Annotated in this window: 45 protein-coding genes (2 of these 45 only partly in view); 26 read left to right on the top strand and 19 right to left on the bottom strand. The window is 26.8% G+C overall.

From position 1 onward, the window contains the following. Positions 1-212: the 5' end (the start) of an ATP-dependent chaperone ClpB gene (gene clpB / locus BRSU_RS05310; RefSeq protein WP_048594245.1), read on the bottom strand. It extends 2,368 nt beyond the left edge of the window; the window shows 212 of its 2,580 coding nt (coding positions 1-212); it begins with the start codon at positions 210-212; the stop codon falls past the left edge of the window. A gap of 694 nt (positions 213-906) precedes the next feature. On the opposite strand from clpB, the gene BRSU_RS05315 reads away from it, so the two are divergent. Further along, positions 907-2,307 carry an alanine/glycine:cation symporter family protein gene (locus BRSU_RS05315; protein WP_048594246.1) on the top strand — a complete coding sequence of 467 codons (1,401 nt, stop codon included), beginning with the start codon at positions 907-909 and terminating at the stop codon, positions 2,305-2,307. A gap of 79 nt (positions 2,308-2,386) precedes the next feature. On the opposite strand, the gene BRSU_RS05320 is transcribed toward BRSU_RS05315, so the two are convergent. Continuing rightward, positions 2,387-2,749 (bottom strand): methionine-R-sulfoxide reductase, encoded by a 363-nt coding sequence (locus BRSU_RS05320; protein ID WP_048594247.1) that lies wholly within the window; start codon positions 2,747-2,749, stop codon positions 2,387-2,389. Positions 2,750-3,282: 533 nt separating this feature from the next. Between BRSU_RS05320 and deoD the strand changes: the two genes are divergently transcribed. The 7 genes from deoD to BRSU_RS05355 all read left to right on the top strand — a co-directional run bounded on the left by deoD (position 3,283) and on the right by BRSU_RS05355 (position 13,949). Beyond that, positions 3,283-3,981: a purine-nucleoside phosphorylase gene (gene deoD, locus BRSU_RS05325; RefSeq protein ID WP_014487684.1), complete on the top strand. Its 699-nt coding sequence runs from the start codon at positions 3,283-3,285 to the stop codon at positions 3,979-3,981. Between the two features lie 337 nt (positions 3,982-4,318). Beyond that, on the top strand, positions 4,319-5,362 hold the full coding sequence (gene aroF / locus BRSU_RS05330) for a 3-deoxy-7-phosphoheptulonate synthase (protein ID WP_048594248.1): 1,044 nt from the start codon (positions 4,319-4,321) through the stop codon (positions 5,360-5,362). A 171-nt stretch (positions 5,363-5,533) separates the two neighbouring features. After that, positions 5,534-6,814, top strand: a complete 1,281-nt coding sequence (locus tag BRSU_RS05335) for a CDP-glycerol glycerophosphotransferase family protein (RefSeq protein WP_048594249.1) — start codon at positions 5,534-5,536, stop codon at positions 6,812-6,814. Between the two features lie 38 nt (positions 6,815-6,852). Further along, positions 6,853-8,310 (top strand): sugar phosphate nucleotidyltransferase, encoded by a 1,458-nt coding sequence (locus BRSU_RS05340; protein ID WP_048594250.1) that lies wholly within the window; start codon positions 6,853-6,855, stop codon positions 8,308-8,310. A 22-nt stretch (positions 8,311-8,332) separates the two neighbouring features. Next, the gene (locus tag BRSU_RS05345; RefSeq protein ID WP_048594251.1) at positions 8,333-9,457 is read left to right on the top strand and encodes an ethanolamine utilization protein EutH; all 1,125 of its coding nucleotides are present in this window, start codon (positions 8,333-8,335) and stop codon (positions 9,455-9,457) included. Between the two features lie 272 nt (positions 9,458-9,729). Then, a complete protein-coding gene (locus BRSU_RS05350) occupies positions 9,730-12,726 on the top strand; it encodes a YidC/Oxa1 family membrane protein insertase (RefSeq protein WP_048594252.1) in 2,997 nt (998 codons plus the stop codon). A gap of 116 nt (positions 12,727-12,842) precedes the next feature. Then, positions 12,843-13,949: a SpoIID/LytB domain-containing protein gene (locus tag BRSU_RS05355; protein WP_209435147.1), complete on the top strand. Its 1,107-nt coding sequence runs from the start codon at positions 12,843-12,845 to the stop codon at positions 13,947-13,949. A 76-nt stretch (positions 13,950-14,025) separates the two neighbouring features. On the opposite strand, the gene BRSU_RS14995 is transcribed toward BRSU_RS05355, so the two are convergent. Both BRSU_RS14995 and BRSU_RS05360 read right to left on the bottom strand, forming a co-directional pair. After that, a complete protein-coding gene (locus BRSU_RS14995) occupies positions 14,026-14,319 on the bottom strand; it encodes an aldehyde dehydrogenase family protein (RefSeq protein ID WP_280642049.1) in 294 nt (97 codons plus the stop codon). Continuing rightward, entirely contained in the window at positions 14,274-15,395 is a 1,122-nt protein-coding gene (locus tag BRSU_RS05360) for an aldehyde dehydrogenase family protein (protein WP_280642050.1), read from the bottom strand. The genes BRSU_RS14995 and BRSU_RS05360 overlap by 46 nt, the downstream gene beginning before the upstream one ends. A 160-nt stretch (positions 15,396-15,555) precedes the next feature. Here BRSU_RS05360 and BRSU_RS05365 point away from each other — a divergent pair, with 160 nt between their 5' ends. Both BRSU_RS05365 and BRSU_RS05370 read left to right on the top strand, forming a co-directional pair. After that, positions 15,556-17,805, top strand: coding sequence for a lytic transglycosylase domain-containing protein (locus BRSU_RS05365; RefSeq protein ID WP_048594254.1), 2,250 nt, complete (start codon positions 15,556-15,558; stop codon positions 17,803-17,805). Between the two features lie 415 nt (positions 17,806-18,220). Continuing rightward, positions 18,221-20,479, top strand: a complete 2,259-nt coding sequence (locus tag BRSU_RS05370) for a lytic transglycosylase domain-containing protein (RefSeq protein WP_048594255.1) — start codon at positions 18,221-18,223, stop codon at positions 20,477-20,479. Between the two features lie 121 nt (positions 20,480-20,600). Here the strand turns inward: BRSU_RS05370 and BRSU_RS05375 are convergent, their stop codons facing one another. Then, on the bottom strand, positions 20,601-21,029 hold the full coding sequence (locus BRSU_RS05375; RefSeq protein WP_048594256.1) for a PepSY-like domain-containing protein: 429 nt from the start codon (positions 21,027-21,029) through the stop codon (positions 20,601-20,603). Positions 21,030-21,251: 222 nt separating this feature from the next. Then, positions 21,252-23,816: a YfhO family protein gene (locus tag BRSU_RS05380; RefSeq protein WP_048594257.1), complete on the bottom strand. Its 2,565-nt coding sequence runs from the start codon at positions 23,814-23,816 to the stop codon at positions 21,252-21,254. 514 nt (positions 23,817-24,330) lie between these two features. Here BRSU_RS05380 and BRSU_RS05385 point away from each other — a divergent pair. The 6 genes from BRSU_RS05385 (at position 24,331) to BRSU_RS05410 (ending at position 30,876) form a co-directional block, all read left to right on the top strand. Then, positions 24,331-25,476, top strand: coding sequence for a pyridoxal-phosphate-dependent aminotransferase family protein (locus BRSU_RS05385; protein WP_048594258.1), 1,146 nt, complete (start codon positions 24,331-24,333; stop codon positions 25,474-25,476). 388 nt (positions 25,477-25,864) lie between these two features. Beyond that, complete coding sequence (gene serA / locus BRSU_RS05390) at positions 25,865-27,469, top strand: phosphoglycerate dehydrogenase (RefSeq protein ID WP_048594259.1); 1,605 nt, start codon at positions 25,865-25,867, stop codon at positions 27,467-27,469. Between the two features lie 17 nt (positions 27,470-27,486). Continuing rightward, positions 27,487-28,110 carry a phosphoserine phosphatase SerB gene (gene serB / locus BRSU_RS05395; RefSeq protein ID WP_048594260.1) on the top strand — a complete coding sequence of 208 codons (624 nt, stop codon included), beginning with the start codon at positions 27,487-27,489 and terminating at the stop codon, positions 28,108-28,110. Between the two features lie 240 nt (positions 28,111-28,350). After that, the gene (locus BRSU_RS05400; RefSeq protein WP_048594261.1) at positions 28,351-28,851 is read left to right on the top strand and encodes a Spy/CpxP family protein refolding chaperone; all 501 of its coding nucleotides are present in this window, start codon (positions 28,351-28,353) and stop codon (positions 28,849-28,851) included. A 137-nt stretch (positions 28,852-28,988) separates the two neighbouring features. Continuing rightward, a complete protein-coding gene (gene mscL / locus BRSU_RS05405) occupies positions 28,989-29,459 on the top strand; it encodes a large conductance mechanosensitive channel protein MscL (protein ID WP_048594262.1) in 471 nt (156 codons plus the stop codon). A gap of 211 nt (positions 29,460-29,670) precedes the next feature. Further along, positions 29,671-30,876, top strand: a complete 1,206-nt coding sequence (locus BRSU_RS05410) for a dicarboxylate/amino acid:cation symporter (protein WP_048594263.1) — start codon at positions 29,671-29,673, stop codon at positions 30,874-30,876. 75 nt (positions 30,877-30,951) lie between these two features. Here the strand turns inward: BRSU_RS05410 and BRSU_RS05415 are convergent, their stop codons facing one another. The 7 genes from BRSU_RS05415 to BRSU_RS05445 all read right to left on the bottom strand — a co-directional run bounded on the left by BRSU_RS05415 (position 30,952) and on the right by BRSU_RS05445 (position 38,674). Then, a complete protein-coding gene (locus BRSU_RS05415) occupies positions 30,952-31,641 on the bottom strand; it encodes a class I SAM-dependent methyltransferase (protein WP_048594264.1) in 690 nt (229 codons plus the stop codon). Positions 31,642-32,094: 453 nt separating this feature from the next. Then, positions 32,095-32,835 (bottom strand): class I SAM-dependent methyltransferase, encoded by a 741-nt coding sequence (locus BRSU_RS05420; RefSeq protein ID WP_048594265.1) that lies wholly within the window; start codon positions 32,833-32,835, stop codon positions 32,095-32,097. Between the two features lie 191 nt (positions 32,836-33,026). Beyond that, positions 33,027-33,863: a hypothetical protein gene (locus tag BRSU_RS05425; RefSeq protein WP_048594266.1), complete on the bottom strand. Its 837-nt coding sequence runs from the start codon at positions 33,861-33,863 to the stop codon at positions 33,027-33,029. Positions 33,864-33,882: 19 nt separating this feature from the next. After that, the gene (locus BRSU_RS05430; protein ID WP_048594267.1) at positions 33,883-34,248 is read right to left on the bottom strand and encodes a hypothetical protein; all 366 of its coding nucleotides are present in this window, start codon (positions 34,246-34,248) and stop codon (positions 33,883-33,885) included. A 146-nt stretch (positions 34,249-34,394) separates the two neighbouring features. Further along, positions 34,395-35,105 carry a 23S rRNA (guanosine(2251)-2'-O)-methyltransferase RlmB gene (gene rlmB / locus BRSU_RS05435; RefSeq protein ID WP_048594268.1) on the bottom strand — a complete coding sequence of 237 codons (711 nt, stop codon included), beginning with the start codon at positions 35,103-35,105 and terminating at the stop codon, positions 34,395-34,397. Between the two features lie 486 nt (positions 35,106-35,591). Then, the gene (locus BRSU_RS05440; RefSeq protein ID WP_048594269.1) at positions 35,592-37,469 is read right to left on the bottom strand and encodes an AMP-dependent synthetase/ligase; all 1,878 of its coding nucleotides are present in this window, start codon (positions 37,467-37,469) and stop codon (positions 35,592-35,594) included. Positions 37,470-37,549: 80 nt separating this feature from the next. Further along, positions 37,550-38,674 (bottom strand): glycosyltransferase family 4 protein, encoded by a 1,125-nt coding sequence (locus BRSU_RS05445; RefSeq protein WP_048594270.1) that lies wholly within the window; start codon positions 38,672-38,674, stop codon positions 37,550-37,552. 220 nt (positions 38,675-38,894) lie between these two features. On the opposite strand from BRSU_RS05445, the gene BRSU_RS05450 reads away from it, so the two are divergent. The 3 genes from BRSU_RS05450 to BRSU_RS05460 all read left to right on the top strand — a co-directional run bounded on the left by BRSU_RS05450 (position 38,895) and on the right by BRSU_RS05460 (position 44,488). Next, entirely contained in the window at positions 38,895-39,698 is an 804-nt protein-coding gene (locus BRSU_RS05450) for a flagellin N-terminal helical domain-containing protein (protein WP_048594271.1), read from the top strand. A gap of 68 nt (positions 39,699-39,766) precedes the next feature. Then, positions 39,767-42,001, top strand: coding sequence for a methyl-accepting chemotaxis protein (locus BRSU_RS05455; protein ID WP_048594272.1), 2,235 nt, complete (start codon positions 39,767-39,769; stop codon positions 41,999-42,001). 222 nt (positions 42,002-42,223) lie between these two features. Continuing rightward, positions 42,224-44,488, top strand: coding sequence for a methyl-accepting chemotaxis protein (locus BRSU_RS05460; RefSeq protein WP_048594273.1), 2,265 nt, complete (start codon positions 42,224-42,226; stop codon positions 44,486-44,488). 3 nt (positions 44,489-44,491) lie between these two features. Here BRSU_RS05460 and BRSU_RS05465 read toward each other — a convergent pair whose 3' ends face one another. The 5 genes from BRSU_RS05465 to argC form a co-directional block, all read right to left on the bottom strand. Then, complete coding sequence (locus BRSU_RS05465) at positions 44,492-45,049, bottom strand: DUF4416 family protein (RefSeq protein ID WP_048594274.1); 558 nt, start codon at positions 45,047-45,049, stop codon at positions 44,492-44,494. A 452-nt stretch (positions 45,050-45,501) separates the two neighbouring features. Beyond that, complete coding sequence (locus tag BRSU_RS05470; RefSeq protein WP_048594275.1) at positions 45,502-46,734, bottom strand: aspartate aminotransferase family protein; 1,233 nt, start codon at positions 46,732-46,734, stop codon at positions 45,502-45,504. Positions 46,735-46,768: 34 nt separating this feature from the next. Continuing rightward, entirely contained in the window at positions 46,769-47,635 is an 867-nt protein-coding gene (gene argB, locus BRSU_RS05475; protein WP_048594276.1) for an acetylglutamate kinase, read from the bottom strand. An 840-nt stretch (positions 47,636-48,475) separates the two neighbouring features. After that, positions 48,476-49,705 (bottom strand): bifunctional glutamate N-acetyltransferase/amino-acid acetyltransferase ArgJ, encoded by a 1,230-nt coding sequence (gene argJ, locus BRSU_RS05480; RefSeq protein ID WP_048594277.1) that lies wholly within the window; start codon positions 49,703-49,705, stop codon positions 48,476-48,478. Positions 49,706-49,832: 127 nt separating this feature from the next. Beyond that, entirely contained in the window at positions 49,833-50,891 is a 1,059-nt protein-coding gene (gene argC, locus BRSU_RS05485) for an N-acetyl-gamma-glutamyl-phosphate reductase (RefSeq protein WP_048594278.1), read from the bottom strand. Positions 50,892-51,212: 321 nt separating this feature from the next. Here argC and BRSU_RS05490 point away from each other — a divergent pair, with 321 nt between their 5' ends. From BRSU_RS05490 to BRSU_RS05520, 7 genes are all read left to right on the top strand, one after another. Then, positions 51,213-51,845: a MotA/TolQ/ExbB proton channel family protein gene (locus BRSU_RS05490; RefSeq protein ID WP_012670085.1), complete on the top strand. Its 633-nt coding sequence runs from the start codon at positions 51,213-51,215 to the stop codon at positions 51,843-51,845. Positions 51,846-51,907: 62 nt separating this feature from the next. Continuing rightward, positions 51,908-52,849: an ABC transporter substrate-binding protein gene (locus tag BRSU_RS05495; protein WP_048594279.1), complete on the top strand. Its 942-nt coding sequence runs from the start codon at positions 51,908-51,910 to the stop codon at positions 52,847-52,849. A gap of 5 nt (positions 52,850-52,854) precedes the next feature. Next, positions 52,855-53,862, top strand: coding sequence for a FecCD family ABC transporter permease (locus tag BRSU_RS05500; protein ID WP_048594280.1), 1,008 nt, complete (start codon positions 52,855-52,857; stop codon positions 53,860-53,862). 6 nt (positions 53,863-53,868) lie between these two features. Beyond that, entirely contained in the window at positions 53,869-54,648 is a 780-nt protein-coding gene (locus BRSU_RS05505) for an ABC transporter ATP-binding protein (RefSeq protein WP_048594281.1), read from the top strand. 31 nt (positions 54,649-54,679) lie between these two features. Continuing rightward, on the top strand, positions 54,680-55,435 hold the full coding sequence (locus BRSU_RS05510) for an ethanolamine utilization protein (protein WP_048594282.1): 756 nt from the start codon (positions 54,680-54,682) through the stop codon (positions 55,433-55,435). Between the two features lie 54 nt (positions 55,436-55,489). Beyond that, positions 55,490-56,527, top strand: a complete 1,038-nt coding sequence (locus BRSU_RS05515; protein WP_048594283.1) for an RluA family pseudouridine synthase — start codon at positions 55,490-55,492, stop codon at positions 56,525-56,527. 95 nt (positions 56,528-56,622) lie between these two features. Continuing rightward, the gene (locus BRSU_RS05520; protein ID WP_048594284.1) at positions 56,623-57,051 is read left to right on the top strand and encodes a PepSY-like domain-containing protein; all 429 of its coding nucleotides are present in this window, start codon (positions 56,623-56,625) and stop codon (positions 57,049-57,051) included. A 66-nt stretch (positions 57,052-57,117) separates the two neighbouring features. Here the strand turns inward: BRSU_RS05520 and BRSU_RS05525 are convergent, their stop codons facing one another. Continuing rightward, positions 57,118-57,671, bottom strand: the 3' portion of a protein-coding gene (locus tag BRSU_RS05525; RefSeq protein WP_048594285.1) for a sulfate/molybdate ABC transporter ATP-binding protein. Its footprint extends 499 nt past the window's final position; the window shows 554 of its 1,053 coding nt (coding positions 500-1,053); its start codon lies beyond the right edge, outside the window; its stop codon occupies positions 57,118-57,120.

The following is a 57,671-nucleotide window of genomic DNA, read 5'->3' on the forward strand; positions in this document are numbered from 1 at the left end:
TTTTCATCAACTAATCTTTGAGTTTTATCTATCAATGTATTTATAGGAACACCTATTCTTTCTACTAAAGGCTGAATAAGTCCGTCCTCTTGTTTTAATAATGCTAAAAGTAAATGTTCGCTTTTTATTTCATTATGGTCTTCACCATTGGCTATATTAGCAGCTTCATTTACTGCCTCTTGGGCTTTTATTGTATATTTATTATAATCCATATTCTAATTAATTGACGGCTTTAAACCGCCTAACTCCTTTATAGATTAATTATTTAAATTTAATTAAATAATTTTATTTCAGCATTTAATTGCTGTACACTTCTATATATGCAAAAAATATGCCAATTAATAGGTTTGAAATGTTTTGTTTTAATACATCATTATTATATTTTACCAATTATTTTTGTGTTTAAATTTTTATGATTGTATAAATTTTATATACAGAAAATTATATTATGTATAAAAATAATACTATAAATTTATATTGTGTATTAGTATAGCCTAAAACTGAGTATTTTAATATTAATTTATTTAAGAATTATTATAATCATATTTTTATCATAAGTAATCAGATATATTTTATATATTTTTGTAAAATTTTAGCTTTTAAATTAAATTAATTAACATTTATTATAATATAAGTTATTATTATTGATATTTTATTATATTAATATGTATTATACTATATCAAAAAAATACTATTTATGATATAATATTACGCGAATAATTTAATAAATTAATTCAATTATATGGAAAGTAATATTGTTAAGAATTGTGAACTGCTTATTAATAATTTTTGTATCAATATAATATTTTAATAATGATGCAATATATTTTAGTAACTTTTTTACTAATTTTGATAATGACAGAAATATTTTTTTGAATATAAAATTAAAAATCATAGGAGTTTATTATGGATACTGTATCATCTATAGTAGCGAAGGTTAACAGTTTTTTATGGGATTATTTATTAATAATTTTACTATGCGGAAGTGGGATTTATTTCACTATAAGATTTAAATTCGTACAAATTTTTAAGTTTAAAGACGGCTGGGATAGAACATTCGGAAGTATATCATTAATGGGTAAATCCGCAGGTAAAGAAGGTATGAGCTCTTTTCAGTCTTTGGCAACAGCAATTGCAGCACAAGTTGGTACAGGTAATTTAGCAGGTGCTGCTACAGCTTTGATATCAGGAGGTCCTGGTGCTATATTTTGGATGTGGGTATCTGCCTTTTTAGGAATGGCTACTATATTTGTAGAGGCATCTTTGGGACAAAAATATAAAACTACAACAGAGGACGGTCATATTATAGGAGGTCCTGCTTATTATATTCAAGCTGCTTATAAAGGCTGGTTTGGAAAAATATTATCTGTTTTATTTGCAATATTTATTATATTAGCTTTGGGCTTTATGGGAAATATGGTGCAGTCAAATTCTATAAGCGGTGCTTTTGTTAATGCATTCCCTCAAATTAAGCCTATATATGTTGGCGTAGTATGTGCTTTAATAGCTGCTTTTATATTTATAGGAGGACTTAAAAGAATAGCTTCGTTTGCTGAAAAGATAGTTCCTATAATGGCTTTGTTCTATATAATAGGTTCTTTAATAATTATTTTAATGAATATTGAAAATTTAGGCTCTTCTATAGTTTTAATATTCACATCTGCATTTAATCCTCAGGCTGTTATAGGCGGAGGTTTAGGAATAGGTGTTCAGCAGGCTATGCGTTTCGGTGTGGCAAGAGGTTTATTTTCTAATGAAGCAGGTATGGGTTCTACTCCTCATGCTCATGCTTTAGCTAAAGTTAAACATCCATGCGAACAGGGCGTGGTTGCTATGATAGGTGTATTTTTCGATACTTTCATCGTTGTAACTTTAACAGCTTTAGTTATATTAACTTCAAATATATTGCAGACACAAATATATCCTTTAACATCTGCTGCTGATATACCAGAAATTTTAAAAGGTGTTGGTTTGCCTCAGGAAGCATTCAGATTGGGATTTGGTTATTTCGGTGTTATATTTGTTGCTATATGTTTATTCTTCTTTGCTTTTACTACAATAATAGGTTGGTATTTCTTTGGTGAGCAGAATATAAAATATTTATTTGGGGTTAAAGCTAAAAAGGTTTATGCTGTATTAGTTGTAGGTTTCGTGTTATTAGGTTCAGCATTAAAAGTTGATTTAGTATGGTCATTAGCAGATACTTTCAATGGACTTATGGTTATACCGAACCTTTTGGGACTTTTAGCATTGGGCGGCGTTGTTTCTGTATTATTTAAAGAGTACAATGAACTAAATAAAAAATAATATTAAAATAATATAATATAAAAAATAAAAGGGCTTATATAAAAAATATATAAGTCCTTTTTTATTTTGAAATTAATAATTATTTTTTAGGCTTGAATATTAAAGAAATAGAATTGACGCAATGTCTTGTATTTTTTGCAGTGAGATGTTCCCCTATAAATACATGTCCTAAATGTCCTCCGCAATTATTGCATGTTATTTCTATTCTGTAACCATCTTCATCTAATGATCTTTTTACTGCACCTTCTATTTCATCGTCGAAACTAGGCCAGCCGCAATGTGATTTGAATTTATCCTCAGAGCGATATAATTCAGCACCGCATTGTTTACAGCAATAAATACCATCTTCAAAAAAATCATTGTACTCGCCTGTAAAAGGATATTCTGTACCTTTAAAAATTATTACATTTCTTTCTTCTTCAGTTAATTCTCTTTTTTCCATAGTTAAACTCCTAGAATATTAGTATATACCTAACAACTATATTTTGTCAATTTTATTTTTTATATTGTTATTATTTTCGGGGACTAGCCCACCAAATCTTCACTTCTTTTGGACGACGCCCGCCTCGCGAAGTGTGCCTACGGCAGGTGTGCCACAGGCGAATCCCGCCTACGGCGAGAAGCAGGCACAGCCCGCCTTCGGCAAAAGGCTATATTTTATATTAAATTTGATTAATTATATTACATGTAATACAATTTTAGTATGATTTAATACTAATTTTATCCTTGCACTTTCGCAAAGCGTGCCGACGAAGTCCACCTGCGGTGTCGGCAGCAACTTTAGCGAAGCCCACCTGTGGTGTGCGGCGGGAAAAAGTTGAATAAAAAAATGACAAACTTAAAAATTTTCAGTATATACAAAATACCATATTTATCAATTGGTTTTAATTATAAAATTATTACTTTGCTTGATATAAAAAAGATTAATATTTATAATAATTACAATAATAAAAAATGAATAAAGGAGAAATATATATGGCTACACCTCATATAGCTGCCAATAAAGGCGATATTGCTGAAACTATACTTTTACCGGGAGATCCTTTAAGAGCTAAATTTATAGCTGAGAATTTTTTAGAAAATGTTACTCAATACAATTCCATTAGAAATATGTTTGGATTCACAGGTACATATAAAGGAAAGAAAGTTTCCGTTCAAGGTACTGGTATGGGAATGCCTTCCTGCAGTATTTATTCTTATGAGCTTATACATTTCTATGGCTGTAAGAATTTAATTCGTATAGGTACTGCCGGTGCTTTAGTGGATAAACTTCATATTGGTGATTTGGTTATAGGAATGGGAGCTTGCACAGACTCTAATTATGCTGCACAATATGAGCTTCCTGGTACTTATGCACCTATAGCTAGTTACGAATTACTAAGAAAAGCTGTTAATAAAGCTGATGAAATGAAAATAAATTATCATGTAGGTAATATAGTTTCATCTGATGTATTTTATGGTGCTAATAATGCTACTCCTAAATGGGCAAAAATGGGGGTATTGGCCGTTGAAATGGAGGCTGCTGCCTTATATATGAATGCTGCTTATGCTGGTGTGAATGCACTTTGTATGGTAACTATTTCTGATTCTTTAGTTACAGGAGAGGCTACAACTGCAGAACAAAGAGAAAAAACTTTTACTAATATGATGGAAGTTGCTTTGTCTTTAGCTTAAAATATTATTCAATAATAAGCATTTATAAATTTATTTTTATGAATGCTTATTATTTTTTATAATTTCTTGACTTTTTTTATAATTTGTATATAATTAATTACTATGAAAGGTATTATTATTTCAAATAATTTCAAAAGCATCTACGCTTATTACTTTTTCTATTATGGCGTTTAAGGCGCCAGTATATCTATTTTTCTAATTTAAACACACACACATATATTATTAATTTTTATAACTATAAGATAATTTGGCAGATTATCATTTATAGGTTTAAAACAAAAATTATTATCTATTTTTTATGCATAAATTTTAAAATTATTTTAAGGAGAATTATATTATGATAGTCGTAATGAAACCAAATGCAAAAGAAGAACATGTAAACAGTATTATAGAAAGACTTAAAAATGCAGGTCTTGGTATAAATAAAAGTGTCGGAGTAGATTATACTGTAATAGGAATGGTAGGAGATACTTCAAAGATAGACAGAGAGTTAATAGCTTCTTTGCCGGGTGTATCTAAAGTATTGAAAGTTCAGGAGCCATTCAAAAGAGCAAACAGAGCATTTAAAAAAGAAGATACCGTAGTAGATGTAAGTGGTGTTAAAATAGGCGAAGGTAAGCCTGTTATAATAGCAGGGCCTTGTTCAGTTGAGAGTGAGGATCAGGTTATAAACATTGCTAAAAGCGTAAAAGCTGCAGGAGCTTCAATACTTAGAGGAGGAGCTTTCAAGCCTAGAACTTCACCTTATGCTTTTCAAGGTTTAGCACTTGACGGACTTAAAATATTAAAACTTGCAAAAGAAGAAGTTGGAATACCTATAGTAAGTGAGATTGTTTCTATAAGACATTTAGAGGATTTTGAAAATACTGTGGATATGATTCAAATAGGTGCAAGAAACATGCAGAACTTCGAGCTTTTAAAAGAAGTAGGAAAATTAAAAAAGCCCATACTTTTAAAAAGAGGTTTATCAAGCACCATAGAAGAATGGCTTATGAGTGCGGAATACATACTTAATCAAGGTAATGAGAATGTTGTATTGTGTGAAAGAGGTGTAAGAACTTTTGAAACTTATACTAGAAATACTTTCGATGTTTCAGCAATTCCTGCAATAAAGCGTTTAAGTCATTTGCCTGTAATAGGAGATCCTTCGCATGCAAGCGGTAAATCTTGGATGGCACTTCCTCTCACTTTGGCCGCTATTTCTGCAGGTGCTGATGGTATGATTATAGAAGTTCATAATGATCCAGAACATGCTTTATGTGATGGGGCACAGTCTATAAAGCCTGATGTATTTGCTGATATTATGGAATCTGTTAATATGATTTCTGATACTGTTGCAAAAATAAAAGAGAAACATGGAGGTAAAATTTATACCAAATAATTAATTTTGATTTGTAATATTATAATAGTCTGCTTATAAAAATTATGAGCAGACTATATTTTATATTATATTTAATATTTAATTATTTATTTTTAAATAAACTAATTTGATTTTTACATTTATATATTATATAATTTATGATATATCTATATTGAAATTTGAGGAATTAACATGTTAATTACAATATTAGCGTTATTTATATTATTGCAAAGTAATGTATTTGGATATATAGATCCAGGTACAGGAAGTTTACTTTTCTCAGCACTTTTTGGGATAATAGGAACGCTTTTCTTTTTATCAAAGGCTCTTTTGATAAAATTAAAAACTATGTCTTTTTCTAAAAATAAATCTATAGATACAGAAGCATCTAAAAAAGCAAGAATAATCATTTATGGAGAAGATAAAAGATATTGTAATGTATTTAAGCCTATTATAGAAGAATTAATAAAATTAGAAATACCAGTAATATATTACAGTTCAAGTGAAGATGATCCAATATTTGAAATAAAAAATGATTTGCTTCATACAGAATTTATTGGAATAGGTAATAAAGCTTATGCCAAATTAAATTTTATAGAAGCAGATATTTGTTTAATGACAACTCCTAATTTAGATGTTTTTCAATTAAAACGTTCTAAAGGCGTAAAGAAGTATGTGCATATATTTCATGCTCCAAATGAAGCTGCTATGTATTGTTTATATTCTTTAGACTTTTTTGATGCTGCATTATTAAGCGGAGAAAATCAAATAGCTGATATAAGAGAACTAGAAGAAACTAGAGGAACCAAAGTAAAAGAATTAGAAATTATAGGAAGTCCTTATTTAGATGAACTTAATAAAAAGAAAGAAGAAGCTTTAGAGTCTATTACTAAAGTAGAAAATAAAAAAACTGTTTTAATAGCTCCTTCTTGGGGTATGAATGGACTTCTTACAAGATTTGGAGAAAAAGTAATAGATCCTATTTTAGAAAACGGATATTATGTGATTATACGCCCTCATCCTCAATCTAGTATAGTAGAAAAAGATATGCTTGAAAGATTGAAAAATAAATATAAGGATAACTCTAATATAGAATGGGATTTTAATGGGGATAATATTTATTCATTATCAAGGGCTGATGTTATGATATCTGATTTTTCAGGAGTAATATTAGATTATGCTTTTCTTTTTGAAAAACCTACTATAATACCTAGTTTTACTTTTGATAAAAGAGGTTATGATGCTGTTGAATTAAAAGAAGAAACTTGGACATTAAAAACTTTACCTAAAATAACAGTTTCTTTAGATGAGAATAATTTTGCAAATATTTCAAATATAGTAAATGATACTATTAATAATACTTCATTAAAAGATAATATTATAAAAGCTAAAGATGAAGCTTATAAATGCAGGGGGGAAGCTGCTAAAAATGGAGCTTTGGCTTTAAGAAAAATGCTTACAGAATTAAATTAATAATTTTAATATCATAATAAATAAGGAGTGTTATTTTTATGAAAGCAATAATACTTGCAGCTGGTAGAGGCACAAGACTTTTACCTATGACTTTAGTAAAGCCTAAACCATTATTAGAGATACATGGAAAAACTATATTAGAAAACGCTATTGATATACTTAGAGAAGGCGGTGTAGATGATATCACTGTTGTTACAGGATATAAACATGAATTGTTTGATCCTTTACAAAAAAAGCTTGGGTTTAAAAAGGTAGTATCTACAGATTTTGCTTCTAAAAACAGCAGTGCTTCATTAAAATTGGTAAAAGATGAAATTACTAATGGTACTATAATAATGAATGGTGATTTATATATTAAAAAATCTTTTTTTGAATATATAAAGCCTAATGAATGCCAATTTTTATCACAAGAAATTAATAATGTTATGGTATGGGAATATGTTGTTGATGAAGAAAAAAAACTTATTAAAATTATTAAAGATGCTACTAGCGGAAGATATGGTGAGACAGGAATAGCTTATTTTGCAGGTAAGTATGTTGATACTATAAAAGAAGAACTTGATAATTGTACAGATGATGAATATTGGGAATATGCTGTTTTCAGAGCATTAAGTAGAATAGATTTTTATATTAGTGAGGCAGAAGACATTGTAACAGAAGTTGATTCTTTCAAAGATGCAATCATGACTAATACATTGACTTTTGAAGATATTGCTAAACAATGTTCTGATAATGGAGAAGCTATTAGATTAAAAGGATTAACTAATTACAATTACAAAATAACTTTTAATGGTGATAAGAAAGTAATAAGAATTCCTGGTCTAGGTACAGAAAAGTTTATTGACAGACCAGCAGAAAAACATATTATGTCATTAGTTTCTGAAGATATTGCTCCTAAAAGTATGTTCTTTGATTATGACATTAAAATAACTAATTATTTAGATGGATATAAAGATTTAGAGTTTGACGAGATAGATGAAAAGTTTTTATCTCTTTTTATGAAAAGATTAGAACAGCTGCATCAAATTAAACTAAAAGATAATCCAGGATTTGTTCCTTTATTAATTTATAATAAAATAAAAAAATATGAAGAATTAGTGCCTATTAGTTTAGTAACTGAAAAAGAAAGAGAGTTTATACATAACTCAGCTAAAGAATTAGATAAAGATGAAAAAGTATTATGTCATTTAGATTTATTATTTGGAAATATTTTATATAATGGAGAAGATGTAAAAATAATAGATTTTGAATATTCTGGTTTCACTTCTAATTATTTAGATATAGCCAGTTTTGTATGCGAATCAGATATTGATGATGAAAGACGATTAAAATTATTAAAATCATATAATGGTTTGGAAGATTCTAGAGTTAGAAAGGCTCAAATTATACATAATTATATATGGTCATTATGGGGTATTATGAACAAATCTTATGAGTATATGAGATACCATATATCTGGTCTTCATAAAAATTTATCCTATTTTAATTTAAATTGATATATGTTTATAGGCTATAATCATGAGTATAAATGAAATAATATTATATATAATGATTGTATTTATGGTTCTAGGAGCCATAGATAAAGTCATAGGCAATAAATTTGGTCTTGGAGAACAGTTTGAAGCTGGTTTTAATGCTATGGGGGCTTTAGCTTTATCTATGATAGGTATTATATGTCTTGCTCCAGTAATAGCAGCATTATTAAAACCGATTATCATTCCAATATACACTGCTTTAGGGGCAGACCCTTCAATGTTTGCAACAACAATACTTGCTAATGATATGGGGGGGGCTCCTTTAGCATTAGAATTTGCTAATGATATAAATGCAGGAAAATTTTCAGCTTTTATAGTCGGTGCTATGATGGGGCCTACTATAGTTTTCAGTATACCAGTTGCTATTGGTATTATTAATAAAGAAGATCATAAGTATTTAGCTTTGGGTATAGCTTCAGGTATGATTACTATACCAATAGGGGCTTTTTGCGGAGGGCTTGCAGCTGGATATGGAGTTATATTTTTAATAAAAAATCTTATACCAATAATTATAGTATCAATACTTCTTACTTTAGGTTTAATATTTATAAGAGATGTTTTGATAAAGATATTTGATTTATTTTCTAAATTTTTAGTTATATTAATTACTATAGGTTTAGTTTTTGCTGTAATAGAGGCATTAACAGGAATTCAAATTATAAAATTTACTATTAGCAATCAAACAATTACAATGTCGTCTATATCTGATGCTGTTACTACAGTTGCTAGTATAGCTTTTGTTTTGGCAGGAGCTTTTCCTCTTGTATTTGTACTTACTAAAGTGGCTTCAAAACCTTTGGAAGCTGTAGGAAAAAAATTAGGTATGAATGATGTTGGAGCTGCTGGTTTGGTTGCAACTCTTGCTAATAATATACCTATGTTTAATATAATGAAAGATATGAATAATCAAGGAAAGATTATAAATTGTGCCTTTGCTGTTAGTGCGGCATTTACATTTGGAGATCATTTGGGATTTACTGCTGGTTATGCAGGAGGAGAATATAGAAATATGATATTTCCTATGATAGTGGCTAAATTGGTTGGAGGTGTAACTGCTATAATAGTTGCTTATTTTGTATCTAAGATAGTGCTTAAAAATACTAATTGATTTATTTTTTAATATGAAATATAATTAAAGAGGAAACATATGATAAACAGTCAACAGTCAACAGTCAACAGTCAACAGTCAACAGTCAACAGTCAACAGTCAACAGTCAACAGTCAACAGTCAACAGTCAACAGTCAACAGTCAACAGTCAACAGTCAACAGTCAACAGTCAACAGTCAACAGTCAACATAGTATAGACTTTATTTTTTTATATAAATCATTTTTTATAAAAAGCATCATAAGCTCGAAGAAATTTATTTCTTGGGGGTATTATGATGTTTTTTGATATACTTTACAATATTACAATATACCCAATAGAATTCATTATAGAAATATTATTTTATCTATTTAATTCTGTCTTTAAATCAGGATATGGAGTAAGTTTATTTTTTATCAGTTTATGTATAAATTTTTTATCATTGCCATTATATAATATAGCAGAATCTTGGCAGGCTAAAGAAAGAGCAATTCAAGATAAAATGAAGCCAATGATAGATAATATTAAAGCCGTATATAAAGGAGATCAAAGGTATCTTTTAATAAGAGCTTGCCAAAGAATAAATGGTTATAAAACTATATATGCTTTTAGAGGTACTTTAGGTCTTTTAATACAAATACCATTTTTTATAGCAGCATATAATTTTATACATAGTATATCTGGATTAAATGGTCAGAGTTTTTTATTTATAAAAGACTTATCTAAACCAGATAATTTAATTCATATTGGTAATATTAGTATAAATTTACTTCCATTTGTAATGACTTTATTTAGCTTGCTTGCCGGATTTGTTTATGCTAGGAAATTAAGATTTAAAGAAAGTTTGCCTCTCTATATAGTATCATTAATATTTTTAGTATTATTATATACTTCACCATCAGGACTTTTATTTTATTGGACTATTAATTGTTTATTTTCTTTAATAAAGAATATTGTAATAGAGTTTAAACTATATGAAGTATTTGTTAAAAATAAATATAAGTTATTAAAAGCATATAACATATTGTTTATTATCGTTACAGTAGTATTTATGTTGTTAATTTCTTTATCAAATGTAGAAAGAAAAGGGTATTTATCAGATTTTGAATTTATAAATAATAGAAATGGATATTTTTATGCTGCTAGAGTAAGATATTATAGTAAAATTTTTATTACTAGTGATATATTTTCTTTTGTTGGCAATAAAGATAAATTAGATGATAATGTAATTAGTATAGAGTATGAGGGTAGTAGTACAATAGTATCTACTTTAATTTTAAAAGATAAAATTGAAAATATAAAAGATGATATTATTATATACTATAGACTTTCTCCTAGAAGTTATTCAATTAATATATATTTGTTTTTGTTGTTTATAACTATCATATTGAATATATCAAATATATATAAATTTATATTTAATAAAAGTCATTTAATAGAATCTTTTGAAAAAAACAGATATAAATTAATGATAACTTCTTGTTTAACAATCACTATATTATCCGGGCTTTTTATATTGTCATCTCTTATATCTAACTCTCCTCAAGAATTTTCATATCCTTTTTATTTGATTATAAACAATTTATCTATAGGTATTGGATTATTTTTCTTTTACCCTATGTTTATATATTCATTATTTTCAGAAAAAATTAAAAATTACTTAACTTTACTGTCTTTGTTTTTTGTTATATTTGTATTAATAAATACATTTGTAATGACAGGTAATTATATTAATATAAATAATGAATTTTTATTTGATAATGCTGATTTATTAAAATTTTCTTTTAAAGAATTATTATTGAATTTTTCATTGACTATTATATTTAGTTTAATATTAATTTTTATTTTAAGAGTTAATAAAAGTATATTTTTTATCAATATAAATTATATTGTATTAGCTGTTTTAGTAATTATTTCATTACTAGATATATATAATATATATAACTCACATGTTAAACTTAATGATATTAAGAAAAAATCAAATCAATTATCAAGTTATAAAATATTTAATTTATCTAAAACAGAAAATAATATAATAGTTTTATTCATTGATAAAGCTGTAAATTCTTATTGGTTAGAAGCATTTGAGAGATTTCCAGAATATAAAGAAAAATTAGATGGTTTTACAATATATCCAAATACTGTTTCTTTTAGTCAATCTACTATAACAACGGCTTCTCTATATGGAGGTTATGATTATTTACCTTTCGAATTAAGTACAAATGGCAGTAATCTTTTAAAAGATAAACATAATGAGGCTATATTAACTGTACCGTTATTATTAGAAGAATATGGGTATAAGTCTACTTTATTGGAACCTACATACGCCAATTTTTCAAATATTCTAGATTTGAGCATATTTGAAAATTACACTAATATTTCAGCTTATTCATCAGATTCTATTCAAAATTATAGTTTGAATATTTATTTTGGAGGAACAAACATTAATTTTGAACAGACTTTAGAAATGGATCAAAAAAATAAATCTATAAGATTTTCATTATTTAGAATGATGCCTATAAATTTAAGATATGATTTTTATGATAATGCTGGTTGGTTTTTAGCTAGTTCTTCTTTTTTAAGATTTAATTCTAGTATAAGATATTATTCTGTTTTAGATTCTATAACTAACTTTATGAATATTACTGAGGATGGTAATTATTATAATATGATATATAATTTAGCTACACATGAACCTTATTACTTTGCTTCTGATTTTTTACCGCATACAAGTTTAGAAGATGTAGATAGTAAGGATTTAAATATATATAGAGATGATATTAGTACAAGATTTTTTTATGTTAATGTTGCTGCCATTAATTCTTTAATAAAAATCATTAAATATTTAAAAGATAATGATGTTTATGATAATACTAAGATAATAGTAATTTCGGACCATGGAAGCGGGGTTTATAATAATAATTTTAATTCAAATAATTTATCTTTTGTCACTACTATAAATCCATTGTTAATGTTTAAAGATTTTAATAGTAAAGGAAATATAAAAATTGATACTAATTTTATGACTATAGCTGATATGCCGTATTTAGCAACTAAACATATTGATAATCCTATAAATCCATTTAATAATAAAATAATAACAAATGATTATAAAAATAATGGAGTTAATATAATAACTGTTGATTCTTGGCAGGTTGATAGACAGTTAAGTAATTCATATAATTTTAATTATTATTATTATGTTAGAGATAATATATTTGATGTTAATAATTGGAAGAAATTTCAAATTGATTGGAAAACTAAAGAATCAAAAGAAGTAGAATTAAATTAAATAAAGTAACTTTTAAAATAACCGATAATTTTGACGAGTAAATTTATATATCGCAAGGAGGCGTAAAAATTATGGGAGTCAAAAAGTATTTCTTTTTATTGCTAGTTTTATTAGCTATGAATAGTATATATGCATTTGCAAATCAAAATATTATAAGAGTACAGTTAACAGATGTAAAAGCACCATATACTATTAATATCAAAGGTCCTTATAAGGCATACAATTATAAATATGAAAGTGAAATTATATCTGCTCTTACTAATGAAACTGTAAAGGTAGTTGAAAACAGATTAGGTTTAAAAGTTAATGAAGTTGGAGTTTATAAAGAAGGTATAGTATTTGAAACTCAGGACGGATTTACTTTAAATGGTGTTGAATATTATGGTTCATTAATGTTTATTCCATACAATGATACAATGATCGTTGTTAATGAACTTAATATTGAAGATTATGTTAAAGGAGTACTTCCTCATGAAATGTCTCCTGATTGGCCTATGGAAGCTTTAAAAGCTCAGGCAGTAGCAGCTAGAACTTATGCTATGTATCATATATTAAAAAATGCTAATAAACTTCCTTTTGATGTTGATAATACTACAAAATATCAAGTTTATAATGGTAAAGAAAAAATGAATTGGTCTGTTGAGCAGGCAGTTGATAGAACTAGATATGAGATTGCTGTTTATAAAGGAAAAGTTATAGCTACATATTTCAGTGCTTTATGCGGCGGACATACTGACAGTGCTGAAAATGTATTTGGTGTTGCTGTTCCTTATTTAGAAGGAGTTTCTTGCCCTTATTGTAATGCTCAGATTAAGCCTTGGACTAATGCTTTAAGCTATAATGAACTTAATAATGATTTAGCTAATTATTCTGTACATGCTACTGAAAAATCTTCTATAGGTATTAGCACAGATCCTAAATCAGGTAAAGCTACTAATATAAAAATAGATGACAGCGATATTCGTTCTAGAGATTTCAGAACTACTCTTTCTCCTAGATTAGTACCTTCACTTAACTTTACTATTAAAAAAGTTGATAATGGTATCATAATCACTGGAAAAGGAAGTGGACATGGTGTAGGTATGTGTCAGTGGGGTGCTTATGGTATGGCACAGGTTAAAAAAGATTATAAAGAGATATTAAAATTCTATTATAATGGAGTTGATATTGTAGATTATAATAGAGTTAATAAAGAGTTTGAACCTGATGTTTGGGGAAAGTGATTAATAAATAATTAAGTAAAAAACAAAGGCTTATATTGATGTTCAATATAGGCCTTTTTTATTATTAAAATAATATTTATTTCTTTGTAAGATTGTATAAAAAATTTAATGATTTTATATTTTTTTCATAAGGAGGATATCTAGTATCTATTTCAAAACGATAACCTTTATTTAGAATAGTTGTTTCTTTTGAAAAGCATTTAAAACTATCATAACCATGATACTGTCCTATACCGCTGTTTCCAATTCCTCCAAAAGGTGCATGAGGATTAAGTATCTGACTTATAGTATCATTAACGGCACAGCATCCGTAACTCATTCTTTCTATGAAGTAATAATTAAAAGCAATATCCTCTGAAAATAGATACATAGCAAGGGCTTTGAACAAACTTTGTTTATTATATCTCTTGCTTCTTCTTTTGTTTTGTAATATAGTATTGGGAAAACACTTCCGAATATTTCATCTTTCATTATATTAGTTTCTAAATCTCTAGGTTCTACTATAGTAATAGAAATAGATAAATTATTATCATCATATTCACCGCCGTAAATTATTTTTCCGTCATTCAAATATGATTTTATTCTTCTATAGTGATTTTCATTTATGATTCTATGCAGTTTTCTTTCTTTATTGAATAATTCTATTTCTTTACTGAATGCGATTAGAAATTTTTCTTTTAAATCTTCTCTTAGTAATATATAATCCGGAGATATACAAGTTTGACCGGAGTTTAAAAATTTACCCCATATTATTCTTTTTACAGCTTTATTAAAATTATTTCCTTTTATATCATCTATTATTACAGGTGATTTTCCTCCAAGCTCTAAAGTTACAGAAGTTAGAAATTCCGATGCATTTGCCATAATGATTTTTCCAACTCTTGGAGAGCCTGTGAAGAAAATTTTATCATACTCTATTTTTGTTGTACTTTCCGGAGGCACAGTTTTATCTATAACTGCAATATACTCTTCATCAAATGTATTTTTTATAGAATCGTAAATTACATCATAAACGCAAGGAGTTAATTGAGAAGGTGCTATTATAGCTGTATTTCCAGCACCTATTGCTCCTACAAGCGGAAGAAAAGTTAATTGAACAGGATAATTCCAAGGAGATATTATCAATGATACCCCAAATGGCTTATTTATAACCATTGTCTTAGCATCCATTGTTATCATGTTCTTTTTTACTTTTTTATGATGCATCCATCTTCTTAAATTTTTTATGAATAGATTAATTTCTTCTATAACCATATAAAATTCTGAAGCTATAGCCTCAAACTCGCATTTTTGCATGTCTTTGTATAATGCATCTATAAAATCTTTTTCATATTTTATTAACATTGATTTTAATTTTTTTAATTGTTCTATTCTGAAATTATATGATAAAGTTTTTGATGTTTGAAATAATTTTTTTTGCTTATCTCTTAATTCTATTAAATCCATTTTATATATTTCTCCATAATTTGTTTATAGTTAATATACAAAAATATTGATAAATTCCTATTATTTTTTATGATTAATATATTGAATTGATTTGCAAAAAATTGTAAAAATAATAAAATAAAAATTTATATATAAAAAATTATATTTGGGTTTTGTGTAAATGAAAAATAAAGCTTTTAAAAGATTCATATTATTTATTATTTGTTTTGCTATTATTGTTGCTGTAATTGCCTCTATGCTTACTGCTCAGGATATTTCTTTAAAGAAAAAAATCACTTCAAAGAACAAAATCAATTATGGTACTGCATTAGAATTATATAATAGAGAAAAATATTTAGAAGCATATAATCAATTTACTAATATAATGAATAGAGATGAAGATGCAATCATTAAAGATTATATTATATATTATGGTGCTAAAAGTGCTTTGAGTACCAATATGTATGATGAAGCTATAGATTTGTATTCATTATTAATGAAAGAATATACAAATTCGCCGCTATATCCTTATGCTGAACAGTATAAAGCATTAGCAGAGTTTTATAGAGATGATTATCCTGTGAGCAACTTTTTTAATAGCAGGAAACAAAAATGGATTAAAGAATTTGTAGGTATAAGAGCTTTAAGAAATACTGATGATACTAATAAAGCTAAGATGATAGCTTATGAACTTATAACTAAATTATCAAATAGTGAAGCTATTATTTATTATAATGATAATTATGAAGATGAAATATCTTTATTCGATAACGAATTAAAATATAAAGCCGCTTCAGTACTTTATGATGCAGGATTTAGGAAATCTGCATTAAAACATTTTGAATATTTATACTCTAATAATTATAATAAGGGAAATTCAACTTATTATATGGCTAGAATAAATGAAGCAGAAGGAAATAGGGGAGAAGCAGCTAAATTGTATGATGAATATTTATCTAATGCCAATAATAAAACATACAGAAAAATGGGTCTTTACTATTCCGCAGGTAATTATTCTAAATTAACAAATAATGCTAAATCAATGGAATTGTATAATACATTTTTGAGAGAGTACCCAAGAGATGATTATGTGCCTAGAATATATAATAATTTTGTTAATACTAGTTTGAATAAAAATAATTTGGTTCAGGCAAAAGTTTATTTAACTAATGTTATGAATAAATTTCCAAAGAGCTGGCAGACTGAATTAGCGTTAAAATCATATTTAAGAAAGGCGTTTAAATTAAAAAATAAAACTGAAACTTATTTTGCTACTTCAGCATTGGAGAAAAGATATACTACATTCAGACATGATTTTCCATTGTCTTGGAGTATGTGGAGTGCGGAAGAATTTGGAGATACTGAAAAAAGAGATGAATATTTAATGAAAACACTTCTTACAAGTAAAAATCATTATTTTGTAAAAGGTGCTTTGACTTTAGCTAATGATGATATGATTAAAAATGTTGAAATAAGCAATACTTATTATTTTGATGAAGCTAAAAAATATTACACTGATTCAAATTATACTAAGTCTATGGAAATGCTTGATAAGATTCAGTTCTTAAATTATATTGCTACAGGAAAAGAAGATGATTTGATGAAATCAGCTAGAGATATGGCTAAAAATATTCTTATGCAAAATGATTTTGTAAAAGAGCTATATTCAAATAAAAGTGATTATAATTTATTTAATGAATTATCATTACAAACTACTAACGAAGTTGATAGATCAATATTATTATACTGTTACGGCGATTATGATAATGCATACACAGAATATGATAAAATATTTAAGAAAGCTGAAAAAGTAAATTATCCATTATTTTATTTTGCTGAAAAGATTTTTAAAGATTCAGGAAATACTAAAAGGCTTATGCAGATATCTGTTAATATAGGAAAGTATTTTGACTATCCTTATACTTATAATACAGATTTGCTTCCGGATGAGTTTAGAAAAATGGTTTATCCTAGATATTTTGATGAGTATGTTCTTCCAGAGGCAAAGCATTATAAAATAGATCCGTTATTTGTATATGCTATAATGCGTGAGGAAAGTACATTTGATCCGAAGGCTAAATCTTGGGTTGGAGCTATGGGACTTATGCAGTTAATGCCTGCAACAGCAGCAGAGCAAAATAGAAATCCTAGATACAGATACGATCCTTTAGATTTAACCGATCCTAAACAAAACATTAATATAGGTATCGGACATTTAAGCTGGTTATTTAAAAATGAAAATGCAAGCAACTATATAATAGTGGCTGCAAGTTACAATGCAGGTTCAGGACGCGGAAAAAGATGGAAGTCCGAATATGGTACTAATAATATGTATCGTACAGGAAGATTCATCGATATTGAAGAAACTGAATATTATGTAGAGAAAGTTATTAATAGTTATGAACATTACAGTAAATATTATCAAGATTAATATGTAATTATTTTATAGACATATTTGAAATATACTGAAAATTTTTAAGTTTGTCAATCAATACACTTTATGTAGAATTATCAACTTTTTTGTCGCACACGCTCTGCGGACTTCGTCAAAGTTGCTGCCATAGGCACGCTTCGCGAAAACGCAATTGCTATAACTTTATATTAAAAAATACTTATTAAATATAGGATATAACCTAAATTTAAAGTAAAAATGCAGTCTTTTTGGTTCTTTTATACCAATAAAAGAACTGGGGGGTGTGAGGGCTAGTCCCCACTAATAATAAAATAATTTTTGATAAAATATGTTTGTTTAGGTATATAATCGAAATGTAAAATTTATTTGCAAAAAATCAAAAAAGTAATACAATAATAGTTACTATATAAAAACTATTTCAGGCTTATTTTAAATGAAGAATACTATCTTAAAAATTTTTAATAAAAGAGTTTTACTTTTTACATTTTGTTTTGAAATCATTGTTATTGTAATGACATCTATATTAGGTGCTCAAGATATATCATTACAAAAGAATATTATATCAAAAAATAAAATCAATTATGGTACAGCATTAGAACTTCATAATAGAGAAAAATATTTAGAGGCTTATAATCAATTTACAAATATTATGAATACAGAAGATGATATGATTATAAGAGATTATGTTATATATTACGGTGCTAAAAGTGCTTTGCTTACTAATATGTACAATGAGGCAATAGATTTATATGCTTTACTAATGAAAGAATATCCTCGTTCATCATTGTACCCTTATGCAGAGCAGTATAAAGCATTAGCAGAGTTTTACAGAGATGATTATCCTATAAGCGATTTTTTTAATGGAAAGACTCAAAAATGGATCAAAGAGTTTGTAGGAATAAGAGCTTTAAGAAATACTGATGATACTAATAAGGCTAGAATGATAGCTTATGAACTTTTAAATAGATTCGGATTAAGTGAAGCTGCTATATATTATAATAATAATTTCTCTGAAGATATTTCATCTTTTCCAAATAATTTAAAATTTAAAACAGCAGCTATACTTTATGAAGCAGGATATAGAAAGGCATCTTTGAAACATTTTCAAGATTTATATGATAATAATTCGCATAAGGCAAGTTCTACATATTATATGGCTAGAATTAAACAGAAGTCCGGAAATAGAAAAGATGCTGCAGCTTTATTCGATGAATATTTATCAAACGCCAATAATAAATCACATAGAAGATTAGGGCTTTACTATTCAGCAGATAATTATACTAAATTAAAAAATTATAATAAGGCAGCAGATCTCTATAATACTTTTTTGAAAGAATATCCTAGAGATGATTATGTACCTAGAATATATAATAGTTTTGTTACTTTGAGTTTGAATAGAAATAATTTAGTTCAAGCAAAAACTTATCTTACAAATACAATGAAGAGATTCCCTAAAAGCTGGCAGACAGAACTTGCTTTAAAATCATATTTAAGAAAGGCATTTAAATTAAACAATAAAACAGAAACTTATTTTGCTACCAAAGCTTTAGAGGCAAGATATCCTAGTTTCAGACATGATTTTGCATTATCTTGGAATATGTGGACGGCTGAAGAGTTTGGAGATATTGAAAAAAGAGATGAATATTTAATGAAAACACTTCTTACAAGTAAAAGCCATTATTTCGTAAAAGGTGCTTTGAGTCTTGCTAATAATGAAATGATAGCTAATGTTCAGCTTAGCAATACTTATTATTTGAATGAAGCTAAAAGATATTATGCAGATTCTAATTTTACTAAATCTATGCAAATGCTTAATAAGATACAATTTTTAAATTATATTGCTACAGGCAAAGAAGATAATATCACAAGAGATGCTAGGGCATTAGCTAAAAATATTCTTATGAGAAATAAATTTGTAAAAGATTCATACGCTAATAGGAGCGAGAATGATTTATTTAATGAATTATCACTTCAGACTAGAAGGGAAGTTAATAAAGCAATAATATTATACTATTACGGCGATTATGATAATGCATATACAGAGTTCGATAAAGTATTTAAAAAGACTCAGGTAACATATCCTTTATTTTATTTTGCTGAGAAAATATTTAAAGATTCAGGAAATACAAAAAGACTTATACAAGTATCCGCAAATATAGGTAAATATTTTGGATATCCTTATAATGATAATGTTGATTTGCTTCCAGATGAGTTTAGAAAGAGAGTGTATCCTAGATATTTTGATGAGTATGTTGTACCTGAAGCTAAATACTATAAAATAGAGCCCGCCTTTGTATATGCTATAATGAGAGAAGAAAGCCTATTTGATCCTAAAGCCCAGTCTTGGGTTGGGGCTATGGGGCTTATGCAGTTAATGCCTACAACAGCAGCAGCTGAAAATAAAAAGTCTAGATATAGATACAATCCTTTAGATTTAACAGATCCTAAGCAGAATATTAATTTAGGTGTTTCTCATTTAGGTTGGTTATTCAGCAGTCAAAAGGCAAGTAATTATATATTAGTAGCAGCAAGTTATAATGCAGGTTCAGGTCGCGGAAGAAGATGGAAAGCAGAGTACGGCACTAATAATATGTATCGTACAGGAAGATTCATTGATATCGAAGAAACTGAATACTATGTAGAGAGAGTTATAAAAAGCTATGAATATTACAGCAAATATTATAAGGATTGATAATATAATACTTTATAACTTTATAGATATTCATTTTAATTTATTTTGAATTTTGATTGTAAAAAAATTACAGGGCATTAGCAATTTAATACCCTGCATTGTATATGGGATGGAAAGTAAATCAATCGTCGAATTTTTGTCCTATCAGCTGACCGTCAGAAGATATATAAAGCTCCATCATATTATTAAGCTTTATTTCATAAGTACCCCATTTCTTTTCAGCACTTATTATAACGGTTTGCGGATATGTGTTTCTTATAGTGTTTGCAACATTGGCAGGAAAAGCATTATATGGTATTCCAATATACTCTGCATCTATTTCCTTCCAATCGCCATTTCCTAAGAAGTCTATTTTTATGCCGTTGGAAAGCTCTACCTCATATTTACCGTCATCCATTTCAACATACCATATTTGTGCATCAGGAAATATTTGAGCTATAAATTGTCTAGCTCTTTCAGGTAATTGTTCAGGAGAAACTATCCAATCATCGGCGAATAGACTGCTGGAAGAGATTATGATAATTGTTAATATTACTTTTAGTATTTTCATAAATAACCTCCTCCTCCTTTTATATTATTAGTATATCATATTTATTATTATGTGTCAATATTTTTTACAAATATTTTACTTCTTGTTTACAAGGTATTTATTTTTTATAATTATTGCTTACATATTATCGTACATATTTGCTGTAAATTTAAAAAAACAGTTCTAATATGAAAATATTAAAACTGTTTTTACATAAAATATATATTTTTATAAAATTTATTGTTAATTATCTTGTTTTTTGAAATATAAAACTATATTGAGAATAGAAATCACTATAAATATTATCCAGCAAATTATTGTACTGTATAAATATTTCATTGTAGGTGTGAACTCGAATACGATATTGTTATCACCAGCATCAACATAAACACCTCTGAATAATAGATTAGCATTTAATAATTCTTTCTTCTCCCCATTTACAGTTACAGACCAATCCGTATTATAACGTTCTTTAGACACAAGAACACCAGCTTCAGGAGTTTTTACATTAATTACTATTTTATTATCACTTTCTTCAAGTAATTCAGCAGTATATATTGAATTTCCATTATTCAAAGTGATATTATTATTTGAATTATTAAGTAAAACAACCTCATTAGCTAAATTGAAATTAGGCATGCTAATTCTGCCAAGTCCATCATTGAAATCTACTGCATTATAAGCATTATTAACAAATTCATATTTATTTCTATACCCTTTAAGTTCATATAATACAGCAGCAGAGAATTGATCCTGATATTCAGTTATCTTTGTCAAATCATTAGAAAGTACTGACTGATCCAAATATGTAGGACTTAAAATATATCTTACTCCAAGTAAATCCATAAGTCTAGGCTGATAACCTACATAATCATTTATTCTGAATGCTGAAAATACATCAGTAATATCTTTTGATAATCGGCTTGCAGCAGGAGGCTCAGTTAAAGGTATTTTGTAATAAGGCATTGTATGAGTAGTATATCTGTATAGATAAGGAATCAATATAGGCATTGTTGTTTCATTGCCTTTTTCATTCAATATATGATCAACTATAGGAGTAGATTTATACATTTGATCATAATTAGATTTTACTACAAACATGTTTCCGCTTTGAGCTAAATCCAAGAATAATACAGCTATAAACATATAAGGCAAATATTTATAGAATAATTTATCTTTATTAGCTATTACAACATATAAAAATACTATAATACTTCCTATTATAAGAAAACCTATATGTCCTAAATCATACACAGAGAATAATATAAATCCTATTAAAGGTACTATTACAAGGAATTTATCTTTTATGGTTATTTCTTTTAATGAAATGGCATTATTAATTAAAAGAAGTACAGAAGAAGATATTAAAGTTAATCTTATAAATGACATAAATATATTTTTTGATATTAATGCAGCATTAGCTTCCTTCCAATCAGTTACAAAACTATTATATATCATTCCATTTGTTAATATTGTTATTAATGCAAGTACGGCAGAAGCTATTGTTATTGCATACATAATTTTTTGAGCTATATTTATATATTTATAATCATCTTCTAAATATTTTAATAGCTTATCCTCTTTTTTTGCTTCTAATGCTTTAAATATATAATCGCATGCAAATGATGAAAGTATTGCAAATGGAATAGGTATAATTTCTATAAATTTATTAGGATTTCTCGCATCTCTGAATATTGGTATTTGAAATAAAGCTCCATATATAACAGGAAAATATCTTCCAAAACTTGCTATTAAAAAGAATAAGGCTGTACCAATCCAGAAATATTTTTCACTGTATTTTTTTCTGCTTATAAATATGGCAAATATTATAAAAATAAAAGTGATATAACCAATATTAGCAGAAGTTAAAGAGAAGTTTGAAGTTTTAGGCTCTCCAGGCATATTAGCTATTCTTCCCCAATAAGGGTGAGTTTGACTTCCTGAATAGTATCCGAAGAATCCAGGTATAAAGAATCCCAATACTTCTTCAGGCGGATATGACCATCTTGTAGCCCATTCCCATAATTGATTCTTATCTGTAACTCCGGCTGCTCCCATATCCTGAGTATTTCTTGTTATCATTATTATTTGTATAGACATCAAAAAAGAAAATACTGCTACTAATGCAAATTTTACACATAAAATAATTATTTTTTTAATATCTGTTTTTATAAAGTCAATTATTTTCTTATCATTTTTTTTATTGTAAAGTAAGTATAAGAAATAACATGATAAAAATAAAGCGAAGTACATTGCAACGTCCAAAGCTCCGCCTAAAAATGCTATTCCTAAAAAAGCACCTGTAAGAAGGAAATGAATCCATTTTTCACTATTCATAGCTTTTGAAAGGAAATACAATACAAATGGAAAATAACAGTAAGTTTCAAATTTACCTAAATGACCTGGAAGTATTAATGTTATCATAGCATTTGAAAACATCAAAGCAACTGCACCAAACATAGATGCTTTTATAGATAATTTCTTTTCTCTTAAAAATAAAAATAATCCATATCCCATAATAGTTATATGAAACATTATACTTACTTGAGGGTATATATTATTAGGTAATAATGCTATTAATAAAGATTTTGGGTGAATAGGTACTGTTGAAGATGTGGCTATAGTAAAGTAAGCATTATTCCAGAAGTATAAATTTCCGCTGAATATTGCATCTTTAATATTTTTAATATCCCATAATATAACATCGCCCATTTGAAGATAGGAAAATGTTAAGTTGCTGTAGAAAAATAGTATAGAAAGAATTGCAAATATAATAGGATATATAATTTCTTTTTTTAATGATTTCATTATTTGTTTTCCTTAAATTAAAGTAAGTTATATGTATGTTTTTATGATAAATAAAAAATTAGATATTAAATAATATATAAAAGATACTGTATTGTCAAGGAGTTTTGTTTTAAAATATTTTATGTATAATTTATGTTAAAGAAAAAAGTATTAATTTAAAACGTATACATTGAAATACATTTTATTAATGATTTTAATATAATATTTAGTCCGAAATATATACAATATTTTTATATAATTTTTAATTATAAGTTTGTAACTATTTTTTATTATAGACGTATGATTATTATTAATATAACTATGAAAAGAATATTTTTTATGATATATAATATTTTATATATTAAATAAATTATAAAAAACAATCATTTTTATATATAAAATAACTATTTTATATATAAATAATCCAATTTTTATATAAATATTACTAGATACAGTATTGTAAAAAAAAATATATGTACTATAATATATGAAATATTTTTTTATTTTATTGATGATTTTTAAGGAGACTTTTATTATGAGAGATAAAACATTTTTGATGATACCAGGTCCTACTCCAGTACCTGAATCAGCATTAATAGAAATGGCAAAACATCCTATGGCACATAGAAGCAAAGAATTTTCAAATATCTTAAAAGAAGTTTATGAAGATTTAAAATATGTGTTCCAAACTAAAAATGATGTATATTTATTCACAGCAAGCGGAACAGGTGCTATGTGTGCTGCTTTAGAAAACCTTATTAATGAGGGCGATAAAGTATTATGCTTATCTATTGGTAATTTTGGGGCAAGATGGGCAAAAATCGCTGCAAGCAGAGGAGCTGTAGTTACAAAAGTAGAAGTTGAAGCTGGAAAAGTTATAACTCCTGAAATGCTTGAAGAAGCTTTGAATAAAGATAAAGACATAAAGATTGTAACTCTTACTCATAGTGAAACTTCAACAGGTGCTGCTAATGATGTAAAGACATTATGTTCTATTATAAAAAAACATGGTGCTGTATCAGTTGTAGACGGTATAACAAGTTTATGTGCTATGGAGTTTAAAACTGATGAATGGAATATTGATGTTGCAATATCTGGTTCTCAAAAAGGATTTATGATTGCTCCTGGACTTTCATTTTTAACTGCAAGCGAAGATGCTTTCAAAATGCATGAAAAATGTAAATATCCTAGTTTTTATTTTAACTGGACTGAACATAAAAAGTCTTTAGCTAAAGATACTACTCCTTTTACTCCAGCAGTAAGCCTTATAACTTCTTTACATACATCTTTAAAAATGATAAAAGAAGAAGGTATTGAAAATGTTAATAAAAGACATAAAAAACTTTCTCTTGCTTTAAGGGCTGCTGTAAGAACTATAGGATTAAAATTACTTGTAGAAGATGATAATAATGCAAGCCATGCTATCACTTCAATACTTCCTCCTGAAGGAATAAGCGTACCTGATATAAGAAAAACTTTGAAAGAAGATTATGATATAATAGTTGCAAATGGTCAGGGTAATTTAGAAAATAAAATCTTTAGAATCGGAAGCCTTGGATTTGTATGCGAAAGAGATTTAATAATGGCTATGGGAGCATTAGAGGCTAGCCTTTTAAAATTAGGATACAAATTTGAATTAGGCAGTGGAGTTAAAAAGTTAATTGAAGAATTAAATAAATAATAGTAAATAGTTTTGATTATTTTATATATTCTAATATAATGCTTTTTTCATTATATTAGAATATTTTATTTTTATTAGTAATAGTTATAAAGCGAGAAAAGTTTATCAAATAATTTATTATTGATGAGTTTGTATACTTTTTTGAGCATAGCAACAAAAGAAGCGAGAAAAATCTGCCCAGATAATTCGCCTAAGGTGGAGGAGCTTATAGTCTTTTTCTAGTATAGTAATAAAAAAGCGAAAAAAAGCCACCTCTATAATTCATTATCGAGGATCTTATAGGTTTTTTCGAGCATAGCAACAATAAGCGAGCCGAAGACAGTAAATAAATTTATTTATTTGCTTATTGTAGGCGGAGGCGAGCATAACAATAAAGGAGAAAATTATAATGAAGGTTTTAATAACTGATAAGGTAAATGAATGCGTTAAGGATATAATAGCTGATGTTTCTGAAGCTGTATTTCTTCCTACTATGAGTGAAGATGAATTAGTTAAAGTTATTGGAGAATATGATGCTTTGATGGTTAGAAGCCAAACTAAAGTAACAAAAAGAATCATAGAAGCTGGAAAGAATTTAAAAATCATAGGACGTGCGGGAGTAGGAGTGGACAATATAGATGTTGAAGCTGCTACAGAAAAAGGTATAATAGTAGTAAACTCTCCTGATGGAAATACTATTGCAGCATCAGAACATACTATAGCTTTAATGCTTGCAGTATCAAGAAATATAGTACCTGCTGCAGTATCTACTAAAGATGCTAAATGGAACAGAGATAAATTCACTGGTAATGAGCTTTTAGGAAAAACTTTGGGTGTTATGGGATTTGGAAGAATAGGAAGAAAGGTTGTTCATATTGCTTTAGCTATTGGTATGAAAGTTATTGTATATGATCCATTTGCTACAGAAGAAATAGTTCAGAAAGCTGGAGCTGTTTATGAAACTTCTTTAGATGAATTCTTACCTAAACTTGATTATTTATCACTTCATATACCAAAAACTCCTGAAACAAATAATATAATAAATAAAGATAATTTATGCAAGATGAAAAATACTGCAATAATTATTAACTGTTCAAGAGGCGGACTTGTTAATGAAGAAGATTTAAAAAATGCTTTAGAAAATGGTACTATAGCAGCAGCAGCAGTAGATGTATTTGTAAATGAACCTAAAATAGAAACTTGTCCTTTAGTTGAATATAAAAAGGATAATTTGATACTTACTCCTCACCTTGGAGCTAGTACAAAAGAAGCACAGATTAATGTTGCTTTGGATGTTGCTAGACAGATAAAACAGGTACTATCTGGAGGATATACTGAATCAGCAGTAAATATACCTTCTCTTAATCCTGAAAAATTAGAGCCTGTAAAAGATTACATGAAAATTTCAGAGAATGCAGGCGAAATGATAATGCAGACAGCAAATGGAAAAATAAAATCTCTTGAAATAACAGCTCAGGGAGATTTAATTAATTTAGATATTCAGCCGCTTGAGGTTGCTATATTAAAAGGTGCATTGTCTTATATGTTCCAAGATGTTAACTATGTTAATGCTCCTTATCTTGCTAAACAAAGAGGCATTGAAGTAAAAACTATTAAGTCTGAAGCTCCTTCAACTTTCACAAGCATACTTAAAGTAAAATTGACAACTGATAAAGAAACAACAAGCGTATCAGTATCATTGATAGCTAAAAATATTGCTAGAATAGTGAAGTTTAATGATTATGATGTTATAATCAAACCTCAGCCTCATATATTGATAGTACCTCATATAAACCAGCCTGCTATGATAGCTAAAGTTGCAACAGTTCTTTCAGCTGATGGAATCAATATTGGTTCAATGAGTGTATCTGAAAATATTAAAGGAAGCAGTACATCTATAATGGCAATAAACGTTGATAGAGTTATTGGAAATGATGTGATAACAAAAATTTCTAATATAGAAGGCGTTCAAGATCCTAAATATGTAAGACTTACAGCAGAATATACTTTATAATTTAAGGACAAATAAAAATGAAATTAGCAGTTTTTGATTTTGATTCTACTTTAATGGACGGCGAGACTTTGGATATTATCGCAAAGGAAACTAATTTTGCTAAAGAGATTTCTGAAATTACAGCAAGAGGAATGAGAGGAGAATTAGATTTCTTTGAGAGTTTGCAAAGTAGGGTAGCTTTACTTAAAGGCATCAAATTAGAAACTATTAATGAAATTTGCAATTCGCTTCCTGTAATGAACGGAGCAAAAGAAATCATAGAAGAGCTGCATAAGAGAGATTATAAATGCGTATGCTTTTCAGGCGGATTTAAAAATGCTACTATTCCATTTGCTAAGAAATTAAATTTGGATGCAGAGTTTTCAAATATATTTCATGTTAAAGATGATGTACTTACAGGAAAAGTTGGCGGTGAAATGATGTTTTCTGACAGCAAGGGAAATATGCTTTTAACATTGCAGAGGCTTTTGAATATTTCTTATAATGATACTTTAGTTGTTGGAGATGGAGCTAATGATTTGAGTATGTTTAAATATGCTAAAAATAAAGCTGCTTTTTGTGCTAAAGAGATTCTAAAAAAAGAAGCAAATATTGTAATAGATAAAAAAGATTTAACTCTTATATTAGATAGTTTATATTAGTAAAATTAGTAAAATATTAAATTCTATAAAAGAGAGACTTAAATTTTTTTTAAGTCTCTCTTTTATTTTATTCTTAATATATTATTAAAATTTTAATTTTTTTATCAATGAAAATTTTTTATTATTAAATTATAATTTTTTATATATTGTGTATTTTTATGGGAACTTTTATATAAAATACTCGTCTAATATATCAAGAAAAAACAAAATATTTTATACTATTATTAAGGAGATTAAAACATGAAAACTAAAATATTATTATCACTTTTTATAATTAGTCTAATATCATCAATTGCTTTTGCACAGCCCCCTGTAGCAGATCCAGCTAAAGAACCTAGATACAGATATGAAGCTACTCCAAGAGATAGAGAGCCAGTTCCTCCAACTCCTAGACATAGAGCTGGTGCAAGAGGTGATATATACAGAATGTGCAGAAATGCTGGAATATATTTGACAGATCAGCAAATCGATGAAATGAGCAAAATATTTTATGAGTATGAATTAAAAATCAATGATTTAGAATATCAAAAAAGAAATATTGATTATAAATTCAAATTAGAAAGAGAAAAAATTGATATTGACTTAAATCTTATAAAAGATTTAATCAATCAAAAGAAAGATTTAGAAAAAGAAATAGATTATCTTAGAATTGAAAAAGATGTTACTGTTTTGGATGTTCTTACAGATGAACAATTAGCACAATTAAACAGCTACAGAATGAGATACTATTATTACAGGTAATAAAAATAGAAAACTGATTTATAAAATATATATACGAGGTTTATTGAAAAATTGGGGCAGTATTTTATACTGCCTCTTTTTTATTTTTGATATATAATATAATATAATATAATAAAAAATATTATTGGGATTTTATTATGATAAAAGAGTTTAAAAAATTTATTATGAAAGGAAGCATATTGGATATGGCCGTAGGCTTAGTCATTGGAGCAGCATTTACAAAGATAGTTAATTCTTTTGTAGATGATATATTAATGCCGCCAATAGGTATGATATTAAGCGGTATAGATTTTTCCAATATATTTATAGTGATAAAAAAAGGTGCTGATACTTTAGGTACTTATAATTCTATAGAAGCCGCTAGAAATGCTGGTGCTGTTGTAATAGGTGTAGGTATGTTTATTAATACAATAATAAGTTTTATAATAACTGCTTTATCTTTATTTATAATTATAAAATTATTCAATAAAATACAAGAAAAATCTACAAAAAAAGAAAAAGATGATAAAGAATTAAAAGAAAAAGTTTGTCCTTATTGCTATTCTAGTATAAACATTAATGCTGTAAAATGTCCGCATTGTACATCTGATTTAGTTGTTAAAGAATGATTTACTATATTTTTATATTTATGATATTTTTATTTACATATATCGTTTATTATAGTGATATTTTATACTTTTTTAATATTATATATAGTAATATAGTATGTTTTTAATATATTGTTATATATAGTATAATTAAAAAAAATGTACTATCTATTTACATATTAGTTTTTTTGTATTATATTATATAGTATATACTACTAATTAGGAGAAACTAATGGAAAAAAAGTTTAAACTCGGTCTAGTTCCAAGACTTATTATTGGAATTTTACTCGGTATATTATTTGGGCAGCATTTTATACCAGAAGTAATATCCAGAATTATCGTTACAGCTTCGGGAATATTCAGCTCCTACCTAAAATTTGTAATACCTTTGATGATTGTTTCTTATGTATCTATGGGTATAGCAGACTTAAAAGAAGGCTCTGGTTTCTTATTACTTGTAACTTGTGCTTTAGCTTATGGATCTACTTTAATAGCAGGTTCAGCATCATTTTTAGTGGCATTCAATTTATTTCCTAGCTTTATGAGTGCTGATGATATTCAAAAAATTGCAGCAGCAGCAGGAAATTCAGTTAGTCCTTATTTATCAATAACCGTTACACCGCTTTTGGATACATTGGCAGCAGTTTTATTTGCTTTCATTATAGGACTTGGAATATCTTCTATGAGAGGTAAAGAAATAGGAGATTATTTATATAATGTTTTCAAAGAGTTATCAACTATAATAGATAAAGTTTTACGCGTATCTATTATTCCTCTTTTGCCTCTTTACATTTGTGGTACTTTTGTTGATATGACTAGATCAGGAAAAACTTTTGTAATATTAGGAATATTGTGGAAAGTATTCATAGTAGTAATTATAATGCATTTACTTTATTTATTAATAGCATTCTTAGTATCTGGCTCAATAGGAAAGAAAAATCCTTTTATGCTTATGAGAAACCAAATAGCAGGATATGCTACAGCTTTAGGTACACAGTCATCAGCTGCTACTATACCTGTTAATTTACAGTGTGCTGAAAAAGACGGTATATCTGAGCAGATAAGAAATTTCGTAGTACCTCTTTGTGCTAATATTCATATGGCTGGTTCTATGATAACAATTACAGCCTGTGCTACAGCGGTATGTTTAATGAATCAGATACCTATAACTTATGGTACAGTACTTCCATTCATTGCTATGCTTGGTATCGCTATGATAGCTTCTCCAGGTGCTCCTGGCGGTTCAATAATGACAGCTTTACCATTCCTTTATATGGTTGGGCTTGGCGGTCCTGATAGCCCTTTAAGTGCAATAATGGTTGCTTTATACATAACTCAAGACTCATTCGGTACAGCTTGTAATGTATCTGGTGATAATGCTTTGGGTGTTATAGTTGATACAATTTATAAGAAAAAAGTTGTAAAAACAGACGCATAAGTTTGCCATATATTAAAAAAGCCGCTTATTAATTAATTTTAATAAGCGGTTTTTTATTAAAAAATATTGATTATATTATTTTAATATTACAATTATAAAGCCATCTTTTCTACAATCATCCATATCATGATACTCTACTACATTATAATTTAAATATTTGCATAGTTCAAGAATATCCTCTGTTATCCAAACAGAATGATGCATATCATCAAATTGTTTTTCAGATTTTATACTGCCATTATGTCTTCCTATAAGTTCATTTAATGTTGTTCTTTCCCTATCTTTATCAAATGTTCTTTCTTTATGCGGTATTATCATAAAAATATATCCGCCTTTTTTTGTAACTCTATACCATTCTTCTAATGCTTTAATTGGATCAAAAAAATGTTCTAGTACATGGCTAGTAAATACAAAATCAACTGTATTATCTTTAAATGGTAAATTATCACCGTCAGCTATAATGTCTATATCTTGAATAAAACTATTATGTTTTGTTTGTTCTAAATAATAAGGATTATTTATATTAGATGATATATTAACTCTATCTATTTTTATGGCATCTATACCATAATCAGCATATGCAGCACCGCCAATTTCTATACCTTTCAATCCTGTTAAATATTTGTTTACAATTTCACTATTAGCAGTTTTTTTTATATATTTATAATTATTTATAATATGTTTTTTCATATTTATTTTGAATTTATTTCTTAATGATCTTATTGGTATAAACCATGCTAATTTATCTATTATGTTTTTAGGCATTATGAGTACCTCCTAATAAACATAATATTTTTATAAATATAAAATTGTATTTTATAGTGAGTGAGTGAGTGAGTGAGTGAGTGAGTGAGTGAGTGAGTGAGTGAGTGAGTGAGTGAGTGTATACTTCCTTAAATTTTAATATGTTGCATTATACTATTATTAATTATAATATCAAGTAAATTATAATTCTAAATATATCATTATATATATTTTAGTTATACAACAGTTTTTATTTTTTTATTAAACTTTTTTGTAGAATTATGACTATATTCTTTACAAAATTAATATTTAGAATTTTTTGCTATTATAATAATAAAATATAATTTATTATTATAAAATTTGAGAAAGTATAAAAAAATAATATAATTCAAATATATATTTATAATCTATTATATATAATGTAATATAACAATTGATACTATTATATATTAATTGTTATATTACAATGAAATATTATTTTTGTATTACTATAGTAAAACCATTTCCTACAGCATCATCAATATCCTGATATTCTACTACATTGTAATTTAAATATTTACATAATTCTAATAAATCTTCTGTTATCCATACAGAATAGTGAAACAATATATTGTTATTGGTTAACTTTATTTTACCATTATGTCTATCTATTAATTCATCTAGTGTAGTTCTTTTTCTATCCCTATCAGGAGTTCTCTCTTTGTGAGGAACTAACATCAAAATATATCCACCTTTTTTTGTAACTCTATACCATTCCTTTAATGCTTTAATAGGATCAAAAAAATGTTCTAATACATGACTACTTAATATAAAATCTACTGTATTATCTTTAAATGGTAAATCATCTCCACTAGCTATTATATCTGTTTTTTGTATAATTCCACTGTATTTTATTTGTTCTGCTGCATTTTCATATACAAGATTATTTTCATCTTCTATATTTACATGTATCACATCAATTCCAAAATCAGCATGAGCTGATCCTCCTATTTCTATGCCTTTTAATCCAGATAAATATTTTGTAACTATATTACTGTGTCTAGTTTTAGTATTTGAGATATGATTATATAATTCAGGAAATGTTTCTATTAATTCTTTTTTTGGCATATTTATTAAAGAATCTATTACTGCCTTATTAATATCATTTTTAAATTGTTCTCTTTTTGCTTTATTTGGAATCCACCAAGCTAGTTTATCTATTATGTTTCTAGGCATTATAAATACCTCCTAGTAAACATAATTTTTTTAATAAAGTTAAATTATATGTGAGTGAGTGAGTGAGTGAGTGAGTGAGTGAGTGAGTGAGTGAGTGAGTGAGTGAGTGAGTGAGTGAGTGAGTTCATATATATACCTCCTTAAATTTTAATATGTTGCATTATACTATTATTAATTATAATATCAAGTAATTATAATTCTAAATCTATTACTATATCTATTTCAGTTATAGAACAATTTAATTTTTTTGCTATTTCTTCTTTACTAAAACCTTGTTTATATAGCTTAATTATATCTTCATTTTTATCAGAATCTTTTATTGTATTATCTAAGGGATCATTAACATATGCTATAGTTTTATCTTCTATAGGTTTATCATATATAGCCATATTGTTTTTTATTGTTCTGTCTAATTTACTTCTCAATTTTTCTATAACTTCTCTTCTTGCTTCATCATCTATTGCTTTAGCGGCAGTATCTATATTATTTTTTTTAGGTTTAGGTTTGATTTCTTTTTTCTCTTCTTTTTCTATTTTTTCTGTCTTTTCTGTTTTAGAGTTTATTTTTGTATTATTGTCATCTACTCTTATATCTAATTTTTTATTTTTATCTTCATTGTTCATTACTACATTTTTATTAGAATTGTTAGATTCTATATTTTTAGGTTCTTGTACTGAAACATCAATTTTTTTTTCTTCTTGTTTATTTATATTTTCTTCACTTTTTATTTCTTCTTTTACAACTACAGCTGGATCGTTGATATTATTATTGTCTTTTTTATCATTTTGAAAGCTATTTAATTCTTTTATCAATCTAGTAGCTCTTACTATAGAATCTTCTAATATTGATATTCTTGATAAAGCTATATTATTAAATTCTTTTACCAATGCTTCTATTTCTTCTCTGGCTTTAGACATGGTTTCTTTTTCTAATCTTTCTCTAGCTTTAGAAACTATATAAATATAAAACAGCGGTAGGGTAACTGCCAATATAACTACATTAATGATTACAGATATTAAAATTTGCATAATTAGATATTACTTTATTTTATCCCAAAAAATCTATTTTAGAACCTTTAGTTTGTTCTGTTGCTGAAACCTCTTCTATTTCTATAATATTATTTACTTCATCGTTATCACTATTATCAGTCATTCTTTTTTTATTCTTTTTTCTATATGACATATATCCTTGATCTTTGGGTCTTTGCTCGTCTTTTTTTTCTTTAACCCTAGTTTCATCAGATATGTTTTCAGACTTTACAACAGTTGAGTCTTTTATATATGAGTCTCTGTGTATATCTCTATCTTCTGACTGCATAGCTATAGTTTTTGCAGCCATTCTGGTATGCTCCATACGTCCTATATGCGATTGCTGCATATATAATTGTTGCAAGTCTAAAGGTGCTATAGGCATTTTAAATCTCCATATATTATGCCTTAAATTTTATATCCTATATATTTAATATATACTTTTTTACTATTATTGCAAGCAAAAAAATAAATATATACATTATTATATAACAATATTAACCAATATTCATAAAATATCATTAAGAATATTTATTTGTAAATAGAATAAGCATAACCTATAATAGCAGATGCCGCAGATACATTTAATGAATCAAAATCGTTTACCGCATTTATAATAATACTTCCGTCTGAATTTTTTTTCAAAATATCTCTGACTCCGCTATGTTCATTTCCTAATATAATTGCAGTAGGAGAATTGAATTTAAAATCTTCTAATGAAGTTTCTCCTTTCTCGCTTGCATAATATATCCAAAATCCTTTATCCTTCATTAAATCTATAACTCTATTTAAGTTAGTTTCTATAGATATTGGTAAATGATATGCAGCCCCTTCTGATATTTCATAAACTTTTTCATTGATCGGTGCTGAATTATCTTTCGGCATTATAATTCCTGCCACATCAAAAAAGTAAGCATTTCTTATTATAGCTCCTAAATTATGAACATCAGTTATAGAATCTAATATAAATATTAAGGGTTTTTCTCTTTTTTCAAATGCTTTTTCTATAAAACTGTCTATACCTATTTCAATATTTTCTTTTATATCAGCAGCTATTGAATAAATTTTGCCTACAATTTTTTCCATTTCATTTTTATCAACATTTTTGATTGGCACTTTCTTTTTTTCAGCCAATTTTATAATGTCTTTTTCTCTTTTTGAAACTGGAAATTTTATATATAAAGTTTGAACTAAATCTTTTGAAATAGCTTCAACTATTGTGTTTTTGCTTGTTATGAACATTACTTACTTTCCTAAATTTTTATTTTAATTATATATTAAAAATAAATTTTTTAAATATTTGTATAAGGAATACAAAATTATAAATACACCTAAACAATTTTAAATTGTCAAAATTTAGATTTTTAATTTTATTGTTTGTGGTGGCTTTGCCCTGCGAAGCACACAGTCGTGCCGCTCTGCGTGCTTACGCAAAGCCCCCAGTTCTTTTACCGAGTAGGTACCTTTTGGTATTGGTTAAGGCACAGCCGGTCTCGCTGTGCGTGCCTTAGGCAGGCGAGAAGCAAAAAGGCTACATTTTAGCTTTAATTTAAGAAATTATCTTATATGTAAGACAAAATTAGTATGATTTAGTACTAATTCTATCCTTGCACTTTCGCCGCAGGTGTACTTCGTATGGTTCTTTGACACTGTCCGCCTGTGGCGTGCGGCGGGAAAAAGAACAATAAAAAAATTTATAAACTTAAAAATTTTCGTATATATTATGAATTATTTTACTTTATCATATAAAGCATCTATTTTATCTTTATATGCTTCCATAACATTTGCTCTTTTTATTTTCAAAGATTGAGTTAAAAGACCATTTTCTATTGTAAACTCTTCATCTGTTATTATCATTTTTGCTATAGCTTCATAAGGTCTGAATCCATTTCTATAATTAATTAAATTATCTAATTCTTCTCTAATTAATTTATAAACATCTTTTGAAGATGCAAGAGTTTTTTCATCATAAGAAATTTTGTGTTTATCAAAATGTTCTTTTATGTTTTCTTTATTTATTACTATAATTGCACCTGTGGAAGCCTTATCCTGTCCTACAAGCATAATTTGAGAAATATAAGGAGATTCCAATGCTTTATTTTCTATAGGCTGAGGTTCTACATTTTCTCCTGTAAGAAGTACTATAGTTTCTTTAGCTCTTCCTGTTAAAACTATTTCTCCCTGCTGAGTATATGTTCCTAAATCTCCAGAATTAAAGAATCCGTCAACTTTTGCCTGTTTAGTTAATTCAGGGTCTTTATAATATTCTTTGAAAATATTCGGACCTTTTATATAGCATACTCCCATAACTCCATCTTCACAAATATTTCCGTCTTTATCTCTTACTTCTATTTTTACCTCTGGAATTGGAGCACCGCAAGTACCTCTATAATTTTTGAAAGGTGATCTCAATGTAACAACCGGAGAAGTTTCTGTTATACCCCATCCTACAACCAAATTTATTCCTACAGCCTCAATAAAGTCTTCTATATACATAGGTAAAGCTCCGCCTCCTGATATAGTAAGACGCATTTTACCTCCTGTTAATTCTTTTATTTTGCTGTATACCATTTTTGTAGCCATTTTATGATAAATAGGGTCAAACATACCTATACTATATTCTGACTTCTTATCGTTTTTATGTTCATCGCCTAATAAATAAACTAAATCATTTTGAAATCTCACACTTCTTATATATTTTATAGATCTTTTTATTAAAAATTTTGCAAGATTTCTAGCGAATGTACTTTTCCTATCTATATTTTTCATTACAGTATTATATATATTAACCCATATTGCAGGTACGGAAATAAATATATCAGGTCTTTCTTCTGTGAAATCATTTTTTAAATATCTTTTATTTGTGATAGCTGTAAAACAACCTGTTATAGCTGTTACATAGGATATTGTTCTTTCATATATATGCCAAATAGGAAGTATAGTAAGAAGTTTTTCTCCCGGCTGCAATTTTATTATATCTGGAAGAACTCTTACATTATGAAGTATGTTTCCATGTGTAAGTATAACTCCTTTTGGTTTTCCTGTAGTTCCTGAAGTGTATATTATAGTTGCTGTACTTTCATTGGTTAATTTTGATGCTTTTTTTATAGTAAACTCTTCATCACCATTTAAACTTTCTTCTCCAAGTTCTAAAAACTTTTCAAAAGAATAAATATTATTATCAGGATCATGTTTAGAACTATCAAGAAAAACTATCAATGATAAATCTTTATGATGTTTTTCTATCTTTTTAAAAACATATTCATTTTCTACTAGTACTGCTTGAGCTTCACTATGTTCTATTATATAATTTAATTCATCGGATGTAGAGTCTATACCTCTTGGAACATCAGCAGAGCCTAATGCTAAAAGAGCCATATCGGATATAAACCATTCTATTCTATTTTCTGAAAATATTGCAACATGCTTTTTTGATAATCCTTTAACATCGAATGCTTTAGCGATAGCATTTACTTTATCATAAAGTTTTTTATATGTAATTGTAACTTTTTCTTCTTTATTATTTCTATATCTATAGGCTGGGCTTTGAGGCATTTTCTGAACTGTTTCAAAAAAAGCACTAGGTATAGATGTGTAATTTTTCATAATATCTCCGTAATAAATTCTAACTATTTAACTATAAAATGATACATAGTCAATTATAACTATAATACATATTAGAAATATTACAAGTGATTTACTATATATTTTATTACATTTTCACTATATGATGATACTGTAAAAGTATATAATATTGATTTTGATGAGTTTATGATACTGTTTTTTATATTTTTATCTCTATATGCTAATGACATAGTATTTACTATTTCTTCTATATTTTCCATATTGCAGCTGATAGATAAATCTTTAACTATTTCATATACTCCGGATTTATCGGATATTATAGATATGCATGATGCGTATAATGCTTCTATTACAGTAAGACCGAATGGTTCATTTATAGCAGGCATTACTAAAGCATAACTTTTATTTAATAGTTCTTTTTTTTCTTCATCACTTACAAAACCTTTGAATATAATATTATTATTCATATTTAATTTTTCTGTGAGTTTTTTTAAATTATTTTTATGTCTGCCTTTTCCAGCTATTATAAATTTTAATTCTTTATCTTCTATCTTTTCAATAAATGATTTAAAAGCAATAATGGTATTTTCTAAATTTTTAGGCTTTTCAATTCTTCCCACATATACAAAATGCTTTCCTTCATTAATAGGTATAATATTTTCTGTATCAGTTATGCATGGGTATATCACTTCAGCTTCTCTGTCATAAACTCTTTTTACTGCTTCTTTAGTTCTTATACTATTTGACATTATATAATCTATTTTACTTACACCGAGTCTATCTAAGTACATTGTATATCTTGCAATTATATCCCAAGTCTTTTGAAGTTTTTTATAGCTTTTATCATCATGCCCGTAAAGCCTTACACTAGGTTCATGGCAATACCAAAAGCTTTTAGGAAGTTTAATATTGTTTTTTTGTGCATATTTTGAAGCAAGCCCAAAGAATATAGTTGCTGGAAAATTATGTATTAAAACGGCATCATAATTTATTAATTCATTTGCTAGAAATTTGGAAGTTTTATTAAATATAAAAGGATTTAATTTTATATCAGTTTTTATTTGTTTTATATAATTTGGTATATTATCTCTTAATCTATAAGTATAAATAGTTATTTCTATATTTAAAGTATGACAGTATTTTGAGAATGCAAGTATTACATTTTCAGCACCGCCGTTATATCCAAAAGTAGGATGAAGTATAGCTAATTTTTTTATATTATTCATTTTATCAATAATAATTTATTTTTTATAATCTTACAATATTATAAACATAAAAATATTAATTTTATAAAAATATATGAATTTATAAATTTATTTTATTTTCATATTTCTTATTTGTTCAAGTAGGTATAAAATTATTCTGTAAAAATGTTATTTTTGCATTTTTAATTAATACCGATAATGTAGTAAATATTATTACATTTATAAAATAGTTGGGGTTTTTATGATAATAACAAATAATATTAATGCCATTAGAGCAAATAGATATTTAAAAGTTAATTCTACTGAACATAAGAAAAAATTTCCTAGTTTATTTGCAAGCGAGAAAGGTCCTTTAGTACAAGGAAGATATATGCTTCGTGCAGAAAAAAATACTCAAGACGGAATATCATTTATACAAACAGCCGATGGATATCTAGGAGAAACAATAGATATATTGCAGCGTATTAGAGAATTAGCAGTAAAATCTGCAAATGGAATATATAACAATTCTGACAGATCATATATTCAGGCAGAGGTATCAAGTTTAATAGATGAAATAGATAGGGTAGCAAGTCAGGCACAATTCAATACTTTAAATATATTGACAGGAAGATTTTCAAATACAGTTAATGCTTCTGCAAGTATGTGGATTCATATAGGGCCAAGCAGAGATCAGAGAAAAAGAATTTATGTCGCTACAATGACAGCAAGTTCTTTAAAATTAAAAAATGAATTTAATAGTTATATTTCTGTATCTTCTGCAAGTAAAGCAAATAGAACTATAGGAATGATAGATAATGCTATTGAATATGTTATTAAACAAAGAGCCGATTTAGGGGCTTATAAAAATAGATTTAATACATATATTCAAGGGCTTATGAACTCTTATGAAAATACTATTGCTTATGGTAGTAAAAAAATGGATAGAGATGTAGCTGAGGCTTCTATTTATGAGGCTATAAGTTCAATAAAATCTCAATCTGCTTTGGCTATGCTTGTACATTCTAATAATTTGCCTAAGGATGCTTTAAACCTATTAAGATAGTTAGTAATTTGATTTAATTTTACAATTATGGTATAATGTAGTTCAAATTTTATAATAAGGGTTAAAAAATGAAACTTAATAGTTTGACATTTAAAATACCGCTTATTATGGGACTTTCTATTACATTATCAATATTTGTAATAACAGTTATAATGTTTTTAATATCATTAAAGTCTGTTGATATAGCGGCTCAAAATGGATTTGAAACTACTGCTGCTGCCTATGAGGGTACAGCCAATCTATGGATAGAACATCAAAAATCAATAATTGAAAGTTTTGCTACTAATGAAAGTATAGTCAATTATTTGTTATCTGCTGATGAGTATAATACTCAGATGGCAAGCAATACTTTAATAGGATTTAAAAATTATAGAAATGCCTCATTGCATTTTACTATTTTGAATAGAGAAGGTAAAGTTCTTCTTGATTCAGAAAATGGATCTTTGATCAACTATAATAATGGTTATGATTCAGATTTTTCTTTGTATAAAAATCAAACTGAAAAAATGGGAATTGTTAAATCTTCAATAACAGGCGATATCGTTTACAAAATGTATGCTGATATTAAAGATAATAATGGAAATGTTATAGGAGTTTTATCATCTCATATAGATTGGTCAGATTTTATAAAGCATTGTATTTCATTTGCTAAAATAGGAAATACAGGTAATATAATGATAGTTGATGAGGATAAGAATATCATTGCTCATAAAGATGAAAATAAAATTTTAAACAGTTTAAAAGATTTTAAAGCTCTTGATGATATGACTGTATTAAAAAAATCTATTAAGCATTATAGAGATAATGATAATAAACTTTATATGATGTATTTCAGTCCTATAATATATCCTCATTGGTATATAGTTGCCACTATAGCTGAAAGCGAACTTTATAATCCTGTAAATAATATGTTAAGACATCCTATATATATAGCAGCTATTTTGATTTTTTTATCTATTATTATGATTTGGATATTTTCAAAATATATAACATCTCCTATTAAAGAGATTGTTAAAGAGGCAGACAATATTGCAAATGGAGATTTAACTACTGTAATATCTAAAAAACATTTGAATAGAAAAGATGAAATAGGAGATATTTTAAATAGCTTTAATAAGATGAAAAAAGTTATAAAAGATATTATTAAAGTTGTAAATTCAAATATTTCTCAAACAAAAAGAACAGCTTATAGTTTATATTATTCAAATAAAGATTTATCAGAGCGAACTATATCTCAAGCCTCCGATATAAATGCTACAACATCATTTATGAAAAACATTTCTATTTCCATAGATGAATCAACTAATGATATGAAATCTATGAGTGACGGCATGATAGATGCCAGAAATGAAATAAATAATGCAGGTTCTATAATATTTGATACAGCTAAAAATACAGAACTTGTTTTTGAATCCAGTAAAAAGATAGGCTATATAATAAAGATTATTGAAGATATTGCATTTCAAACTAATATATTGGCTTTGAATGCTTCGGTAGAGGCAGCAAGAGCAGGAGAACAGGGAAGAGGATTTGCTGTTGTTGCTTCTGAAGTTAGAAATTTGGCATTGAATACATCAGAGTCAGCTAAGAATATTACTTCTTTAATAGAAGATAGTAATGATAAAATTAAAAAAGCAACTGATTCTGCTAATATGTCACAAAAATTATTCGTTGAAATAGAGAAAAAAATAGAAAACACTACCAATATAATGAAAGATGTAGTTGTAAAGATTAATAAACAGCAGGAAGATGTTTCTAAAATTAATAATTCTATGCTTAGTATAGATGCTAAGACTAAAGATAATGCCGATTTGGTAGAACTTATGAAACATTCTTCTTCAGAATTGGAAAAGCAAACTAATAACTTTTTTAGTGCTATAAGCTTTTTTAAAACAGGTGTTTATCATTTGGATTGGTCTGAAAATTATAATACTAATAATGAATATATAGATGAACAGCATAAAAAATTATTAAATTTTATTAATGATATATATTCGGCTATATATGAAGAAGATTCTGAAAGAGTAAAAAATGTATTTAATATGACATTGGATTATACTAAATATCATTTTTCGGATGAAGAGAAACTACAAAATGAAAATGCTGATAGATATAAAAAAATAAAGGAACATTTTGAACAGCATAGAAGTTTTGAAAATTTAGTGGCTAGAAAAATAGATGAACTTAATACTTCAAATGAATGGAAAAATACAGCTTTGGATATGGCAAATATATTAAGTAAGTGGCTTATTCAGCATATTGGAGTTTGGGATAAAGAATTTGTAAAAATGGTTGGAATATAGTAATAAAATTTTATATTATATACGATATTATTAATAAAAATATTTTGTAATATAAAAAACTTTTATTATCTTTTAATTATATAATTAATTAAAGGAAATGGAATATTATATACTTATTAATAATTAATACTTATAAGAAAAATGTTTTATGTTGAAATTATTTTTATAAGTGTTATTATTTTATTTGTACATTAAAATTAATAATCTACTTCGGGAGAAAGTATGAAAATATATAGTTTAAGATTCAAAATACCTGTGTTGTTTGTAACAGCTATAGTTTTATCTATATTACTTAGTGTTGGTGTTGCATTGTTTTTTAGTACAAAAGCTATAGATGATGCTGTTGAGAGCGGATTTGAATCCACATCAGTTTCTTATAAAAATTTGATCAATCTTTGGCTGGAAGATAATCATTCCTCTATGGCTAATTTTGTTACTTCTCAGGCATTAATAAATTTTTTACTTAATACTCAAGATGAAACTTTAAGAGTTAGCGCTGAAGAAGCTTTAAAATATTTTAAGACTTCTAAAAGATCTTTTATTAATTTTATTTTATTGGATTTAAATGGAAATGCTATAATAGATTCTGAAAATGGAATTCTTAATAATGTAACTATGGATAGAAATGATGATGGTTGGAAAAAGTTTGTTGCTGGAGGATATAATTCCGGAGGTGAGGCTAGCGTAAGTAAATCAGTTGCCACAGGAAATCCTACATATAGAGTATGGGCTGGAATAAAAGATAATACAGGAAAAGTTATAGGAGTATTATCTGGAAACGTAGATTGGGGAGATTTAATTAATGGATATATTCTAAATGTGAAAATAGGAGAAACTGGAAGAATATCTATAATAGACGACAATAAAAAAATATTGGCTCATAATGATAGTACTAAAATTTTAACTACTGCAGGAAATAATATTCCTTATGATGAAGTTTTTAAAAATAAAAATGGTATAATGCATTATAAGGATAGTGCTGATAATCAAAAATATTTAATGTCATATTATAATGTAGATAATACAGATTGGTATATTATAATAACTATGTTGGAAAAAGAGTTATATTCTTCATTAGGACGAACTATCATATTCTCAATATTATTTGGAATAGCTATAATAGTTACTGTAACAATTATAATTGTAGGATTCACAAGAAGATTAACATCTCCTCTTAAAGAGGCTTTGAGATTAGCAAATTTAATATCTAAGGGTGATTTAACTTTTGAAGTAAATAATAAATATTTCGGAAGAAGAGATGAGATAGGAGAATTAATAAAAAGTTTTGATAATATGAAAACATCTATAAGAGATATTATAGATGTAGCCAATTCAAACGTTGCTTTAACTAAAAGAACAGCTTATTCCTTATCATATTCAAATAAAGATTTAGCTACAAGAACTTTGAATCAGGCATCGGATTTGGAAAAGACAGCTGAAGCTACAGAAGAAATTTCAAGTACTATAAAGAAAACTGCTGAAAATGCTGCTATTATTAATGATATGATGATAGATGCAAGAAATGCTGTAGAAGAAGCTGGAAGTATTATTTCTGAAACAGCTCAAAATACTAGTCAAGCATTTGAATACAGCCAAAAGATTAGCGGATTAGTAAAGTTTATTGAAGATATAGCATTCCAAACTAATATATTAGCTTTAAATGCTTCAGTAGAGGCAGCAAGAGCAGGAGAGCAGGGCAGAGGATTTGCTGTTGTAGCTTCAGAGGTTAGAAACTTGGCTCAGACTACTCAAAGCTCTGTTAATAATATTACTTCATTTATTACAGAAAGTAATGAGAAGGTAAAAAAGGCAACAGATTCTGCTAATATGTCAAGAACTTTATTTGAAGATATAGAAAGCAAAATTGAAGAAACTACAAGAGTTATTGCTGATATGGCTAATACTACTAAAGAACAATTAATAGGTATAGACAGTATAAATAATGCTATGTCAAATATGGATGCTCAAACTCAAGGCAATAGTTCATTAGTTTCATCTATGCATGAATCATCTAAAGAACTTGAAGAACAAATGGAAGAATTATCTAATGCTATGGCTTTCTTTAAAGTAGGAGCTAAGAAATTAGAGTGGCTTGATCAGTATTATACTCATAATAAAACTATAGATGGTCAGCATGTTCAAATTATAGAATATGCTAATAAAGTTCATTCAGCTTTATATAATGGTGTAAAAGAAGATGTTGATGAAGCATTTAAAGGTGCTATTAACTATACTAAATACCATTTTGCTGAAGAACAAAAAATACAAGTTGCTAATAAAGATAAATATCATAAGATTAAAGAACATTTTGAAGAACATAGAAAATTTGAAAAAGCTATTGATGATCAGTATAAAGCATTTAAATCAAGCAGCGATTGGCGTCAGATAGCTACAGATTTTTCAGAACTTTTAGCTAAACTCTTAATAGAACATATAGGGGTATGGGATAAAGAGTTTGTAAGAATTTCTGGCATACAAGATTCTTAAATATTATTTCCAATTAGAACCGAATGGAGAGCTTTCTATAAGTCTATTGTAGAAAAGCTCTCTTATTTTATTTAAAAACTTTTTTGTTTCATAGCTTGAATAATCAGCATAAGTCCATTCTAATTCTGTATAACCTTTTTTCTTTTTGTATATAAGAGTTAAATCTGCAAATACTCCGTCTTTTAAATATATTCTATGTGTAAAGTTTTTATTTGTAACTAGAATGAAATTTTCTAATGTTAGTATGGCAGGGTCTATATTAATTTTTCTATTATTATTTTCATCTGAATATTCTTTTTCTATACTGTCAGTTATTTTTTTAACATCGCTTATATAATCTCTTTCTATCATATTCTTAAAAACTATAAACCTTTTATTTAAAGATTCTCCCATCTCTTCTTTGTAATATGCAGAATGTGAAAATAAATATTCGTCACTGATAATTTCAATTTCACCAAAATTGTCTATAAGTTTTTTTAATACAGAATTATAAATATTTATATCATTATACATTAAGGCAGCAACAAGAACTGCTTTAGATTGTTTCAGAACTTTACTCATAATGCTATATATTATATTATATTTTTAAATAAGCAATATATTATATTTTTTATATTGACAAAAAAAGTTTACTATGTTAATTTATATAAACTATGAATCATTATTTATTAATACAATCTACAATATTTTAAATTATTTCAAGAATACTCTGTAATTTTTCTTTTATTTATTATATATCTATATTCCACATATTATAATTTTTTGTTAAGATATAAAAATCTCTAAAACACTAACATTATTTTATTTTAACAAAACTTCTGATAATATATAATATGAGGTGCTTTTGTAGTTTATAATTTTTGATTATGAATAAAAATAATTTGTATTATTTATAATATGTAAAGTCATAGCGCTTGTGCTTTATCTATTCGATAATTTTTAAAAGTGAATACAAATAAAATAAACCTGCTTGATAATGTAAAAAACATCATTATAAAGCAGGTCTATTATCTCTATCCTAAACACTCGCAAAGTATTGAAATGGCTTTTTCTAATTCTTTGTCTGTTATTGTGAGAGGTGGAAGAAGTCTTATTTTGTTTTTAGCAGTTAATGGAATAGCTCCTTTTGATATGCATTTTTCTACTATTTCTCTTGCATTTAATCCTTCTTTCAAACCTATTCCAAGCATTAAGCCTATTCCGTCTACGCTTACAACATTATCAAGTTTTGTTAATTTACTTTTTATATATTTAGATTTCTTTTCAACTTCTTTTAATAAGTTTTTATCTATTATATTTAATACTTCCAAAGCACCGGCAGCAACAACGGGATTAGCTCCGAATGTAGAAGCATGATCTCCCGGAACAAATACATCAGAACATTTTTTACTCATAAGCATTGCACCTATAGGAAGTCCTCCTCCTAAACCTTTAGCCAATGTAGTGATATCAGGCTTTATACCAAAATGCTCAGAGCATAAGAATTTTCCTGTTCTTCCTGCACCTGTCTGTACTTCATCGACTATAAAAAGTATATCATTTTCTTCGCAGTATTTTTGTACTTTTTGCACATATTCTTTATCAAGAGGTATAACTCCACCTTCTCCTTGTATAAGCTCCATCATCATAGCACAGGCATTATCTTTTAATTTTTCTACAGTGTCTTCATAATTGTTTGCCTCTGCAAATTCGAAACCTTCCAAAAATGGGAAAAAGTAATTATGAAAAATATCTTGTCCTGTAGCTGAAATTGTAGCCATAGTTCTGCCATGAAAAGAATTTTTTAAAGTTACTATTTTGTTTCTTTTATAATTTTTATCATTATTAGCATATTTATTGAAAGAGTATTTTCTAGCACATTTAATAGCAGCTTCATTTGCTTCAGCACCAGAGTTGCAGAAAAATACTTTATCATATTTTGTAATAGTGCATAGTTTTTTTGCTAAATCTATATAAGGTTTTGTATAGTATAGGTTTGATGTATGCTGAAGAGTTTTTAATTGATTAGCTACGGCATTTATATAATTTTTATTTCCATAACCAATGCTATTAACTCCTATACCGCTTCCTAAATCAATATACTCTTTTCCTTCTATATCTTTTAATTTACAATCTTTTCCAGATTCCAAAACTATATCAAATCTAGCATAAGTATTGGCAACATATTTTTTATTATTATTAATATATTCTTTTTTTAATTTTGATTTTTCATTATCTTGATTATTATTTGTTTTCTTACAAGGCATTTTTTTTACTCCCAATTACAATTTTTTAAGATTATCAATCTTTATGAAACATAGTTCCTATACCTTCATCGGTGAACATTTCTATTAATAATGAATGGCATAATCTTCCATCTATTATAAATACTTTTGATACACCATTATCAACTGCATCTATACAATGCTTAACTTTAGGTATCATTCCTCCTGATATAGTACCGTCTTTTATAAGATTTTCTATATCTTTAATATTAATTTGACTTATTAAAGTGTTTTCATCATCTTTATCTTTTAAAAGTCCTGGCGTATCAGTCATATATATTAAAGTTTCAGCTTTTAAGCTCTCTGCTATTTTTGCAGCGGCAGTATCAGCATTAATATTATAAACATTTCCTTCATCATCGCATCCTACAGTTGCAACTATTGGAATATATTTATTTGATATAATTGTATTAAGCAAATCTGTATCAACATCATCAACATCGCCTACAAATCCCAAATCATCATCACCTTTGTATTTGCTTACTTTAAACATCTTTCCGTCAATACCGCATATACCAAGACATTTACCTCCGCAGTTTTCTAAAGATGCTACCAACTCTTTATTAACTTTACCAGCAAGAACCATTTTTACTATTTCAGCAGTTTCGCTGTCAGTGTATCTTAAACCATTTATAAATTTTGATTCTTTTCCTATTTTATTAAGCATAGCAGTAATATCTTTTCCTCCGCCATGCACAACAATAACATTTATTCCCACAGTAGAAAGCAAAGCAACATCGCTCATAACTTTCTTTTTTAATTCAGGATTTTCCATAGCACTTCCGCCGTATTTTATTACAACGGTTTTTCCTGTGTATTTCTGTATATAAGGCAATGCCTGATTAAGTATAAATGCTTTATCTCTATTTGAAATATTATCCATTTTTATTTCCTTAATTATTTAATTAAATTATTTTTATAAATTTTAATATATACCTAAACAATTATATTTTGTAAATTTTAATATTTTTGTAGATGTATTATCAACTTTTTTACCGCACAAAAAAGTTGCAAAAAACGCAAGTGCTATAACCTTATATTATTACAATATATATTAAATGTGTGATAATACTTAAAATTGGGGATAAAAATGCAGTTTTTTTGGTTCTTTTATACTAATAAAAGAACTGGGGTGCGGGGCAAAGCCCTGCAAGTATTTTTAATTAAAAAATTAATTTTGACAAACTCTAAAATTTTCAGTATATACTACATTTAAAATATATTTAACTTATATTTATTAATATTTTATAATATTAATGAATGCTTATACGTTATTAAATAACTATAANATAAAAATAATAATTTAAGAAGTAAAAAAATATAATTGTTTAAATATACTGAAAATTTTTAAGTTTGTCAACTTATGCACTTTATATATGTATTATCAACTTTTTTACCGCACAAAAAAGTTGCAAAAAACGCAAGTGCTATAACCTTATATTATTACAATATATATTAAATGTGTGATAATACTTAAAATTGGGGATAAAAATGCAGTTTTTTTGGTTCTTTTATACTAATAAAAGAACTGGGGTGCGGGGCAAAGCCCTGCAAGTATTTTTAATTAAAAAATTAATTTTGACAAACTCTAAAATTTTCAGTATATACTACATTTAAAATATATTTAACTTATATTTATTAATATTTTATAATATTAATGAATGCTTATACGTTATTAAATAACTATAATTTTATAAAATATAATCATTTCATATATCAAATTTTAACTTCTGTAAGAACCATTAATTTTTACATAATCATAAGTTAAATCACATCCCCAAGCTGTAGCTTTACTTTCTCCGCAGTTCATATCTATTGTTATTTTTATTTCATCTTCTTTTAATATTTTTAAAGCTTCATCTTCATCGAACTCTACACCGTATCCGTCTTTATAAACATTCATTTCACCGTATTTTGAACCAACATTTATAGAAACTTTATTTATATCAAAATCAGCATCAGTATAACCTATGGCACATGAAATTCTTCCCCAATTCATATCGCATCCATACATAGCAGCCTTTACCAAATTTGAAGTTATTACAGATTTAGCTATCTTTCTTGCCAATTTTAAACTTTCAGCATTAATTACTTCGCATTCAATTAATTTTGTAGCACCTTCTCCGTCTTTAGCCATTTGCTTTGATAAATAAGTATTTGTCATATTCAATGCTTTGCAAAATATTTTATAATTATCATCTTCTTTATCAATTAAAGTATTTTTAGCTTCTCCGTTTGCAAGCACAACGCACATATCATTTGTAGAAGTATCTCCGTCAACACTGATCATATTGTATGTATATTTAACATCTTCGCTTAAAGCCTTTTGAAGCATTTCGCTTGATATGTTGCAGTCAGTAGTTACAAAAGCAAGCATTGTAGCCATATTAGGGTGAATCATACCGCTTCCTTTTGACATTCCGCCTATATGAACTTTCTTTCCGTCAATTTCAAATTCATAAGCTATTTCTTTCATAAATGTGTCAGTAGTCATTATGGCATTTGCGGCATTTTTGGCATACTCTGCAGAATGATTTGCATTCTCTATAAGTGTCTTTATATTTTTTTGTATTGGCTCTATTGGTAAAGGAACTCCTATAACACCAGTAGAAGCAACAGCCACATCTTTTTCATCAATACCTAATACATCAGCTGTGAGTTTGCACATTTCTTTTGCTTTATCCACACCGTCTTTATTACAAGTATTAGCATTTCCGGAATTGCATATAACAGCTTTTGCTTTTCCGTCTTTTAAATGCTCTTTGCTTACTGTGATATTTGCTCCGCATGCTTTGTTTTGAGTATATACTGCAGCAGCAGAACATAGACTTTTACTATAAATTATTGCTAAATCTTTTTTTTCGCTATTCTTTTTTATACCAGTATGTATTCCGTTTGCTAAGAAACCTTCAGAAGCACATATTCCGCCTTCAATTTGTTTAAAACTATCCATTTATAATCTCCTATTTATTTATAAAATCAATTGTTATTTATTAAATCAATTTGTTATATTCTTTTTTATTATATTAATAAAAATTGTTCACATTAAATGTATACCAAGCATTCACAATTTTTATATTTTAAAAAGCTGGAGGAATAAAATTTAAACCTTCATCTTCTTTTAAGCCTAAAGCTATATTCATATTTTGTATTGCCTGTCCTGCAGCTCCTTTTACCATATTATCTATTGTTGATACTATTATTAATTTATTTGTTCTATCATCCATATGCAAAGATATATCACAATAATTTGAGTATTTAACATATTTTAAATTTGCTATCTCTTTTATATTCAATACTCTTACAAATGCTGAATCTTTATAAAAATCTTTATAAGTATTATGTATATCTTCTAATTTAATATTTTTATTTTCTAATTTAGCATATATTGTTGAAACTATTCCTCTATTTAATGGAAGCAAATGAGGAACAAAAGTAACTTTTATATCTTCGCCGTATATATTTGATAATGTCTGTTCTATTTCAGGTGTATGTCTATGCTCTGCAATTTTATAAGGAGCAAATGCTTCATTACATTCAGTGTAGTGTGTATTTAATTTTAACTCTCTTCCTGCACCTGTCGCACCTGATTTTGAATCGATTATAATATCATCTTTAATTATCAATTTATTTACCAATGCTGGGGCTAATGCTAAACCTATAGAAGTAGGGTAGCAGCCTGGATTACCTATAATTTTTGCATTCTTTAATTCTTTTTTATTATATACATTATCATATTTAATTATTTCAGGTATTGAGTATATTGCTTCTTTATGAAGATTTTTATATTTATATTCATTACCATACCAATTTTTATAATCTTCTTCATCATCTAATCTGAAATCAGCACCTAAATCTATAAACAAAATATTTTTTTCAAAACATTTATTTGCAATATCATCGCTTAATCCTGCAGGCAATGATGCAAATACAACATCAGTATCTTCAAATATTTCATTTTCATCTAATAATAATTTATCTAAGTTTTTATTTAAATTAGGATATATCTCATTGATATTTTTTCCTACAAAACTTTTTGAAGAAAGATTTTTTAATTCTACTTTACTATGAGATAATAATAATCTTATTAATTCTGCACCTGCATATCCTGTTGCACCTATAACGGATACTTTTATCATAATACAATACTCCTATATATTAATGGTTAATATTATTTTGTTTTTATTTTTTTATGAGATTTTAATTATTGAAAAGAAAATTAGAGGCTTAACGCCTTGAAGAATTATTGAAAAATAAATTGTAATTAATTGAATTTACGTTATACATTTTTATTTTTTCCTAAAAACATTTACTATTGACAATAATATTATTATAAATAATAAAAAATGTCAAGTAATTTTATATTTATTTTTAAAATATATTTTAAAATATTGATTTTTTATATTCTTGCAATTATAATGTTTTAACAATAATGATATTTTAATGGGGCATTTATATATATGAATAATATATTCGGTTCAGAGAGTCTTTTAAATTCTGCTATGATGGTTTGCTGGATAGGACTTCTTATATCTTCAGTATTGGGATTAACAATAATAGTTGATAGATTTATTTATTTTACTAGAATAAAATCACAGGATAATTCATTAGCACCTAAGCTTATTTCTTTAATAAAAGATAAAGAATTAAAAGCAGCTATTGCATTATGTGAAACATCAAAATCACCTTTAGCAAATATTATAATGTCAGGGCTTAAAAATATTGATATGCCTAAAGAATCTATGCAAAGTGCATCCAATAAGGAGCTTCCAAGACTCGAAAGATTTATTTCGGCACTTTCTACAATATCAACAGTTGCTCCATTACTTGGACTTTTAGGTACTATACTTGGTATGATACAATCTTTTGCTGTAATATCAGTTGCAGGAAGCGGAAACCCATCTGCTTTGGCTTCAGGTATTGCTAATGCTCTTCTTACTACAGCAGCAGGGCTTATTATTGCCATACCTACAGTTGTATTTTATAACTATTTTGTAAATACTCTTAATGAAAGAATTTTATTTATAGAAAATTTATCAAATGAAGTTTCAGATTATATAATAAATGACAGCAATACTAAAACAGAAAATTAATAATTGACAATAACAATTCTTTAGTTTATACTTCTGCAATTAAAAAATTAAAGAAGTTTTTTATGAAAACTATCAGAATATATTTATTTCTAATTTTTATTAGTATATTTTTATTTTCATGTAATAATGCAGATATAAATAATCAAAACTTATATATGAAAGATAGGGCAGGAAATGATATTATTCTTCCTGAAAAAATAGAAAATATAGCATCTTTAACACCATCAGCTACAGATATTATATTGTCATTAGGTATTTCAGATAAGATAATTTCTTTTGATTCTACTTCAAAAGAAATTTTACAGACTAATAATATTGATGTATCTAATATACCTGTTTTTGATATGCTTAATCCTGATTCAGAAAAAATCATAGCAATGAAACCAGATATTGTTTTTGTTAATAATTTTAGTGTATTTTCTGGAAAAACTTCTTTAGATTCTATAAAAGCTTCAGGTATATGTGTTGCGGTTATACCTAGCAGCGATACCATAAAATCTATAGAAGATGATATAACTTTTTTAGGTAATGTTTTGAATAAAAGTGATGCCGCTTCTAATATTATTAACATTATGAATAAAAATATAGAAAATATTAGAACTATAGGAGAAAGCATACAAAACAAAAAGAAAGTTTATTTTGAAATATCTGCTTTGCCTAATTTATATTCATTCGGCACTAATGTTTATATAGACGATATGATAAATATTATAGGAGCATCTAATTTATTTTCAGATAAAAATTCTTGGATAAGCACTTCAGAAGAAAATATATTATTTTCAAATCCTGATATAATATTTACAAGCGTTGACTATATTGATAATCCTACAGAAGAAATATTAAAACGTAAATCTTGGCAGAATATAAATGCCATAAAAAATAAAGATGTATATTATATAGCTTCATCTTCATTACCTACACATAATATTGTAAATGCTATGATTATGATGGCTAAATATGCTTATCCTAATGAATATAAAGATATTGAAATAATTAGGAATTAATTATAATGATAAAAAAAATTATTATAATTTTATTGTTAGTAATTATTTCTACTGTATTGTCAATATGTATAGGAAGCGTATTCATACATCCGAAAGAAGTATTTGCTATTTTATTATATAAAATTTTTAATATAGAGTTTATGAATATAGATAAAATAAATGCTGATATCATAGGCATTAGACTTCAGCATTCTATATTATCATTATTTGTTGGAGCTTCATTATCTATAACAGGAGTTGTGATACAGTCAATACTAAGAAATCCATTAGCTTCAGTATATAATTTAGGCATATCATCAGGTGCCGGACTTGGAGCTGCTTTGCTTATAATTATGACAGTATCTTTTAATCAATATTTTTTTATAGGCGTATCAATGGTATTCTCTTTTATTACTATATCTTTTATATTATTTATATCAAAAAAAATAGATAAGTATATGAGTAATAATTCTATAATACTTGCTGGTATAGTTATATCATTATTTTTAAGTTCTGTAATGAGTTTTTTATCATATATGTTTCCAAAATATTCAAATCAAATAATACTTTGGCAGCTTGGAAGTTTATTTGTAAGAAATAAATTAGATATTTTTATAATAATATTGATGACTTTAATATCATTGTTATTACTAATGAAATATTCAAGCGTATTAGATATAATGACATTCGGAGATGAAACTAGTTTATCTCTTGGTATAAATGTTAAGAATATGAGAATATTTTTTATATTGATTTCATCGTTTATAACAGCGGTTTTAGTGGCATTTACTGGAATAATTGGTTTTATAGATTTAGTATCTCCTCACATAACAAGAAAAATATTCGGCGCTAAGCATATAATTGTACTTCCTATGTCTGCTTTAATGGGAGCATTAATATTAAATGTTTCTGATATATTTTCAAGAATTGTAGTTTCAGGCTCTAATATCCCAATAGGTATTGTTACTGCAGTGATAGGGGCTCCTTTCTTTTTGTATATATTTATATCAAGCAGCAATAATAAAGGAATGTGATTTATTATGAATGATATAAATAAAACAAATAAAATGATAGAAGTTAAAAATTTATATTTAAGCTATTCAAATAAAAAAGAAGTTTTAAAAAATATATCTTTTGATGTAAATGCAAATGAAAGTTTATGTATTATAGGTCCTAATGGATGCGGAAAAACTACTTTGATTAAATCATTATGCAGAATAATAGATTTTGATAAAGGCGAAATACTTATTAATAATGAAAATATAAAAAAAATAGATGTTTATAAAGAAATGGCTATGATGAGTCAGATATCAGCAATATATTTTGGATATACTGCTTATGATACTATAATGATGGGAAGGTATTCAAGCTATAAAGACAAATTATTATCAATGCCTACAAAAGAGGATAAAGAGTTTGTAATTTACTATATGGAAAAACTAAAGATAATGCATTTAAAAGATAAATTAATAACAGAACTTTCAGGCGGAGAATTGCAAAGAGTATTTTTAGCGAGAACATTTGTTCAAAACCCTAGCATAATACTTATGGATGAGCCTACTAATCATTTGGATTTAAATAGTCAGATAGAATTAATTGATAGTTTAAAAGAATGGGTTTTAAATGGTTCAAGATGCATTATAGCTGTACTTCATGATATAAATGCCGCTTTTAATTTGTCTGATAAATTATTGGTTTTGAAAAATGGAAGTTTTCAGTATTTTGGAAGTATTGAAGATTTTGATATTGCTATGCTTAATAGTATATATGATATAGATGTAATAAATTATATGAATAAATCTTTTGATAAATGGAAATAGTGTTATTATAAAATTAATATAGAGTTTGTTTATGAGAGTTATAACAGAAGAAATGATTATAAATGATATACTTGATAAAGATGTATCAGAATATTTTATAGAATATGGATATTTTTTAACTCCTGCTGCAAGAAAATATTTAGAGTCTAAAAATATAGAAATTAAAATAAAAACTAATAATTGTAATGTTGGAAGCTTTACATCAAATCCTAAATCGTATGGAATAAAAGAAATAGAAAATATTGAATACTATATAGATTATGAAACTAATAAAATACTAGATACTAAACCAGAAAATTATACTCATTTATATGATAATGTATTGGCGGAAAAAAATCATCCTAGAATAATATTAAGAGGTAAATTAGATAGTTTGCTTGCTTTGATAACAGATATAGAGTATGAATTTAAAGAAAGGCAAGAATATAAGTTATTAGAATATTTAAAAAAGTATCATAAACTTATTCATACAATATTATATTCAGAAGTTACAAATAAAAGTTTAGAATTAGATACTATATTTGATTTGACAGAGGAAGAGATTAGAAAAATATCTCATCATCCCAAAGAGTATTTCGGATGTGATCATGTATTTATCAATTGTGATATGCCTTATACAGTTATAAAACTTAATTTGATAAGAACAGCAGTTAGAGAAACTGAATTAATAGCTTATAATGCATTAAAAAATGAAAGAGAAGATATTATTAAAGTTTTGAATCGTATGAGCAGTGCTGTTTATATATTGATGTTAATAGCATATACAGGTAAAGATATACTTGAATAAAAAATATTCAATATATATTTTGACAAATTTTTTTCTATTAGTATAATCATATTTATGAGAAAGAAAAAAAATAAATTGCATGAAAATATAGAAGAATTATACAAAAAATCTGTAATAAGAAAATGCCGTATAGAAGAAGATGTTGAAGAAAATACAAGATTAGATAAATATATGGGAGATAGATTTTCTTATTATTCAAGAAATAAATGGCAGGATTTAATAGGTCAGGGTTTAGTTCTTCTTAATAATAGTAAAGTAAAATATACAAGAGCAGTAAAAAAAGGCGATGAGATAGCCTATCATATCATAGGAATGAAAGAGCCTGAAGTAGATAAAAATGTTACTATAGTATATGATGACGGTGATTTAATAATAGCAAATAAACCAGCTAATTTACCTGTTATACCTTCTGGTAAATATTATCATAATACACTTCATACTATTGTTAAAAACATGCTTAACAGCAATATAAATATGCTAAATAGGATAGATAGAGAAACTAGCGGATGCGTAGTTCTTTCAAGAAGCAGTAAATCAGCATCGAATTTTTGTGCTATGCTTGCAGGAAGAAAAGTAAATGGAAAGCAGTATAAAAGAAATTCAATAAAAAAGACATATATCGCCATAATAGAAAATGCCAAAGATATAGAGGATAAATTCACTGTTGAAGGCTATATGCTTGAAAGCGGACATAAATATTACAGAAGATTTCAAATGCTCCATAAAGAAAATATAGAAGGTTCAAAATATTCAAAAACTTCTTTTAAAACCATAAAAAGAATAGGAGATTATGCTGTTGTTATGGCTAGGCTCTATACAGGAAGAATGCATCAGATAAGAGTGCATTTATATTCTAAAGGCTTTTTTATGGTAGGTGATAAAATATACGGTAAATACGGCCCTAAAGTTTTCGATGATTTTATAGAAAAAGGTATTATTCCGGAAGGTTTTTTCAATAGACAGGCTTTACATGCCTATAGTTTGAAATTTAATCATCCAATCACTGATGAAATAATCAAAGTAAAAGCTCCTTTACCCAAAGATTTAAAAGAACTAATCAAAAAAATAAAAAATAATGTAAAAAATAAGTAAAAATATTGTAAAAAAACTTGACAAATATATTAAAAGTGCTATACTTATAATTGTAAAGATAATTTACATACGTCAATATTTAAGGAGAGTGAATCATGAAAAAATTATCTATCTTTTTAGCATCATTATTTATTTTATCAGCTTCAAGCCTTTTTGCCGACATGGTAGTTCCGCCTTCAGCATTGCCTCAGCAAGCTAGTTCATTCATACAGAGAGTTTTCCCTGGTACTCAAATTTGGAAAGTTGAAAGAGATGGAAGAAAATTTGATGTTCAATTATCAAATGGAGTATCTATAGACTTTTTAGCTAATGGTGATTGGCAGAATATAGACAGTGAATATGCTCCTATACCTGATGCTGCTTTTCCTCCTGCTGTTATACAGGCTGTAAAAAATGCTTATCCTCAAGCTGCTGTTATAGATGCAGAAAAAGAGTGGGGCAATTATAAGTTAAAATTAAATAATATGATGGAGCTTATGGTAACAGGAAACGGACAGATTATGAGACAAAAATTCGATGACTAATTTTTAATAATTAATGATGTATTTAAATAAAAGCGGTTGGATTTTTACTAATCTTGCCGCTTTTATTTATTTTAAAAATATTATATCATCAGTATTAAATGATAAATTTATTTCTTTTCCAAGTTCATAATCATTTTTATATTTATCTTTATCTAATCTCCAAGTTATTTGATTTTCACTGTTATGAGGTACTAAAGTTATAATATAAGAAAACATATCTTCAGTAATATTTGTTATTTTTGATTTTATATATGTATCATTTTTTTTATTATCATCATAGTCAAAAAAAGAATAAGGACGCATTCCAATATAGTTGGCATTTTCTATATTTTCTAAATTATTATTTTTGATTTCTAAAATGATATTCCAATCAATGCATTCTATTTTTTTATTTTCTAATATTTTTATTTTTGAGAAATTTTTATATCCTGTAAGAAGTGCAGAGAAATAAGTTTTAGGATTTTCAAAAAGATTATATTTAGAATCTATTATATCGAATTTACCTTTATTAATTATTCCTATATTATCTGATAATCTATATACTTCATCTCTGTTATGCGATACGAATAGAGTAGTGCCGTTAAATTCTTTTATAGTTGATAGTATAAATTTTTCTAGTT

It is taken from the genome of Brachyspira suanatina, assembly GCF_001049755.1.
Classification (GTDB): domain Bacteria; phylum Spirochaetota; class Brachyspiria; order Brachyspirales; family Brachyspiraceae; genus Brachyspira; species Brachyspira suanatina.

Coding starts and splice junctions, on each gene's coding strand:
- BRSU_RS05420 (WP_048594265.1), bottom strand. CDS start 32,835: ATGCCTAGAAACATAATAGATAAACTAGCTTGGTGGATTCCAAATAAA.
- BRSU_RS05490 (WP_012670085.1), top strand. CDS start 51,213: ATGAATAATATATTCGGTTCAGAGAGTCTTTTAAATTCTGCTATGATG.
- BRSU_RS05335 (WP_048594249.1), top strand. CDS start 5,534: ATGTTAATTACAATATTAGCGTTATTTATATTATTGCAAAGTAATGTA.
- BRSU_RS05365 (WP_048594254.1), top strand. CDS start 15,556: ATGAAAAATAAAGCTTTTAAAAGATTCATATTATTTATTATTTGTTTT.
- argC (WP_048594278.1), bottom strand. CDS start 50,891: ATGATAAAAGTATCCGTTATAGGTGCAACAGGATATGCAGGTGCAGAA.
- BRSU_RS05345 (WP_048594251.1), top strand. CDS start 8,333: ATGAGTATAAATGAAATAATATTATATATAATGATTGTATTTATGGTT.
- BRSU_RS05460 (WP_048594273.1), top strand. CDS start 42,224: ATGAAAATATATAGTTTAAGATTCAAAATACCTGTGTTGTTTGTAACA.
- BRSU_RS05380 (WP_048594257.1), bottom strand. CDS start 23,816: ATGAAATCATTAAAAAAAGAAATTATATATCCTATTATATTTGCAATT.
- BRSU_RS05520 (WP_048594284.1), top strand. CDS start 56,623: ATGAAAAAATTATCTATCTTTTTAGCATCATTATTTATTTTATCAGCT.
- argB (WP_048594276.1), bottom strand. CDS start 47,635: ATGGATAATATTTCAAATAGAGATAAAGCATTTATACTTAATCAGGCA.
- BRSU_RS05350 (WP_048594252.1), top strand. CDS start 9,730: ATGATGTTTTTTGATATACTTTACAATATTACAATATACCCAATAGAA.
- BRSU_RS05375 (WP_048594256.1), bottom strand. CDS start 21,029: ATGAAAATACTAAAAGTAATATTAACAATTATCATAATCTCTTCCAGC.
- BRSU_RS05455 (WP_048594272.1), top strand. CDS start 39,767: ATGAAACTTAATAGTTTGACATTTAAAATACCGCTTATTATGGGACTT.
- aroF (WP_048594248.1), top strand. CDS start 4,319: ATGATAGTCGTAATGAAACCAAATGCAAAAGAAGAACATGTAAACAGT.
- BRSU_RS05360 (WP_280642050.1), bottom strand. CDS start 15,395: ATGGATTTAATAGAATTAAGAGATAAGCAAAAAAAATTATTTCAAACA.
- BRSU_RS05320 (WP_048594247.1), bottom strand. CDS start 2,749: ATGGAAAAAAGAGAATTAACTGAAGAAGAAAGAAATGTAATAATTTTT.
- rlmB (WP_048594268.1), bottom strand. CDS start 35,105: ATGTTCATAACAAGCAAAAACACAATAGTTGAAGCTATTTCAAAAGAT.
- BRSU_RS05430 (WP_048594267.1), bottom strand. CDS start 34,248: ATGCCTATAGCACCTTTAGACTTGCAACAATTATATATGCAGCAATCG.
- mscL (WP_048594262.1), top strand. CDS start 28,989: ATGATAAAAGAGTTTAAAAAATTTATTATGAAAGGAAGCATATTGGAT.
- BRSU_RS05445 (WP_048594270.1), bottom strand. CDS start 38,674: ATGAATAATATAAAAAAATTAGCTATACTTCATCCTACTTTTGGATAT.
- BRSU_RS05355 (WP_209435147.1), top strand. CDS start 12,843: ATGAATAGTATATATGCATTTGCAAATCAAAATATTATAAGAGTACAG.
- BRSU_RS05425 (WP_048594266.1), bottom strand. CDS start 33,863: ATGCAAATTTTAATATCTGTAATCATTAATGTAGTTATATTGGCAGTT.
- BRSU_RS05450 (WP_048594271.1), top strand. CDS start 38,895: ATGATAATAACAAATAATATTAATGCCATTAGAGCAAATAGATATTTA.
- BRSU_RS14995 (WP_280642049.1), bottom strand. CDS start 14,319: ATGTATCTATTTTCAGAGGATATTGCTTTTAATTATTACTTCATAGAA.
- BRSU_RS05400 (WP_048594261.1), top strand. CDS start 28,351: ATGAAAACTAAAATATTATTATCACTTTTTATAATTAGTCTAATATCA.
- serB (WP_048594260.1), top strand. CDS start 27,487: ATGAAATTAGCAGTTTTTGATTTTGATTCTACTTTAATGGACGGCGAG.
- BRSU_RS05495 (WP_048594279.1), top strand. CDS start 51,908: ATGAAAACTATCAGAATATATTTATTTCTAATTTTTATTAGTATATTT.
- BRSU_RS05470 (WP_048594275.1), bottom strand. CDS start 46,734: ATGCCTTGTAAGAAAACAAATAATAATCAAGATAATGAAAAATCAAAA.
- deoD (WP_014487684.1), top strand. CDS start 3,283: ATGGCTACACCTCATATAGCTGCCAATAAAGGCGATATTGCTGAAACT.
- BRSU_RS05440 (WP_048594269.1), bottom strand. CDS start 37,469: ATGAAAAATTACACATCTATACCTAGTGCTTTTTTTGAAACAGTTCAG.
- argJ (WP_048594277.1), bottom strand. CDS start 49,705: ATGGATAGTTTTAAACAAATTGAAGGCGGAATATGTGCTTCTGAAGGT.
- BRSU_RS05500 (WP_048594280.1), top strand. CDS start 52,855: ATGATAAAAAAAATTATTATAATTTTATTGTTAGTAATTATTTCTACT.
- serA (WP_048594259.1), top strand. CDS start 25,865: ATGAAGGTTTTAATAACTGATAAGGTAAATGAATGCGTTAAGGATATA.
- BRSU_RS05465 (WP_048594274.1), bottom strand. CDS start 45,049: ATGAGTAAAGTTCTGAAACAATCTAAAGCAGTTCTTGTTGCTGCCTTA.
- BRSU_RS05410 (WP_048594263.1), top strand. CDS start 29,671: ATGGAAAAAAAGTTTAAACTCGGTCTAGTTCCAAGACTTATTATTGGA.
- BRSU_RS05515 (WP_048594283.1), top strand. CDS start 55,490: ATGAGAAAGAAAAAAAATAAATTGCATGAAAATATAGAAGAATTATAC.
- BRSU_RS05510 (WP_048594282.1), top strand. CDS start 54,680: ATGAGAGTTATAACAGAAGAAATGATTATAAATGATATACTTGATAAA.
- BRSU_RS05505 (WP_048594281.1), top strand. CDS start 53,869: ATGAATGATATAAATAAAACAAATAAAATGATAGAAGTTAAAAATTTA.
- BRSU_RS05415 (WP_048594264.1), bottom strand. CDS start 31,641: ATGCCTAAAAACATAATAGATAAATTAGCATGGTTTATACCAATAAGA.
- BRSU_RS05340 (WP_048594250.1), top strand. CDS start 6,853: ATGAAAGCAATAATACTTGCAGCTGGTAGAGGCACAAGACTTTTACCT.
- BRSU_RS05315 (WP_048594246.1), top strand. CDS start 907: ATGGATACTGTATCATCTATAGTAGCGAAGGTTAACAGTTTTTTATGG.
- BRSU_RS05370 (WP_048594255.1), top strand. CDS start 18,221: ATGAAGAATACTATCTTAAAAATTTTTAATAAAAGAGTTTTACTTTTT.
- BRSU_RS05385 (WP_048594258.1), top strand. CDS start 24,331: ATGAGAGATAAAACATTTTTGATGATACCAGGTCCTACTCCAGTACCT.